The following is a 55,613-nucleotide window of genomic DNA, read 5'->3' as shown; positions in this document are numbered from 1 at the left end:
GGTAGGTCGTCAGATAGGTCAGCTGCTCCTGGGTTTCCACGCCTTCCGCGATGACTTGCAATTGCAGGCTTTGGGCAAGCGAAATGATGGACCGCGCGATCGACGCCGCGTCCGGATCGGTGGTGACGTCCCTGACGAACGATTTGTCGATCTTCAGCACATCGATCGGGAAGCGTTTCAGATATGAGAGGCTGGAGTAGCCGGTGCCGAAGTCGTCCAGCGACAGTTGTACGCCGAGCCCCTTAAGAGCATTCATGGTGGCGAGTGCATGGTCGATGTCCGTCATGACCAGGCCTTCCGTCAGCTCGATGTCCAGGTAGCGTGCCGCGAGCCCTGAGTCCGCAAGGGCCCCAGTCACGACCTCGATCAGGTCCGGCTGGTAGAACTGCTTGCCCGACAGATTGACACCTACGCGCAGGCCATCCCAACCGGCACTATGCCAACGCTTGGCGTCCGCGCACGCGGTCCGCAATACCCACGTGCCAATCGGGACGATCAGCCCAGTGAGTTCCGCCAGGTCGATGAACCGGTCGGGTGGAATCATGCCGAGCTCGGGATGCGCCCATCGCAGCAGGGCTTCCGCGCCGACGATCCGGCCGGTGCGCACATCGACTTGTGGCTGGTAATGCAACAGCAATTCACCCTGCTGGATGGCATGCCGCAGGTCGCCCTCGAGCCGCAGGCGTTCCATCGCGCGCGCTTTCATCGACGACGTATAAAATTGTAATTCGCCACCGCCCGCTTCCTTGGCGCGCTGCATCGCGATGTGGGCATTCTTGATCAGGGCGTTCGCCGTGTCGCCATCGGCTGGGAATACGGATAACCCGGACGTGCAGCTGAGGAAGTGTTCATGCTCGCCGACCTTGATCGGATCGCCCAGGGTGCCCATGATGCGCTGGACTGTATTGATCGCGGCGTGCTCGTCGGCCGTATCTGCGAGTACCAGCACAAATTCATCGCCACCGGTGCGCGCGGCCGTGTCGTTCGGCCCCAATATCGTCCTCAAGCGGGCCGCCGTCTCTTGCAGGACCAGGTCGCCGGCCTCGTGGCCCAGCGTTTCGTTCACCACGGCGAAACGGTCGAGATCGATACATACGAGCCAGGCCTGTTCGCCCCGACTCATGGCCCGTGCCATGGTCTGACTTGTCCTTTCGCAAAGCAAATTTCGGTTGGCAAGCCCTGTCAGGGTGTCGTAATTCGACTGATATTCGAGCAGGTCCTCGCTCGCGCGGGCCTTGCGTTCGATGTGAAGGCGTTCGACCGCAATGCTCACCGTGTGGACGCACAGGCCAAGGATCTCCATTTCGCCCCGATCGGGCACACGTCCGGCTGCCGTGAATACCGCAAGTGTACCGAGCAGCCGGTCTTGACTCGACCGGATTGCATACCACCAGCATGCGCGATCCCCATGCAGTCCAGCGGTATCGTGGGCGCCAGTCCAGCTCGGATCTTTCCCCACGTCGGCGACAAAGACCGGCCCTGCCTGCAGCCGTGCGCGTCGGTCGGGCGGCAATACTTTGTCTACATCGAATTCTTCCAGGATGCCCCGTAACGAAGCCGGAAGACTTGGCGCGACGACGCTTTCGAAGGCGGCACCGTCCGCGCCCAGCAACATCACTGCACATTGCATGGCATTCCCGGACGACTCGACGATCTTCGTGGCGAGCTCCAGGAGCTCGGGCAGCGGCGCACCCAATGCCATCCGTTCCAGCAATTGCATCTGCTTATTCTTGAACGTCTGCAGGCGCCGGCTTGCGCTTATATCGCGGCAATATACCGCAAGCCCTTCCGATGACGGATACGCCCGAACCTTGAACCAGCGATTCAGCGGCGGGAAGTAAATATCGAACTCGACCGTGCAATGGTCGCGCATGGCCCGCCGAAATTCGGTATCGGCGATCCCGCCGACGAGATCCGGATATTCCTCCCATAAGACGCACCCGAGCAACTGCCGACGATCACGCTCGAGCAGGCGCTCGGTCTCCTTGTTGACATATGTGAATCTCCAGTCCAGATCGACTGTGAGGAACGCCTCCGTGATGCTTTCGAGCGTGGTACCGAGACGGTGCGCCAGCCTGCGGATTTCGTCGTTCGCCAACCGCGTGTCGTGGTTGTCGGTGGTGGTGCCGTACCATTTTACGATCGTACCGTGTTCATCCCGGATCGGTATGGCACGCGCCCAATGCCAGCGATAGCTGCCGTCGGCGCTACGGAATACGCGATATTCGGTCTCGAAGATGGTGCCCGAGCGAACCGCGGCCTCCCACAGGGACAGCGCCTGAGCAACGTCGTCCGGGTGCAGTATCGTGACCCAGTTCTCAGCATTGATGTCGTCGACCAGGCCAGTGTAGGCGCGCACCCAACTGTTGGCGTAATCGATACCGCCGTCGGCGTTGGCCGTCCATACGATTTGCGGCATCGCATCGGCAAGCTGGTGGAAACGCTGTTCGCTTTGAAACAGGGCCTGCGCGGCGTGCATCTGCTCCACCTGATGAAGCGCCTCTTCCTGCAGCTTACGGTCCGTCAAGTCCGTATGGGTGCCGATCACCCGCGCTGCCTGTCCATCCACACCGGTACCGACGACCATGCCGCGACTGAATATCCAGCGCCAGCTTCCGTCCTTGGCCTGCATGCGATACTCCATCGCGTAGGTCTGCATTTGCCCGGCGACCAACTTGGCGGTCGCATCGAGGACCCGTCCACGGTCCTCCGGATGAATGAGGTTTTCCCATTGTTTCCCAGTCCGGATCTCATCGTCGCCATAACCAAGCATCTCGCGCCAGCGGTGAGAAAAGTACACCGTATCGGTCCGTCCATCCCAGTCCCAGACGCCGTCGCCCGCGCCTTCGAGCGCGTATTTCCAGCGAAACTCGCTTTCCTCGAGAGCGACCCGGGCGCGGACACGGTCGCGCAGTCCGGTCAGCACGCTGTAACCGATCAGGACAATCAGAATGGACAGCGCACAGGCGCCGCCCAACACCAGATTCCGGTGCCGGACATACGGTTCGAGAATTTCATCGCGGCTGCGGCCGACCACCACCGCCAAGGCCTGCTTCGGCAATACGCGCCAAGCGTAGAGGCGAAAGACACCGTCGATCTGCGAGGCACGCGAATACATCAGTGTTTCCGTGCCTATCGCGCCAAAGTCCGGCATGGTCCGCAACATCTTGTGCGGCTCGGACGACACCGCCGGCTCGCGCGCGACAATGGTGCCGTCCGCGCGAACAAGGGCGACCGTCCCGTGCCGGCCAAGTTGAAGTTTCCCTGAAAACCGGGTGAAATACTCCGGCGCTACCGACAACACGATCACACCGGCAAAACGATTCCCGCCGGCCAGCAATGGACGAGTGAACTGGATACTTTCCCGTCCGGACACCCGCCCCTTGACCGGGCGGCTGACGAACAGCTTGTCGATCCCGCCGAGATGGGTGCGAAAGTGCTCGCGGTCGCTTAAATCGAGCCGTGGCGCGGAGCGGTCCACGCTCGAATATGCCAAGTGTCCTGTCGCGTCGATAACACTCACCTGAAATGCAACAGGTTTTTCGAGAATTGCCTCACGCTTGTGCACGTAATCATCAAACCTGTCCCGGGCGTCGAGCCATCGTTCGCGCAGGTCGATTGTCGTCAGGTCGATCGCATTGATGGAAGAATTGACTTCTTCAGCGAACAGGCGCGCAATGTTATCGTTGTCTTCGGCGGCCTCCGTCAACGTTTTCTCATATGTACCGTGTAACGACGCGATCACGACGCCCCAGAGACAAGGCAGGATAACTGCCGCAATCAGCGCGAGTTGTCCTGGCAACGGAAACCTGAAAAAAGCCTGCAACGGCAGGCCGATCGATTTGGAACTCACTCAGCGACCTTTTTATCCTGAAGGGCATCGCCGGCCAATAACCGCGCGACACGATTAGATAGCCTTTGGTTGGACCGACGCTACCAGGACGGCGGCGGAGCAAGTCGAGCCAGGGGAGTCTTGCAGCGCATTCCTGACCACGTCGATGTCAACAGTACATAGCCCGCCAATCACGGCTCACATTTTACATTGATTCCTCGTGGAAACATAAATGTGCGCTAGGAAATAAAAGAGATGTCGCATTTTTGCTCAATACGATTTCCTTGCGAAGGGCTGGCGACAACGATGGCGCAACGGGGCGCCGCCAGATCGATCGCGGCGATGTGAGCTGCCAACACTGTCCCCACCACCGTGTTAACCGGCGATTGGGAGCGCCCGATAAAAATACGTCGTATCGCACAGCCCGCCTTCCGGCAACAACGCAAACCCCGGCACCACGCCCAGCCGCGTCCACCCCATGCGCGCGTACAGCCTCTCCGCGTCCTGGCTGGCCGTATCGAGCACGAGCAATGTCTTGCCGGAAGCGCGCGCCTCGCGCTCCGCCGCGTCCATCAGTGCCGCGCCGACGCCCTGCTTGCGCGCGCGCCGCATCACCAGCATCTTGCACAAGTCGGCCCGATGCGGCTGGTTGTCCGGCATCGCCAGCACGAGATGGACGGTGCCGACGATGCCGTACTCATCCTCGGCCACGAGCAACACGCGTCGGCCGGCCTCCACATCGGCCGCGAGCCCGCGCCACCACGCGAGCGCCTGGCTCAAGGTGAACGGGTGCATGAACCCGACGGATGCGCCGCCCTCGACGCAATCGAACAGCACGGCGGCGAGCCCTTCGATGTCCGGATCGGTCAGGTTCGACAAACGACGTACGCGGCAACTCATGATCAGCTCCTGGCTATCGTGGTGAGGACGACGGCGTACCGTGCCGGCAGGTCCCCGGGGTTGTGGAAGGAAATCGGTGCGTCGAGCGGGACCGCGAGACAGTCGCCCGTCTCCAGTTGGTAGGTGTCTGCGCCGTACGCGATCTCCATCCGGCCTTCGAGGATCCAGATCTGCTGCAACACGGCGGGCGTGCGTGCACCCGCCTCGTACGTCACGCGTGCTTGCGGGGGAAACGTGACGTCGACGATACGCGTCGGCGATTGGAAACCTTCTGGCGAAACATTACGGCGCAGATAGCCCGAATGCGGGTCCTGCCATACGACCTGGTCGGCGAAACGCGCGACGGGCTCGGCCCTGGATGCGGGGTCGTCGAACAGCGACGCGAGCGGCACACCGAGCCCGGCCGCGAGCTTGTCGAGCACGACTGCAGTCGGGCTCGTTTCGCCCCGCTCGATCAGCGACAGCATCGACCGGCTGACGCCGCATTGGTTCGACAGCGCGTCCAGCGACAGGCCACGCTCACTGCGCAGCAGGCGCACTTGTTGGGCGATACGCCCGTTGACGGAGGAATCATCTTTCATAGTGGATATATTCTCCAATATGAAAGAGCATCCGTCAACTATCCTGGATTATGCCTCCAGCAAAATGGACGGCATCAGGAAGTCGGCCCCGGATCCGTTCCAGGCGTGACGAGCAATTCCTTCAGCAACATGTCGTTAAACGCAGGCAAATCATCCGGCTTGCGACTGGTGACGAGCCTCGCGTCCAGCACGACCTCTTCGTCCGTCCATTCGGCACCGGCATTCGTGAGGTCGCGCTTGAGGCTGGGCCAGCTCGTCAGGTGCCTGCCAGTGGCGATGCCCGCATCGATCAATGTCCAGGGACCATGGCAGATGGCCGCGACCATCTTGTCTTCGGCATCGAAATCGCGGATGAAGTCAATCGCTTCTTTGCTCATGCGCAGTTGATCCGGATTGGCGACGCCACCAGGCAGCACGAGGCCGTCGAAGTCGGCAGGCTTGGCGTCGCCCACGTTCATCTCGACCTTGAAGCGGTCGCCCGGCTGCATGTGATTGAAGCCCTGCACGTCGTCGCCCGCGGCCTTGGGCGCCAGCAGGACGACGGTCGCACCCTGCTCTTCCAGGAAGGAACGAGGGCTCGTGTATTCGATCTGTTCGACGCCATCCGTCATCAGCATGGCGACGCGCTTGCCTTGCAAGGGCCTGCTGGAAACTTGTTCCATATAAACTCCTTTTGGTCGAACGCATAAAGACGATCAACCATTCTAGGCACGGCACGCGTGGCGCGTCGCACGGGCACCGGGCAAAAAAAACGCCGGCGCTTTAAGGGCGTCGGCGTCGGTGTAGCGTGCGACGGGATCGATCAGTGCTTCGTCTGCCCGGCCGACTGCAGCTCGCTCAACAGGGCCTGGTTGAAGGCCGGGATGTCGTCCGGCTTGCGGCTCGTGACGAGCTTGCCGTCGACGACGACCGGCTCATCGGTCCATTCCGCGCCCGCGTTCTGCAAGTCGAGCTGCAGCGTGGGCCAGCTCGTGACGTGCTTGCCCGTGACGAGGTCGGCGTCGATCAGCGTCCACGGACCGTGGCAGATGGCGGCGATCGGCTTGTCCTCGCGGCCGAATGCGCGGATGAACGTGATGGCTTCCATCGACAACCGCAGCTGGTCGGGATTGGCGACGCCGCCCGGCAGCACGAGCGCATCGAAGTCGGCCGGGCGCGCGTCGCGCACGTCCAGTTCGACCTTGAACTTGTCGGCCGGGGTCAGGTGATTGAAACCCTGGATCTCGTCGCCCGTCGGTTTCGGCGAGACGAGCGTCACCTGGGCGCCTTGCTGTTCGAGGAACCCGCGCGGGCCCGTGTATTCGACTTGCTCGACGCCATCCGTCATCAGGATGGCAACCCGTTTGCCCTGCAGGGCCTGGTTCTTACCTTGTTGCATGTAACCTCCTTGTCAGCGTTTAGCATTGGCTAAGCAGGAAGCCGATTGTAGATTCGCCCGGCAGGATGCGGCGCGCGGCATTGGTCAGCCCGATACGGCCTGCCACACCATCCAGATGTTCGCGCTGGAAATCACGACGAACAGGAACCACGACAGCACCGTCGTCCACCACGCATTGACGAACTGCCCCATCAGGTCGCTCCGCCCCGTCAGGCGAATCAGCGGGTACATGGCGAAGGGCAATTGCAGGCTCAAAACGACCTGGCTGCCGACGAGCATCTTGCCGATCGCATGGTCGCCCAAGGTCAGCACGCCGATCATCGCCGGGCCCAGCGCGAGCGCGCGCGTGAGCAGGCGCCGCTGCCAGCACGGAATCTTCAGCTTGAGGAAGCCTTCCATGATGACCTGGCCCGCGATCGTCCCGGTGAACGTGGAACTCTGGCCGGACGCGAGCAGCGCGAGGCCGAACAGGATCGCCGCGGCCGCCGTACCGGCCACCGGCGCCAGGAGGTAATAGGCCTGGTCGATGTCCATCACGTTGCCGCCACCCGGCTTGTAGAACGCGGCACCCGCCAGCACGAGAATGGCGCCGTTGATGAACAGGGCCAGCAGCAGCGACACGATGGTGTCGATGCGCGACAGCTTGATCGCTTCCGCGAGGCGCGCGCCGCCTTCGTTGAGGTCGTGGCGCATGATGCGCGTCTGCACGACGGACGAGTGCAGGTACAGGTTGTGCGGCATGACGGTCGCGCCGAGGATGCCGATCGCGAGATACAGGGCGTCGCGCTGGCCCAGTTTCTCCAGCGACGGCACGAGGCCCGCCACGACGGCGCGCGGGTCCGGATCGACGAGGAACAGTTCCGCAAACAGGCACACGGCAATCGTGATGATCAGGCCAAGCACGATGGCCTCGAGCTGGCGGAACCCCTTGCCTTTCAGGCCCAGCACGATGATGGTGTCGAGGGCCGTCAGCGCCACGCCGACCGGCAGCGACACGCCCAGCAGCAGCTTGAACGCGAGCGCGCAGCCGAGCACCTCGGCGAGGTCGCACGCTATGATCGACAGCTCCGCGAACGCCCACAATCCCTTCGAATGCACGGGGGAATATTGCTCGCGGCAATGGACGGCGAGATCCTTGCCGGTGACGATGCCCAGCCGCATGCTCAGGCATTGCAGCACGATCGCCGCCAGGCTCGACAGCACGACGACGAACAGCAGATCGTAGCCGAACTGCGAGCCGCCCTGGATCGCCGTGGCCCAGTTGCCCGGGTCCATATACCCCACCGACACGAGCAGGCCCGGGCCGGCATAGCGCAGGATTTTTTTCCACAGCGGATCGTTCTCCGGCACGTTGACGGTGCCGGAGACTTCGGAGGGACAAAACGGTGCGGTGGCCTTGGACGGAAATTTGAGCATAGGCGGCAAGATAGCACGGGGCTTGCCGCGCACGCCGCGCTCCACCCGAGCTCGCCGAAACACCGGCGCGCGAGGCGCCGGCGCGAAACGTCAGCCGATGCCGGCGTCGATGCCCAGCACGCGCAGGCGCGCGCGCAGGCGGCGGATTTCATCGCCCAGGTCGACGACGAGCGCGGCGAGGTCCTCGTTGGCGTCGAAGTCGCGCTCGACGCTCAGCAGCCGCCGGGCGCGGACGAGGTCGCCGCTGCGGAAACGCCAGCTCGTCACCTGCACGCTCGTCTCGCCGCCCAGCACGCCCGCGTGCACGTGGCGCACGACCCAGTCGGGCTCCACGTTGCAGGCACGCGCCAGTTCGTCGAGGGTCAGCGCCACGTCCTCCAGCAGCACGCCGGTGAGAATGTCGTCATGCATCGTTCAGGCTCCTATGCGTTCGCGGGGATTGAAGGCAAGGTCGCGCGCCATCGCCTCGTACAGCTCGCGCGCACGGTCGCTCGTGGCGGGCGGCAACACCACGTTCAGCATCAGGTACAGGTCGCCCGGCGTTTTCGTCGGGATGCCGCGTCCTTTCAGGCGCAGCTTGCGCCCGTTCTGCGACCCGGGCGGCACCGTCACCTCGACCGTGCCCGACGGCGTCGGCACGGAGATCGTCGCCCCCAGTGCGGCCTCCCAGGGCGTGATGGGCACGTCCTGGTACACGTGCGTGCCTTCGACGCGCTGGCGCGGGTCGGGGTTCAGCTGGATTTCCAGGTACAGGTCGCCGGCCGGCCCGCCGCCGAAGCCCGGATGGCCCTGCCCCCGCATGCGCAGCTGCTGGCCCGGCGTCACGCCTTTCGGGATGTTCACGGACAATGTCTTGTCCTGCATGGTCGCGTGGCCTTGCGCATCGTGCTGCGGCACGCGCAGGCTGATCGTGCGGGTGGCGCCCTGGTAGGCGTCGCGCAGGTCGATGGCGATGGCGGCGTGGATGTCCTCGCCGGGCATCTGGAAGCCGCCACCGCCCCCGCCCGCATGCGCGCCCGCGCCCCCGCGCGAGCGCCGGCCCACGTGGGCGAACAGGTCGTTGAAGAAATCGTCCGCGCCGGCACCACCGAAATCGAATTGCGTTCCCCAGTCCGGCGGCGGCTGGAAGCCCTGGCCGGGACGGTGCCCGCGACCAAGCTCGTCGTACGCGGCCCGCTTTTCCGGGTCGCCCAGCACGTCGTAGGCTTCGTTGATTTCCTTGGTCTTCGCGTCCGCGTCCTTGTGCTTGCTGACGTCGGGGTGGTACTGCCGCACCAGCTTGCGGTACGCCTTCTTGATCTCGTCCTGGGTCGCCGTTTTCTCGACACCAAGGGCCTGGTAGTAGTCCTTGTATTCCACGAGCTTGCTCCTGGATCGGTTGGATGTTGGATGCCCCCTAAGTTGTGGCGGGGGGCTTGCTTTTCAATTACTACCCGGCGCGCCCATCCGATTGTACTAGCACGCCGCGCCCCGTTTCGCACCGTTGAGCATGGGGCCGGGCTCCAGAAAGCATGGACTTGTCTCCTGACGCCATCGCGTGCCCTTTGATGTATGCATGCGACCGGCCTAGCATCGGACATCACACATCAATAACGACATGGAGACAGACAATGCACACCAACCGCTCGAGATTCCTCCTCGCCGCCGCCCTTCTGTCCGCCTTGGCCGCCAGCGCGGCCGCCGCGCAAACGACGAGCTTCGCCAGCAGCTACAACGGTGCCGGCACGTCCGGCGGCTCGTGTTCGATGAGCTACAGCATCGCCGGTGCGGAGCCGTCCGGGACGGGGCCGTATCCCGTGTTCATCTACATGGTCGGCACCAACGAAACCTATAACAACGCGGCCGCGATGGCCGCCGTGAACGACATGGCGAGCAAGGGCTATATCGCGGCCACCGTCGATTACGCGGAATCCCAGTTCGGCACGTGCTCCGTGCTGGGCGCCAAGTCGAGCTGCATCTTCAATCCGAACAGCACGCTGAGCGCCGTGGCGCAGTTGTGCTCGCGCGCGAAGGCCGACTGCAGCAAGGGCATCGTCGTGGGCGGTTTCAGCCAGGGCTCGATCCTCGCGCTGCTGGCCAAGAACTACGACGCGCGCGTGCAGGCCGCGTACGGCATCGGCATGAGCAATGTGTATTCGACGTACGACCTGTCGTCCTGCGTCTCGAACGGCAACCGCACCTTGCCGAGCGACCGGCTGCGCGCCGTCGACGGCGAAAAGGACAACTTCGCCGGCGGCACGCAGTCCGCGGTGCAGACCTCGCTGCAGAACGTCACCGGGCTGAAATGCGCGGCCGGTTCCTACGCCTGCATGAACAGCAATGACAGCGGCTGGATCATCGTCAAGAACAGCCAGGTCGCGGACGGCTCGGCCGACCACTGCTACATGCGGGCGTCCGGCGACTGCTTCGGCAGCCAGAACAGCCTGGACAGCAACTGGAACAACGGCACGGCGAACTGGGCCAAGGACACCAACCTGCAGTGGCTCACGAACTTCACGACCAAATAAAGGTTCGTGACGCACGCTTGACCTAGGCCGCATTACGCACATTTGTCCGCCATTAGCATTTCAACCAGTATCCGGCCATGCACGGCAATGCTAGAGTCCTCGTGTTGTCGTTTGTCCAACAAGGGGGAAATGATGGTGAGCAAATGGGTCAAGCGCACGAGCATCGCGTTGGCGACACTCGCGCTGCTGGGTGTCGCCACGGCCGGCGTCGGCAAGGTGCTCGGTGAACGCAAGATGGCGCGCAGCATCGCATTGCTGGTGCGCCCGCTGGACATCGTGCCCGACGTCGCCCGCGTCGACCACGGGCGCTACCTGTACAACACGCGCGGCTGCGCCGAGTGCCACGGCGCGGACGGCGCCGGCAAGACCGTCGTCCGCGACGGCGGCATGCTCGTCGTCGCTCCGAACATCACGGCCGGACCCAACGGCGCCACGGCGCACTACCGCGTCGTCGACTGGGTGCGCACGGTACGGCACGGCGTCAAGCCGAACGGGAATCCCGTCATGGTGATGCCCAGCGACGACTACAGCCGCCTCAGCGACGACGACATGGCGGCCCTCGTCGCCTACCTCGAACAGATGCGCCCCGTGCCCGGCGTGAAGGCCGTCATCGACGTGCCCGTGCCCGTCAAGGCGCTGTACGCTTTCGGCGTCATCAAGGACGCGTCCGAAAAGATCGACCACACACTGGCTCCGCCGCAGGCCGTGCCGGCCGCCGTCACGCCGGCCTATGGCGCCTATGTCGCCGCCACGTGCACCGGCTGCCACGGCGCCGACCTCGCCGGCGGCCGCGTCCCCGGCGCTCCGCCCGCGTGGCCGCCTGCCGCCCGGCTCGCGCCCGGCAAGGGCAGCGCGCTGAACCGCTATCCGACGCCGGAGGCATTCATCGCGATGTTCAGGACGGGCCGCCGGCCGGACGGCAGCGCCATCAGTTCCGTGATGCCGTTCGGCTCGCTCAGGCAGATGAACGAGACGGACGTGCGGGCACTGTACGCCTACCTGAAGTCGGTGCCGGAGACGACCTTGGCGCAGCGCTGAGACGCCCACGCGCGCGCGTCACGCACGGGCCGCATGCGCGGGTCGCACGGGCCTGCCGATTCCTCAGTAGAATGCTCGGTTTCCCAAGCAAACCGATCATGACGCCCAACCCGACCCGCACCGGCGCCCGCGCGGCGCATCCCGTCCGCACCGAGATCGCCACGCTGTGGCGGCTGTCCTGGCCCATGCTCGTGGGGCAGTTGGCGACCGTCGGCATGGGCGTGGCCGACGTCGCCATGACGGGCCACGTCAGCGCGGCGGAACTGGCCGCCGTGTCGCTCGGCACGTCCGTGTGGTCGATCATCCTCGTCACCGTCATGGGCATCATGATGGCCGTGAACTCCGTCGTGTCGCACGAGATGGGCGCCGCGCGCTTCGACCGCATCTCGCACTCGGTGCGCGAATCGCTGTGGATGGGTGTCGGCGTCGGCGTCGCGGGCTTGCTCGCGGCGAACCTGTGCACGCTCGTGTTCGACCACATTGGCCTCGACGCGGCCGTGGCCGGACGCGCCGCGACCTTTCTCCACATCCTCAGCGCCGGCATGCCCGCGTTCGCCTGCTACCGCGCGCTGTATGGCTACACGACGAGCATCAACGAGACCAAGCCCATCATGGTCATCGCCGTCTGCGGCCTGCTGTACAACATCGTCATGAACTGGCTGTTCATCTTCGGCAAGTTCGGCCTGCCCAAGCTGGGCGCGCTCGGCTGCGCCGTGTCGACGGCGACCGGCCTGTGGCTGATGCTGGCCGCGATGGTCGTCTGGATCAAGGTGTCGCCCGTGTATCGCCAGACGTATCCGTTCACCCGCTGGGAAGGGCCGAACTGGAAAGAGATCGGCAGCATGCTGCGCCTCGGTTTGCCCATCGGCGTCACCTATTTCGCGGAGGTCAGCGCGTTCGGCATCATCAGCCTGCTCGTCGCGCGCTTCGGCGTGATCGAAGTGTCGGCGCACCAGATCGCGCTGAACTTCGTGTCGCTCGTGTTCATGGTGCCCTTGAGTTTTGGCATCGGGGCGCTCACCCGCGTCGGCCAGGCGATGGGCGAAGGCAATGCGGTGCGCGCGCGTTTCGTCGCTTGGGTCGGCACGGGCATGTGCATCGCGTTCGGGCTGATCTCCGCCCTCTGCATCGCCGTGTTTCGCTGGCAGATCGCGGCGATGTACACGTCGGACGCGGCCGTGCAGGCCACCTGCGTGATGCTGCTGCTGTTCGCCGCGCTGTTCCAGCTGTCCGATGCGACGCAGGTCGCGGCCGCGTCCGCGATCCGCGGCTACAAGGTGACGCGTTCGCCGATGGTGATCCAGATGATCGCGTTCTGGGGCGTCGCCCTGCCCGTCGGCTGGATCCTCGGCCTGGCACCCAGCTGGTTCCCCTGGTCGCCCGGCAAGCCGATGGCCGCGACGGGATTCTGGATCGGCCTCGTGCTCGGCCTGACCGTGGCCGCCGTCCTGCTCGCGTGGAGCTTGCACCAGTTGTCGAAGCTGCGCGTGCGCGACCTGGCGCATGCGCCCGTCACGGAAACGCGATGAGGCGCGTGCTGTTCATCTGCACCCAGAACCGGCTGCGCAGCCCGACGGCCGAGCACGTATTCGCCACCTGGCCCGATATCGCCACGGATTCGGCGGGTCTCGGCAACGATGCCGACGTGCCGCTGTCGCCGGAACAGATCGCCTGGGCGGACGTCATTTTCGTCATGGAAAAACTGCACAGGAATCGCCTCGGCCAGCGCTTCAGGCGCCACCTGAACGGCAAGCGCGTGATCTGTCTCGACATTCCGGACGAGTACGAGTACATGCAGCCGGAACTGGTCGCGCTGCTCGAAGCCAAGGTCGGCCCGTACCTGCGCTGAACGCTCTGCCCGGCGGGCAAAAAAAAGCCGATGGACGGGGAATCCATCGGCGTAACCCTAGGAGAGAGTTTCATCCTATTGTCGGCATTGGGGCGCCGACGAAATGATCATAGTGCATGGAATCGTTTGCACACATTACAGTTCATCCATCATTGACACGTCCCTTGCCCCTGTCGTTACAGCGTTTCCCGAACGACTCTGGTATCGTTCCGCCGTTGCACAAACCCATTCCTATAAACACTACCCAAAACCCATGCGCCTTCTTCTCTGCCTTTTAGCCGCATTGTCGGCCGTTCCCGCATCGGCGGAACGGCTGACGCTGGACCGTATCCACGCCGACCCGGCGTTGTCCGGTCCTGGCGTCCGCAGCCTGCGCGTCTCGCCCGACGGCGAGCGCGTCACGTTCCTGCGCGGACGCACCGACAACCAGTTCCAGCTAGACTTGTGGGAATTCAACATGAAGGACAAGACCACGCACCGCCTGGTCGACTCCAAGCAGCTGGTCCCGAACGAGAACCTGTCGCTGGAAGAAAAGGCGCGGCGCGAACGGGCGCGCACGGCGAGCCTGTCCGGCATCCTGAGCTATAGCTGGTCGCCCAGCGGCAAGCAGTTGCTCGTCCCCATCGCAGGCGACCTGTACCTCGTCGACGTGAACAAGCCGGAAGCGGCGCGCAAGGTCGCGTCGGGCAACGTCGGCGATCCGAAGATTTCGCCGAAGGGCCGTTACGTCTCGTACGTGCGCGACCAGAACCTGTTCGTCATCGACCTGACGACGGGCCAGGAACGCCAGCTGACGACGGACGGCACAGGCACCGTGCACAACGGCGAAGCGGAATTCGTCGCGCAGGAAGAAATGGACCAGCAGACCGGCTATTACTGGGCGCCGGACGATTCCGCCATCGCGTACCGCCACTACGACGAGGCGCAAGTGCCCGTCGCGCGCCGCTTCGAGATCTTCGCCGACCGCACGGAAGTCATCGACCAACGCTACCCGGCCGCGGGCGCGAAGAACGTGCTGATCGACCTGATGATCGTGAACCCGGCGACGGGCGCGCAGAAGCGGGTCGACCTGGGTCCGGACAAGGATATCTACCTCGTGCGCGCGGACTGGAGCGCGGACGCCAAGACGCTCGTCTACCAGCGCCAGTCGCGCGACCAGAAGCGCCTGGACCTCGTCGCCGTCGACGCCGCCACGCTCGCGCAACGCCCGCTGCTGACGGAGACGTCGAAAACGTGGGTCGGCATCCATGACGACTTGCGCTTCCTCAGCCGCCAGAACGCCTTCATCTGGGCGTCGGAGCGCAGCGGCCGCAAGCACCTGTACCTGTACGACATGTCGGGCAAGCTGCTGCATCCGATCTCGCGCGGTGAATGGGGCGTCGACGACATCCTCGCCGTCGACGAACAGGCCGGCAAGGTGTACGTCGCATCGAACAAGGACGCCGTCGTCGACAAGCAGGCGTACGCGCTGAACCTGGATGGCAGCAATGCCGGCAAGCCCGTGCGGTTGACGAAGCAGGACGGCTGGCACGAAGACGTGTTCGCACGCAACGGCAAGATCTTCGTGGACACGTTCTCCGATCCGAACACGCCGCCGCAAGTATCGATCCGCCGCGCGGACGGCACGATGGTCGAGTGGCTCGAGCATAACGAGCTGAATGCGTCGCATCCGTACGCGAAATACGTGGCGGACCACCTGCCGACGGAATACGGCAGCATCAAGGCGCACGACGGGCAGACGCTGTACTACTCGATGATCAAGCCCGCGAACTTCGATGCGAGCAAGCGCTACCCCGTGTTCCTGTTCACGTACGGCGGCCCGCATTCGCAGCGCGTCACGCGCCAGTGGGGCAATCTGTTCAACCAGTACATGGCGCAGCAGGGCTTCGTCGTGTTCGTGCTGGACAACCGCGGCTCGTCGCGGCGCGAGCGCGCGTTCACGGACGTGATCTACGGCAACCTCGGCGCGCATGAAGTCGAGGACCAGCTGACGGGCATCGATTGGCTCTCGCAGCAAAGTTTCGTCGATCCGAAGCGCGTGGGCGTGTTCGGCTGGAGCTATGGCGGTTTCATGACCCTGCGCCTGCTGGAGGCGGGGTCGGACAAGATCGCGATGGGTGTCGCGGTGGCGCCCGTGACGGACTGGTCGCTGTACGACACGCACTACACGGAACAGTTCGTGGGCGCGACGCCGCAGGCCGACCCGGCCGCGTACGAGCGCAGCGGCGTGTTCGCGCACCTGGACGGCTTGAAGTCGCCGCTGCTGCTCGTGCACGGCATGGCCGACGACAACGTGCTGTTCACGAATTCCACACGCCTGATCGACGCGCTCGTCAACCGCAACGTGCGGTTCGAGCTGATGACGTATCCCGGCGCCAAGCACAGCATTTCGTCGCGTGCAGGACAGCGCCATGTGTACGGCCTGATCGACGCGTTCTTCAAGAAGAACCTAAGCGGGACGGCGCCGAACTGAGTCGTCGCGACAATGAAAACGGCCGCGGGTGCATCGCATCCGCGGCCGTTTTTGCCTGGTGGGCACGGGGTGCCCACCCTACCGCGACGCCGTAGGGTGGGCGGCCTCCGCCCACCATGCCTGCACTACCGAACTGTCAGCGGTTGCCCTTGTTGATCGCGTCACGCAGATCGCCGGCTTTTTCCTGCACTTTGCCTTCGACTTGCTTGGACAGGCCCTTCGCTTGCTGCTCGCTGCTGCCGACCACCTTGCCGACTTCCTCTTGCACCTTGCCGCCGATGTCCTTGGCTTTACCTTTGATTTGGTCGTCGTTCATGTCCGTATCTCCTTGTGGGTAAGACCGCCTGCTGAATCAAGCGGGATGCATGCAGGTTAATTGCATGCCGATCTTCATTCTGTACGCAACCTAACAGAGCGGCTTGCGCCAGACACTGGCCAGCCAGGGCTGCTGTTCGCGCGGCAATCCTTCCGGTCGGTAATAGTGGCGCAGCGGCACGAAACCGGCCGCGACGACGAAGCGTTCCCACGCCGCGTAATCGTGGAAGCAACCGTAGCGCGGGCCGTTCCAGCCCTCTTCGTTATGGCCGCGCGGGTTCGAGCTGAACAGCACGCCGCCCGGCTTCAATGCCGCGTTGAGTTCGTTCAGCACTTTCAGCAGCACGTCGCGCGGGACGTGGAACAGTGATGCGTTCGCGAACACGCCGTCGAACGTGGCGCCCGGCAAATGCAGGTAGATGAAGTTCTGCTGCCACACCTCGCAGCCGCTGTACTCGCGCGCCATCTCGACGAAGCGTGCGCTGCCGTCCAGGCCGATGGCGTGGTGGCCCAGCGCGGCGAACGTCTTGAGGTCGCGGCCCGGACCGCAGCCGAAGTCGAGGAGCGTGTACGGTGCCGGCGCCTCGATCGCCGTCAGCAGCGCCTCGATGTTCTGGCTGACGTCGTGGTCGATCGTGCCGGCGAAGAAGCGGCGCGCATTGTCGTCGTAATGGTGCAGCGTGCGCTGCGTGATGTCTTCGTAGTCGTCGTCGGTCATGTCGGGGATGGGAGGGTGAGAGTGGACGATGCGCCGGCGGACGTCGAGATAATGCTGTTTCATGAGCAAAAACCACGATGAAAGATGCCCGGTTATTCTAGTCCGGGCCTCTTTCTCGCCGGCGCAGCTTACCCGCCGGACAGGATTTACCCCGCCGGTACCCGTCAGCGAAGGCTTACCAGACGCGCACGCGCTCGTCCGGCGGCAGGTACAGCGCCTGGCCCGGCTGCACGTCGAACGCCTTGTACCAGGCGTCCAGGTTGCGCACGGTGGCGGTGCGGTAGCGCGGCGGCGCGTGCCCGTCCGTCAGGATGCCGCGCCGCTCGGCCGCCTCGCGCGCCTTCGTGCGCCAGCTCTGCGCATAGCCCGTGAAGAACTGGCGGTCGGTCTCTTGCGTCGCATTCTTGCCGGCGGCCGCGCGGTAGGCGTCGTACGACGCTTCCAGGCCGGCCAGGTCCGCCAGGTTCTCGGACAAGGTCAGCTGGCCGTTGACGGCGAGGTCCTGGTACGGTTTATACGCGTTGTACTGCTCGACGAGCTTGTGCGACGCGGCCTTGAAGTGCTCCATGTCGTCCTTCGTCCACCAGTCGCGCAGGCGGCCCTGGGCGTCGAACTGCGAACCCTGGTCGTCGAAGCTGTGACTGATCTCGTGCCCGATGATGGCGCCGATCGCGCCGTAGTTGACGGCATCCGGCGCCTTCGGGTCGAAGAACGGCGGCTGCAGGATGGCGGCCGGGAAGTTCAGCGCGTTCTGCAGCGGCAGGTTGACGGCGTTGACGAGCTGCGGCGGCATCGACCATTCGGTCCGGTCCGGCTTCGTGTGCAGCTTTGCCAGTTCCTGCCCCGTGTGGAACGCCTCGGCGCGCAGCGCGTTGCCGAACGCATCTTTCGGGTCGACCTTCAGGCCCACGTACGATTTCCACTTGTCCGGGTAGCCGACGCCGACGTACAGGGTCTTCAGCTTGTCCTTCGCCTGCGCGCGCGTGGCGGGTGCCATCCAGTCGAGCTTGTCGATGCGCTTGCCGAACGCCGTCACGATGTTCGCGACCATCCGCTGCAGCTGCGCCTTGTTATCGGCCGGGAAATACTTCGCGACATAGAGCTTGCCGACCGCTTCGTCCATCGCCTCGTTCGTGGCGCCCAGCGCCCGCTTCCACCGCACGGATTGCTGCGGCGTGCCGGACAGCGCCTTGCCGTAGAACTCGAAGCGCTGCTCGACGAACGCCTTCGGCAGCACGTTCGCCATGCGGTTGATGGTGTGGAACGCGAGATAGTCCTTCCACGTGGCGAGGTCGGTCTTGTCGACGAGGGCCGCCTCGCCCTTCACGGCGGACGGGTGCCAGACGATGAACTTGTCCTGGTCGGCCAGGTGCGCGGCCTTGAAGAATGCGTCCCAGTCGATGCCGGGTGCGTTGGCGGCGAAATCCTTGCGCGTCCACGTGTTGTCGGCCTTCAGCACGTCGGCCGAGTCCGCGCGGGTCGTGTGCGTGTTGGCGATGTCGACCTCGAGCGCGAAGATCTTCGCGGCGCGTGCGTCGGCATCGGCGTCCGTCGTCGCAGTGCCCGCCAGTTTCAGCATCGCGGCGATATGTTTTTGATATTGCGTGCGCAGGCCGGCCATGCGCTCGTTGTTGTCGAGATAATACGCGCGGTCCGGCATGCCCAGGCCGCCCTGCAGCAGGTAGGGCCAGTTGTGTGCCGGGTCGTGCAGGCCGGGCGACACCCACAGCCCGAAGATGTTTTCGGTCGCAAAATGCGTATTGTTCAGCGGGTCGACGTCGGCGCGCACGGACGCGCCCAGCGCGCGCACGAGGCCGGCCTTGTCCTTGATGGCGGCGATCTGCGCCAGCTCGGGCTTCAGCGGTGCGGCGCCGCGCGCCTCGATCGCGGCCTCGTCCATGTAGGCGTTGAAGTAATTCGCGACCTTGTGCGCTTCCGGGCCGGCCTTCTTGCCGGCGCCGACCGCCTCGATCAGCTTGACGATGCGCTGGTTCGTGTCTTCCGCCAGGTTGTCCATGGCGCCCCACCGGCTGCGGTCCTCGGGGATGGTCGTTTTGGCAAGCCAGTCCTTGTTGGCCCAGGCGAAGAAATCATCGCCGGGCCGCGGCGCGGCCTGGGCGGTCCCGGCCGGTGCGGCCGCGGGCGGAGTCTGCCCGGATGCTGCCGCGCCCGTGGTAACGAGGGCGGTGCCGCACATCATAAGCGCGATGGCGGTCTTGATCGGAGTCCTGCTGAGTTTCATGATGTCCCTTTATTGTTCAGGTTCGTCGGTCTCGTCATGGCACACGCCGGCACAGCGGCATGCGCCGGCAAGCACTATAGCGCGCCGTCCGGAAAAAAATTTCAAAAAAAACTTTCGAAAGCCCTAAAGTTCCCCAAAACGCTGCCGTAAAAGACAGACAACCGGTAATCCGGCCGGTGTTGTCACCCTGGTGGAGCGCAGTCATGACGTCCAACGAAGTCCTCGCAATGTACGAAAACATCGCCGCATTGAGCAACCGCATGGCGGTGGCCGCGCGCGAAGGGGATTGGGACGACCTGGCCCGACTGGAAACGCAGTGTGCCCTGCAGGCGAGCGCGGCGAAAAGCGGCGTGCCGCCGCTGGCCGGCGTCGAGCGCAAGCGCAAGATCGACCTGCTCAAGCAGATCATGGCCAACGACCGCGCCGTGCGCGACATCACGGAACCGTGGATGGGCCAGCTGGACCGCGCGCTGAGCCCGGCGCACTGATCCGCCGCCGCCCAATTCGAAGCCCCTCGACCGCGGTCCAGGGGCTTTTTGCTTTCTAGGCCGCTTTCTCCGCCTGCGCCGCCAGGATGTTGTCCAGGTTCCCCTCGATCCACGCCACCACGTCGCCGACCTTGCGGCCGATGCCCTCGCCCAGCGGCGTCAGCCGGTAGTCCACGTGCGGCGGCGCGACCGGGTGCGCGGTGCGCTGCACGAAACCGTCCTGTTCCAGCCAATGCAGGGTCTGGCCCAGCATCTTTTCGCTGATGCCGCCAACCTTGCGGCGCAGTTCGCCGAAGCGCTGCGGACCGTCCAGCAACGCAACGAGCAGCAGCACGCCCCAGCGGCTCGTCACGTGTTTCAACACGTCGCGCGACGGACAGTATTCGGAAAACAGGTCGGCACGCGGCGCGCGCGCCGGCGAGGCGTCGTTCATGTCCCCTCCTCATCGATCGGATGAAGCACCATGGTAGCGATAACCCGGGCATGGGGCCAACGCGCCCGGCCAAACAAAAACCCGCGCAGCGACGGGTCGTCTGCGCGGGCTGAGCTGTTTGTCGTGGCGGCCCGTCATCAACGTGCCGCCGGTATCGGGGAGAGCGAGCACCAGGCATCCCCTGGCGTCGCCTCTTGCCGGTTGCATCCGGCGTCCACCTGCCCCTGTCGGCAGGCGAACCGCTTCCGGTCCCAGGCGCTTCCTCAGCGATTGTCCGGCCCCGCGCCACGCTATCGGTGGTGGCTGCGGCGGACCCTGGGCCGTTTTATGATCATTGATCTGTGATCAAAAGATCATCGGAACACAGTATAACGCATAAATCGGACTTGTGTAGACGACTTGTGCGCTGTAGTGAACATGGTTCCGGATCAGTCGAGCGTCGGTTCGGCGGCCTGCTGGGCCTTCGCGGCACGTGCCGCGAAGCGCGCCCTCAGCCTGGCGAGCGGGCCCGCGCCACCGCCGCCACCGCCGCCAGCACCGCCTCGACGCCGGCGGACGACAACGAACGCCCCTGCCCCGCCCAGCGCCAGCACACCGGCGACGGCGGCGATCCTGCCCCACGGCAGGCCGTCATCCGGCGGCGGCGCGTTCGGCGGGTGCACCACGAGCGGCTTGATCGAACGGATGGGGCGCGGGCCGGCCGGCACGATGGGCTTCGCCCGCGCGGGCGGAACGGCGGCGGCCGGCTTGGGTGCTTCCGGTGCCGGCTTGGCGTCGTTGGCGGGCTCCGGCTTGACGCCGTCCATGTGTGCCTGCGCAGCCTTGGCGGACTCGGGCTTGGCGACCTCCACGTGCGCCGGCGCGATGTTGGCCGGCTCGGCCTTGGCGCCACCTTCCTTGCGCTCGGGCCCGGCCGGCGGCTTCGCGCCGACCGGGGCCGTCAGCGACACCTGCAGCTTCTTCATCCGGTCCTCGACCTGGCCCAGCCGGGCGCGCAACTCGTCGTTCTTCGCGCCGAGCGCGACGCACGCCTGCGCTTCCGCGGCCGGACGCGCGCAGGCGGCCGGATGGGCGTCCGGCTGCGCCACCGGCAGTGCGGGCGCCTTGGCGACGGACGCCGGTGGCGGGCGTCGCACCTGCGGCCGGGGCGGGATCGGCGCGGCGGCGGGTTCGGCGGCGGCGGTCGCAGCGGCGCGTGCCGCGCGAGCCCGCTCGACCTGGGCCAGCAGCATGGCATCGGCCGCCGCCGTGGGCAGCGGTGCCGGTGCGGCCACGCGCGCGGGCGCGGGCGCCGGTGCCGGCGTGGGATCGGGCGTCAGCCACAGCGTGGCCAGGCGCACGGCGCGCTGGCCCTTGTCGACGAGCTCCAGGTACAGGTGCACGTGGTCCGCGTCGACGGGGCGCAGCGACGTCACGTGCAGGAACTGGCGGCCGTCGCGCCGCATCACGGACAGGTTCAGGCTGGCCAGCACGGGCGGCACGGCGATGCCGGCGCCGTTGTAGACCTCCGGGCTGGCCACGCGCACCTGCACGGGCGTGGCGGGATCGTCGAGCAAGGTCAGCTCCACGTCGGCCACGAGCGGCTGGCCGATGTGCGACGACACGCGCGGATCGCTTAGCTCGGCCGCGTGGACGGAAACGAACGCCGACACGAGCACAAACGGAGCAAGGCTGGAGAGGAAAAGGCGGGTGCGGCGGGCCATGGCGTGGGTGCGTGGGAAAGTGAGGCTTCTGCGTCGTTAACGGCCGTTGCGGTACACTCTTTAATTCCATTGTCAAACCAACAGGACACATCCATGGAAAACCGGATCGAGAAGGACAGTTTCGGCCCGATCGAGGTACCGAGCGGCCATCTGTGGGGCGCGCAGACGCAGCGCTCGCTGCACCATTTCCACATCTCGAGCGAGACGATGCCGCCCGAGCTGGTCGCCGCGCTGGCGCAGGTGAAGCGGGCCGCGGCCGCCGTCAACCGCTCGCTCGGCAAACTTCCGCAGGACAAGGCCGACGCCATCATCCGCGCGGCCGACGAAGTGCTGGAAGGCCGCCATCCGGCCGAATTCCCGCTGTCCGTCTGGCAGACGGGCTCCGGCACGCAAAGCAATATGAACATGAACGAGGTCCTGGCCAACCGCGCGTCCGAACTGCTGGGCGGCGAACGGGGCGAGGCGCGCCTGCTGCATCCGAACGACCACGTCAACATGGGTCAATCGTCGAACGACATGTTCCCGACCGCGATGCACGTGGCGGCCGCGCTGGCCGTCGCCAAGGACGTGCTGCCCGCCGTGGCGAAGCTGCGCGGCACGCTGGAATCCAAGTCGCGCGATTTCGTCGGCATCGTCAAGATCGGCCGCACCCACTTGCAGGACGCGACGCCTCTGACCTTGGGCCAGGAGTTCTCCGGCTACGTGGCGCAGCTCGAATTCGCCGAGCACGCGATCAAGAACACCCTGCCCGGCCTGCTGCTGCTGGCCGCCGGCGGCACGGCAGTCGGCACGGGGCTGAACGCGCATCCGGAATTCGCCAACCGCATCGCGGCCGAGATCTCATCGCGCACGGGCCTGCAGTTCAAGTCGGCGCCGAACAAGTTCATGGCCCTCGCCGGCCACGACGCCATGGTGCTGGCGCACGGCGCGTTCAAGACCTTGGCCACGGCGCTGATGAAGATCGCCAACGACGTGCGCTGGATGGCGTCCGGCCCGCGCTCCGGCCTGGGCGAGATCACGATCCCGGAAAACGAGCCGGGCAGCTCGATCATGCCGGGCAAGGTGAACCCCACGCAGTGCGAGGCGTTGACGATGCTGTGCTGCCAGGTGTTCGGCAACGACGTGGCGATCACCTTCGGCGGCGCGCAGGGCAATTTCGAGCTGAACGTGTTCAAGCCGATGATCGTCCACAACTTCCTGCAGAGCGCGCGCCTGCTGGCCGACGGCATGCGCTCGTTCGACGAGCATTGCGCGCGCGGCATCGAGCCGAACCGCAAGCGCATCGGCGAGCTGATGGAGCAATCGCTGATGCTGGTGACGGCGCTGGCACCGCATATCGGGTATGATCGCGCCGCGCAGATCGCCAAGACGGCCCAGCACGACGGGCTGACCTTGCGCCAGGCCGCGCTGCAGTCGGGCTTCGTCGACGAGGCGCAGTTCGACCAGTGGATCGTGCCCATCGAGATGACGCGGCCGAGCCCGGACTGAGCCGCCGCATGGCCATCGAACGTCGTCCCCGCCCGCGCGGGGGCGGCGTTGTTTTTTTTCCAGGTGTTGTCTAAACGAACACAACCGTACGACACCGATTGTTATCCAGGGATAGAATGATGCAAACAACAACTTTTGAACTGACATCGGAGTTCATCGAGCTGAACCAGTTGCTGAAACTGGTCGGCGTGGTGGACAGCGGCGGCGCCGGCAAGCACGTCGTGGCCAGCGGCGACGTGTCGGTCGACGGGAAGCAGGAACTGCGCAAGACGGCCAAGATCCGGGCGGGCCAGGTCGTGACCTTGGGCGACATCCGGATCCAGGTGCGCTGAAGCGTTGCCGCGCGGCCCACAAGGTCGCGGTGGGTAAGCCGTCCCCGACGGTACGGATTGACGTTTGCGCGCTGACAAACTTGGGCAGTCCCCCTTCTCTATATTGAAGTCGTAAATTCGGCTAAAGGTGAGGAAGATGGAAACCCCGGAACCAAGCTCAATGACGCAGCAGCGCCTCATCGGCGACCTGCGCCTCGTCATCGAAAACGCGGAAGAGCTGCTCAAGAATACCGACCATTACACCGGTGTCGTGTACCAGAACGCCCGTGCCAAGCTGGCGGTGGCGCTCACGGCAGCCAACGAGGAACTGGCCCGCTTCGAGGAAGAACAGCTGAACCGGATGATGGAAGCGACGCACGCGGCGAACGAGCTGCATCACGACCGCACCGGCGAAGAACGCATCCTGCGCGCCTTCTACCACTGACGGCACGGCGCGCCCGGTCGCGGCGCCGCCTGTCCCCGCTTCACTGCGCCGTCACGATTCTCCGCACGATTCTCCGCACGATTCTCCCATCGAGCCAGCGCCGCAGATGCGCGGCCACATCGAAGTCCCCGTCCACGTCGAACGCCGCGTCGAGCGCCGCGCCGAACGTGCCGCCGTGCGCGAGACAGGCCAGCGCCGCGTACTCCGCCGGGCCGATCGCCTCCACCGCCACGGTGACGCGCGCGCGCCTCACGAGCGCGTGCGTGTCCGCCCGCAGCACGTCCGGAAACGCGGGACCGCCGTCCTGGTGCGCGCGCCACAGCGCCACCGTGGCCCACGGCGACGCATGCAGCCGCAGCGCCGGATGCAACACGGCGCGCGCGGCCTCGAACGCATCGGGCGCCAGGCCCGCGAGCGTCGGCGCCGGGCCGTCGTCATCGGGCGCGAACCATGCCTCGTGCACGCTCCACTCCAGGCGCGCGACGTCCGGCAGGTACGGGTAGCCGGCGGCCGGCGCGAAACCGGCGAGGAAATCCGGCAATGCTTCGCCGAAGCGGTTCAGGTCCGGGTCGCGCGCGGGATGCGCGCGGCCGAACACGCCAGCCAGCGCCTCGAAGAAGTCGCCGCCCACGAGCCGGCGCAGCACGGGATACGCGGACGCCAGCGCGCGCGTCCAGTGCGCCGCGAGATTGCCCCGGTAGATCCCGACGCGGTGCGCACCGCCCTTCAGCAGCGGGGCGAGCGCCGTGTCGCCGGCAGCATCGAACAGCGCGGTGCCGAACGCTTGCTGGACGGCGTCCAGGTCGACGCGCGGCGCCGGATCGACGGTGACGATGATGTCACTGCCGGCGCCCTGCCCGGCCGCCGCGGCGATCGCGTCCGCGCGCGCCGCCTCGTCCAGCAGCACGGCGAGCGGCGGCAGGTCCGTGTCCCATTCGACGAGCGTGGGCACGGCGCCGAAGCGGCCCAGCGCCGCGCGGTACAGGTCCCACACGGGCGGCGCGACGCGGGCGCCGTGGTGGTCGATCACGCCGTCCGCCGTGACGAGGTGGCCGCCCAGGTGGATCTCGCCCACGCTCGCGCGCGGCAGCGCCGCGATGGCGGCGTACGGATCTTCGCCATGATTGCGCTCGTTGACGTACAGGTTGTTCACGTCCAGCAGCACGCCGCAGCCCGTGCGGCGCGCGAGTTCGGCGAGGAACCCGGCCTCGCTCGTCGCATCGTCCGCGAAGCGCACATAGGTGGAGACGTTTTCGACGAGGATGCGGCGCTTGAGCGCATCCTGCACGCGCATGACGCGCGTGGCGACGAGGTCCAGCGCGGCGCCGTCCAGCGGCAGCGGCAGCAGGTCGTTCAGCTGGCGGTCGCGCAGCGCGCCCCACGCGAGGTGTTCGGAGACGAGGGCCGGCTCGATGGCCGCCACGAGCGCGGCCACGCGGGCCAGGTGGCCGTCGGAAAAGCCGTGCACGGAACCGAGGCCGAGGCCCACGCCGTGCAGGCTGACGGGATAGTCGCGCCGCACCGCGCGCAGCACGTGCCAGTCGTGGCCGCCCCGCGCGACAAAGTTTTCCGTGTGCACCTCGACCCAGCCGACGGCCGGCTTGTCGTCGAGGAAGGCGCGGTAGTGTGGCGGCCGCAGGCCGATGCCGGCGCCTTGTGCGGGCCGGTCAGCGGCGGCCATGACGGGCATCGCGGCTTACTTTTCCTTCTTCGGCGGTTTCAGCTTGCCGCCCGCCTTGTCGCACGTGCCCTTCGGAACGAATTTCCATTCGCCCGGATCGTTGTCCGACTTCGCCAGGCCGGCACAGCCGTGGGTGGAGGTGCCGCAATCGTTCTGGCCGGCCTTCGCCACGCCATAGCACTTTTCCTCGGCGCCCGGCTGCGCATCCGTCTGGCCGGTGGCCGATGCCTGGGCGGCGCAGACGCTCGCGAGCGCGGCGGCGATCAGGGCTTGTCGTTTATTCATGGGTTTCTCCGATGGGTCGTGCGTACATGCACTATGGCAAGCATTCTAGCGCGGTCGGGCGGGATGCGGGGAAGTGTACGCCGGCCGGGGCGGCCGTTGGCGGCTGCGCGCGGGACGCTTCGGGTCGCCGCTGCGCAGCCCGTTGGTGGCGGCTGAGCGGATTGTCGTTGTGTGGCCGCCCCCGTGGTGCCGGGTACTGCGCCGATAACGCGGGGCGCGGCGATTCCGTTGACGCGCCCGTCAGGCCGTCGTGTTGACGTGGTTGCCCAGGTGCGACGGCAGGTTCGGTGCGGGCGACGCGGCCTGCACGGCTTCCAGCAGCTGGGTCGCCGGGGCGGCCTCGATGTCCTGCGCTTTCTTCAGCACCGCGACGGCGACGTCCTGGCGGGTGCCCGTGTCGGCGATGCTGGTGGCGAGCTTGGCGATACCCATGACGTCCATATGCACTCCTGTGATGGTCTCGACGGCCGGCCGGGCGCCAAGTGCGCCCGTGCTGCCAGTCATCTCCATTAACGGCAGGATCGGCGCGGACTTTAGGCCGGCAGGCGATTGAATTGATAGATCCAGCGCAAGACGCCGTCCGGGTCTTCCAGGTCCAGCCACGCCACGTGCGCCGCGAGCCCCTCCGGGCGCGCCATCGTGGACGCGACGGCGACGATGTGCGGGTCGTCCGGGAACATCGGCGGCTTGCCGACTTCCGGCCGGTACACTTCCAGCTTCGGCATGGCTTCCCATTTATAGCCTTCGACGAGCGTCAGGTCGGCCGGCGACAGGCGCGCCAGGTGCTCGGCCAGCGGCGGCTCGGCGGCCCCGCGCAGCTCGCGCATGATCGCCACGCGGTACGGCGACGCGATCATCACCTCGGCCGCGCCGGCCGCGCGCAGGCGGGCGCTGTCCTTGTGCGGCGGCTCCAGCATGATGTCGTGGTGGCTGTGCTTGACGACGTTGACCCGCAGCCCCGCCGCCGCCAGCCGGCCGACGAGCCAGGCCAGCAAGGTCGTCTTGCCGCTGCCGGACCAGCCGATGACGCCCAGCACGGGGCCGCGGCCGCCGGCCTCAGTAGACGACACGGTAGCGGAGTCCCCGGTAGTTCATGACGGCGGCCTTGGGCAACAGCTTTTCCAGCACGAGGCCGGGCGCGACTTCCTCGCCCTCGTGGCGCAGCGTCTTGTCGACCAGCAGCAGGCGGTCGGCCGGATTCGCGGAATACATATAGCCGCCGAACGTCACGCGGGGGATGTCGCGTTGCTGGGCGTCCGGCAGTTGCTGCAGGAACGGCAGGCTGTCCTCGGGGGCGGGTTTGGCGGCGGCCTGCGCGGGGGGCGCCGGACGGGCTGCCGCGGGCTCGTTCGTTCGCGCGGGGGGCGCGGCAACCTGCGCGGGCGCGGCGGGTGCCTGACGCGCGACCGCAGGCTCGGCGCCGCGGCCGGGTGCGGGTGTGGCGCCGGTCTGGGCCACCGACATGGGTGCGCCCGGGACCTGCGGCGCCGGGGCGATCGGCGGTTCGGCCACGCGCGCGGGCGCGGGCGGCGCGCTCACCTGCAGGGCATCCGGCGCGCGCATGGGCGCCGGCGCGGGCGTGCGTGCGGCGTCGAACCGTGCGTGCGGCGCGGCCGTGGGCGCCTGGCGCCACACGAACAGCGCACCCGCCGCGACGACGAGCGCCCCGGCGCCGAGGCCGACGAGCAGCGGCTTGCGGCCGCCCGCCGCGCGGGCCGGCGCCACGGGCACGGCTTGCTGCGCGTGGATCGTCGGCGCATTGCCGAGCTGGCGCTCGGCCTGGGCCTTCTTCAGGGCTTCGAGGATGTAGGACATATCATTTTCCCGTGGCTGCCAACAGGCGCGGCTCGGCGACGCCGGAGAGCTGGTTCAGCCGCATATAGGTGCGCGGGCCGGCCAGGCCGTCCGCCTTCAGGTTCTGCTTCACCTGGAACGCACGCAGCAGGCGCCGCGTCGGCGCGTCCAGGGCCTGGCCCGGCGGCGGAGCCGCGTGCTTGCCATCGAGTTCCGCGAGGCGGGCGGCGATCCAGTCGACGTCCGGCCCGCTGTCGCCCGGCCTCACCTGGTCGCGGAAACCGCGCGGCATCTTCCACAACGTCGTGTACTCGCCGTCCAGGCGGGTCGCCAGCGCGCCGAGGCTCACCGTATGGGGCCGGCCATCGATGGTGAGCGTGGCGCTCGTGTCGTCGATGCCGGTCAGCACGGCGTAGCCGAGCCGCTGGCCGTCGTGCAGGCCGATGATGGCGGGCCGGTCGAGCAGGCGCAGTTCGTACAGGCCGCCGTGGCCCTGGTAGCAGCGCAGGCCCAGGCGCGGCGCGCCGTCGCACGGGGCGCCGGCCGGCAATTGCTGGCCCCACAGGGCGCCCAGTGCGCGCAACGCCTCGTCCTGCGTGCCGAGCGCCAGCGGCTGCGCGGACGCGTCGGCGGGCGCGGCGACCGGTGCCGGCTTGGCGGCCGCCTTCACGGCGACGGGCGCGGGCGGCGCGCTGTGCGGCACGGCCTGCCACGCGGCCGCGCTGAGCGCCGCGCCGGCCAGCACGCCGCCGGCCACGAACGGCCAGCGCAGCGCGGGACGGGGGGTGCCGGCGGCCGCCGCCGCGTCGCCGGCGAACACTTCGCGCGCGGCGCGGCGCAGGATCTTCGCCGTGACCTCGCGACTGTTCTCGACGTAGGCGCCGAGCAGCGCACGGTCGCACAGCAGGTTGATGCGGCGCGGCACGCCATCCGTCAGGCGGTGGATCAGCGGCGCCAGCGCGGACGGGATGGGCGCCGCGCCCTGCACGCCCGCGACGGCCAGCCGGTGCGCGACGTACGCGTCCGTCTCGGCGGCCGACAACGGCCCCAGGTGGTAGCGGGCGATGACCCGCTGGGCCAACTGTTCCAGTTCCGGCCGCGCGAGCATGGCGCGCAGTTCCGGCTGGCCGATGAGGATGATCTGCAGGAGCTTGCGCTCGCTCGTCTCGAGGTTCGTCAGCAGGCGCAACTGCTCCAGCACCTGGGCGGACAGGTTCTGCGCCTCGTCGATCACGAGCACGTTGTTGTGGCCGCGCGCGTGGCTGTCGAGCAGGTAGGCGTTGATCGCGTCGACATAGGCCTTCACGCCGCCGCCCGGCGCGACGTCGACGCGGAATTCGTCGCAGATCGTCTGCAGCAGTTCTTCGACCGTCAGCTTCGGATTGAAGATGTAGGCGAGGCGGCAATCGTCCGGCACCTGCTCGATGAAGCAGCGGCACACGGTCGTCTTGCCGGCGCCGATCTCGCCCGTCAGCAGCACGAAGCCGCCGCCGCTCCCGATGCCGTACAGCAGGTGCGCGAGCGCCTCGCGGTGACGCTCGCTCATGAACAGGTAGCGCGGATCGGGCGCGATCGAGAACGGCGCCTGCTTCAGATGAAAATAATTTGTGTACATACCAATACCAAAGGCTTACCGGCGCGGCGGCAGCGGTTTGAACTTCGCGCAGTATATTTTGCTTTTGGCATTGTAGTAGGCGATCGTGCTGCCGGGGGTGGATATCCGCAATGGGTACGCGGATGCGTTGGCCGCCACGTGGCGCACGCCGGCCGCCTTGTTGACGGCCTGTTCCAGTTCGTCCGGCGGCACGTCGGCGACGGCGCCCACGAACACCCACTCGCTCGTGTCGTCGCTGACCATCACCTCCGTCACGGGTGCACCCCACAGCGTCGCGTCGCCCGTGCGGAACCAGTACGCGCCGCCCGTATGCTTGTACGGCGGGCCGAAATGGGTCGTCAGCCAGGAATAAAAATACGCGTTGTCGAGATGGTCGTGGCACAGCAGCGCCGCGCCGATGACGGGGCCGAAGGTCGAGGGCTGCTTGTCCTGCGTCTGCGCGCGCGCCGCCCCGGCCAGGGATAACGCGAGCGCAAGCAGGCCGGCGCAGCGGCGCAGCATCACAGCCTGGACAGCCATGCCCGGTTGGCGGCGATCTTCGCCTTCACCGAGGCCGGCAGCGCCTCGTAGCAGCCGGGATGCTGCTTGAGGGCGTGCTCGCGCACTTCCTTTTCCAGGCCGTTGACGATGAATACATAAACGGAGGCACCGTCCGCATTCTTGCGGGTGCCTATGTAGCGGATCACTGTGTTCTCCTTGACGAGCGCCCATTATGACATCCGGCCCCCGTTCCGGCCACGGGTCAGCCTGTGGCCGTGCGTCCGGACCAGCGAGCGCGGCGGCACGGCCGGCGGCGCCGTTGCGCTCGAGCCACATTCACGGCGGGACGCGTCCGTGCGCCGATGCCGCGTGGACAAACTGTCATGTCCAGCTCGGCCGTGCGCGGGCCCGGCGGCCTATAATCGCCGCCATGACGACCGCCCGCTTCCTCGCCCGCCTCCTGCCCTGCCTGCTCGCGCTGTCGATGGGCGCCGCGTCCGCCGCACCCGCCGCCGCGCCGCGGCTGTGGAAAGCCACGCGCACCGCGCCCGAACACGGCACCACCGTGCTGTACGTGCTGGCGGCGACCTCGGTGGGCCTGCCCGCCGAATTCGACGGCTATTACACGCGCGCCGTGCTGCCGGCCCTGCGGGCGTCAAGCACGCTGTCCGTCGAAGGCGTGGGCGACGGCGCCGAAGCGCCGTCCGACTTCGACGCCAATCCCGGCTGCGACCTGCGCCAGCTCGACGAGGCCGGCATCGCCCGGCTGAACGACGTGCGCCAGCGCATCCTCACGCTCACCTTGCAGGCCGACATGGCGCGCCGCGACGCCCTCGACGTCAAGGCGCTGGCGCAGGCGCCCGACCCCGACACGCAGGCACGCTCGTGGGCACGCCTGATCGAGATGAGCGACGAGTTCACGCTGCTGCAGTTCGCGCGCGACCAGGCGGCCGCGCTGGCGGCCGGCCACAAGGCCGAAGGCGCCGCGGCGGACGCGCCGCGCGGCAACGTGGCGGCGGCGCTCATCCGCGCGCGGCCCGACGTCGCCGTGCACGACATCGACGACCGCACGGGCATGATGCGCGCCTACTGCGCGTCCGGCCCGCGCCGCACGTTGCTGCTGCAGGACGTCGTCGACAACGCCGCCGAGCCGGCCGCCCGCGCCATCCCGCGCCTGACGCACGACTTCGACGCGCTGCTGCGCAACCGTGCGCCCGCCGCCGGCGGCCCGTTCGCGCGGCTGGCACCACTGGACGCGGGCCTCGTCTGCGCGCGCAACCACGGCTGGATCCGGCGCATGAACGCGCTGGCCGACGGCGGCACGCATTTCTACGTCGTCCCCGTGCGCAACCTGTTCGCGGCGCGGCACGACGCGGCCGATTGCGGCGGCCTGCTGGCCGATCTCGAACAGGCCGGCTTTACGGTCGCGCCGGTGAAGTAGAGCGGGCCGCCGTCCACCCTCGCTTTTCCGCAGCCTGTTCCACATATTCGCTCGTTCGTCGAACGGCGGCTGCGCGCGGGCGGTGCATGCCGTATCGTGACGACACCATGAAGACCACCCTCCAGCTCACCCTCCTCGCCGCCGCGCTCGCGGCCGGCGCCATCGCCACGGCACCGCTCTCGTACGCCGGGCCGCAGGACGCAAGCACGGCCATCGAAACGGAACGGCGCCCTGTCGCCGCATTCAGCGCGATCGAGCTGGCGGGGCCGTACCACGTCGTCGTCGACGCGCAGGCGCAGCCGGAACTGGAACTGAGCGGCGAGCACAAGCAACTGGCCGACGTCGAGACCATCGTGCGCGGCGACACGCTCGTCGTGCGTCCCGTGCAGCGCAACGGCTTCTTCCTCAACTTCGGCAAGCGCCACGAGACCGTCACCGTGCGCATCGGCGCGGCCGGCCTGAAACGCCTGACGAACGCGGGCAGCGGCGACGTCGAGGTCGACCATCTCGGCGGCGACCGCTTCACCCTTGTCGGCACGGGCCCGGGTGACGTGAGCGCGAGCGGCGCCGTGCGCCAGCTCGCGGTGGCGACGAGCGGCAGCGGCGACCTGGACCTCAAACAACTCAAGGCGGCCGACGTCGATCTCACGATGAACGGCCCGGGCGACGTGCGGCTCGCCGGCGTGGGCAATACGCTGGCCGTGCAGAGCGGCGGCGCCGGCGACCTGGAAGCGGACGGCCTGCGCGTCGCCAAGGCGACGGTGCGCATGCGCGGCCCGGGCGGCGTCACGTTGTCCGGCACGAGCCGCGACCTGGACCTCGACGTGTCCGGCGCGGGCGACTTCGACGGCTGCGCACTGGCCGTCGAGGGCGCGCACAGCGTGCAGCACGGCCCCGGCCAGGCATGCATTGCGGGCAATCTGCGCCGGCTCGACGCGGAAGTGGACGGCTCCGGCGACCTTGCCGTGCGCGGCCTGCAGGCCGGCGCCGCGCAGCTGCGCATGAACGGACCGGGCAACGTGAGGCTCGCGGGCACGGTGGGCGACCTGACCGTGGAGGTCGGCGGCTCGGGCGACCTCGATGCCGCGCAACTCAGGACGAACAAGGCGGCCGTGCGCGGCCACGGTCCGGGCGGCGTCACGCTGGCGCAGGTGTCCGACACGCTGGACGCGGACCTGCGCGGCTCCGGCGGCATCGACGCGCATCTTGCGGCCAAGCGCCTGCTGCTGCGCATGAGCGGCCCGGGCGACGCGCACATCGACGGCACCGTGGCGCAAGTCGACGCGCAGTTGTCCGGCTCCGGCAGCCTGGATGGCCGCGGGCTGACGGCGACCCACGCCGACATCGTCGTGCACGGGCCGGGAACGGCCAGCGTCAACGTCGACGACCGCGGCCGCACCGTAGCGAAGACGGTGGGCCGCGGCCAGCTGCTTCTCGTCGACCGCAGCGGACCGCACGCGGACCGGTGACGACGGAGCGTACCATGCTGTCCGTCCTCGCCCGCCTGACGCGCCGCATCACACTCCGCCTGGTGCCGCGCGCCCTGCCCGCCGTCCGCGCGTTCCCGGACCGCTTCGCGACGAAGGGCGTCGTCGTGCCGTGGGACGACGTCTCCCGCGTGCTGGCCTTTCCCGGCGAAGGCGGCATGCGCATCGAAGTACGGGCGTCGCACCTCGAGGACGCCGTCGTGCTCGCGGAGACGCAACCCGGCTTCGACGCGTTCGTACGCATGGCCGACCGCCGCCTCACCTTCCCGTTCGCGTGGTGGGAAGGCGTGCCGCGCGCGCGCCGCGTCGTGCTGTTCGAGGCGGGGCTGCGCGAAGTGCCGGCGTGCGAGCAGACCGCGCCGCGCACGGCGAACGGGTGAGCGGATGAGCGGATGCGTGCCTGTCCTTGTGCTAATGTAGCGGCCGACCCGACCAGCCAAGGACGCCTCCCGATGAAGTCACTACCTGTCCGCCGCACGCCGCGCTTGCCGCTACTTCTCGCCGCGCTGGCGCTCGCCGGCCTCGCGCACGCGCAGGTGGCACCGCCCGCCCCGCAATATCCAGCCCTCCCATCCGAGACGCCCGCCGAATTCGCCGCGCCGAACGCGGGCTTCAACTACGTGAAGCGCACGGTGATGATCCCCATGCGCGACGGCACGAAGCTCAACACCATCATCATCGTGCCAAAGGGCGTGCAGGCCGCGCCGATCCTCCTGACGCGCACGCCGTACGATGCGTCCAGCCTCGTGGGCCACGCGGACAGCTCGGACCTCGAGACGATCCTGACCGGCTACGACAACGCCGCCGACGTCATCGTCGAGGAAGGCTATATCCGCGTCGTGCAGGACGTGCGCGGCAAGTACGGCTCGGAAGGCGACTACGTGATGAACCGCCCGCTGCACGGCCCGTTGAACCCCACGCCGGTCGACCACTCGACGGACACCTGGGACACGATCGAATGGCTGACGAAAAACGTGCCGGAGACGAACGGCCGCGTGGGCATCATCGGCATCTCGTACGACGGTTTCCTGCCGCTGATGGCGCTCGTGCATCCGCATCCCGCGCTGAAGGTCGCCGTGCCGATGAACCCGATGGTCGATGGCTGGATGGGCGACGACTGGTTCCACAACGGAGCCTTCCGGCAGATCAATATGTCGTACGTCCTCGAACAGGTGGTCACGCGCGCCAACACGGTCAAGTGGCCCACGACGAACTACGACGACTACGACATGTACATGCGCGCCGGTTCCGCGGGCGCGCTGGGGCACGAGCGCGGACTGGAACAGAGCGGCTTCTGGAACAAGCTCGTCGCGCACCCGGCGTACGACGACTTCTGGCGCCAGCAGGCGATGGACCGCGTCCTCGCCGGCGAACCCGTCACGGTGCCCACCTTGCTCGTGCACAGCCTGTGGGACGCGGAAGACATCTACGGTGCCATCGCCGTGTGGAAGGCGGTCAAGCCGCACGACACGGGCAACAACGTATTCCTGTCGCTGGGCCCGTGGTCGCACGGCGGCGCGATCGGCGACGGCAGCACGCTGGGCACCCTGAAGTTCGGCAGCGACACGGCCCTGTACTGGCGCCAGCAGGTGTTGAAACCGTTCCTTGCGCGCTACCTGAAGGGCGACGCCAACGTGCCCGCGATTCCCACGGTGACGGCGTTCGAGACGGGCACGAACAAGTGGCGCAACCTGAAAACGTGGCCCGCAGGCTGTGAAGGTCAGGCAAATGCGGGCTGCGCCATCGAACCCGTCGCACTGCATCTGGCCGCCGGCCAGAAGGCCGTGCTCGGGGGCGCGGCGGATTCGACGGGCTACGACGAATACGTGTCCGATCCGGCCAGGCCAGTGCCGTTCCGCCAGCGCCCGATCCCGCCGTACGGCTACGACGAGACGAAGGGCCAGACGTGGCCGCGCTGGCTCGCCGACGACCAGCGCGAAGCGTCCGGCCGCACGGACGTCGCGACGTTCGTCTCCGACGTGCTGACGGCGCCCCTCAAGATCAGCGGCGAACCGGTCGCCCACCTCGTCGCGTCGACGAGCGGCACCGACTCGGACTGGGTCGTCAAGTTGATCGACGTGTACCCGGACCAGGTCGGATCGCAACCGGCGATGGGCGGCTACCAGCTGATGGTCGCGGGCGACATCTTCCGCGGCCGCTACCGCGCAGGTTTCGACAAGCCGAAGGCGCTCGCGCCGAACAAGCCGCTGGCGTACCGCTTTGGCCTGCCGACGACGAACCACGTGTTCCTGCCGGGCCACCGCATCATGGTGCAAGTGCAGTCGAGCTGGTTCCCGCTGTACGACCGCAATCCGCAGACGTTCGTGCCCAACATCTTCTTCGCCCAGCCGGGCGACTACAGGAAGGCCACGCAGCGCGTCTACCACAGCAGCTACGTCGAACTGCCGCTCGTGCGGGCCGCGCGATGACGGCCGCGGTGCGCACGCGGCACGGCAGTTGCCACTGCGGCGCCGTGCGCTTCGCGGCCGAGGTCGACCTGGCGCGCGGCACGATCCGCTGCAACTGCTCGCTGTGCACGAAGCAACGCAACTGGGCCGCGATCGTGCCGACGTCCGCGTTCCGGCTGCTGGCGGGCGACGGCGCGCTCACCGAATACCGCTGCAACACGCGCACGGAGCGCCACCTGTTCTGCGCGACGTGCGGCGTGCGTCCGTTCGGCACCGGCACGTCGCCGCGCTGGGGTGAGTACGTGGCCATCAGCGTGCATTGCCTGGACGACCTGCCCGACGCGGAGCGTGCCGCGCTGCCTGTGACGTACCTGAACGGCCGCGACGACGACTGGGAACATCCGCCGGCGGACGCGCATCGCTTATAATCGGTTTTTTCGAAGAAATCCTTCCAGATACTTCGCTTTTTCAAGATTCGTCATTGCCCTATCCTTCGCCTTGACAACGGCCCGCCGGGCCGCGATTCTTGTGTTAACGATGAGAGATACGACCATGAAACGGATCCTGCTTTTCCTTGCCACCAACCTCGCCATCATGCTCGTGCTGGGCATCACGGCGAGCCTGCTCGGTGTCGACCGCTACCTGACGGCCAAGGGCCTGAACCTGGGCGCCCTGCTCGTCTTCGCCGGCCTGATGGGCTTCGGCGGCGCCTTCATTTCGCTGTGGCTGTCGAAGCCCATCGCCAAGTGGACCACGGGCGCGCGCGTGATCGCGCAGCCGGCCAACGCTACCGAGCGCTGGCTGCTCGACACCGTCGCCAAGCAAGCCGGCCGCGCCGGCATCCCGATGCCGGAAGTCGCGATCTACGAGGGCGCACCGAACGCGTTCGCCACGGGCGCGACGAAGAACGCGTCGCTCGTCGCCGTGTCGACGGGCCTGCTGCAATCGATGACGCATGACGAAGTGGAAGCCGTGCTGGCGCACGAAGTGGCGCACGTGGCGAACGGCGACATGGTCACGCTCACCTTGATCCAGGGCGTCGTGAACACGTTCGTGATCTTCCTGGCGCGCGTCGTCGCGTACTTCGTCGACCAGTTCCTGCGCCGCGACGGCGACGAGGAACGCGGCCCCGGCATCGCGTTCACGATCACGTCGGTCGTGTGCGACCTGCTGTTCGGCCTCGTGGCCAGCATCATCGTCGCGTGGTTCTCGCGCAAGCGCGAATACCGCGCCGACCGCGGCGCGGCGCAGATCATGGGCACGCCGCGTCCGATGATCGCCGCGCTGCAGCGCCTGAACGGCATCGCCCACGCCGACCTGCCGAAGAACCTGGCCGCGTCGGGCATCGCCGGCGGCGGCGTGCTCGCGCTGTTCAGCAGCCACCCCTCGTGCGAGGACCGCATCGCGGCCTTGCAGCACGCATGACGGACCGGCGCGCAACGCGACTCGTGGTGCCCGCGCTCTTCGCGCTGGCGCTGGCCGTCCTCCTGCAGCACTTCCTCGGCGCGCTGGCCTGGGCCGGCCTGCTCGCCGTCATCACCTGGCCCGGCCACGTGCGCCTGCAGGCGCGCGGCTGGCCGCCGGCCGCAAGCGCCGCCATCCTCGTCGGCCTCCTGATTCTCGGTTTCGTCGCGCCGTCGCTGGTGCTCGTGAACACCCTCGGCGGCGAACTGGCCGGCGTCCAGCGCCTGCTCGCGCGCGCGAACGACATGGGTCTGCCCGCCCCCGTGTGGCTCGCACGGCTGCCCCTCGTCGCGCAACACGCGATCGCCTGGTGGAACGACCACCTCGCCCTCCCCGGCGGCTTGAACCGCCTCGTCGGCAGCGCCGCCGGCGACTTCGCCCCGCACTTGACGGGCGCCGCGCGCCTGTGGGGCTCGACGATCCTGGCCAACGCCCTGTACCTGTTCCTCGCTCTGCTCACCTTGTTCGTGCTGTACCTGCACGGCCCGGCCGCCATCCACCATGTCGACACGGCGGGCATGCGCGCGCTGCCGCGCCAGTACCCGATGCTGCGCCGCGTGTTCCCGCTGTCCGTGCGCGGCACGGCGCTGGGCCTCGTCTCCGTCGCCATCCTCGAAGGCTGCGTGCTGGGCGGCGCGTATTTCATCGCGGGCGCGCCGGCACCGGCGCTGCTGGGCGTGCTGACGGGCTACATGGCGCTCGTGCCGGGCGGCGCGCCGCTGTCGTTCACGCTCGTCTCCCTGCTGCTGCTGGGCCAGGGCCATTCCGGCGCGGCGCTCGGGCTGTTCTGCTGGGGCGCGTTCGAACTGTTCATGGTCGACAAATTCATCCGTCCGAAACTCATCGGCCGGCGCGTCAACCTGCCGTTCCTCGCCGTGCTGTTCGGCCTCCTCGGCGGCGTATCCACCCTGGGCGTGATCGGGCTGTTCGTGGGGCCGTTCATGATGGCGATCCTGTTCGAATGGCTGCGCGGTGATGATGTCGACAATACCGCATTTAATACCAATTATACCGTCACGGACGCTGAATCCGTGAGCGGAAACCAGACCAATCCGCCGCCACCCGCCCAGCGCGATAATACCACTTAAATACCTGTTGACAAGCCTGTCCGTGCTGCCTATAGTGCCCTGACCTTCCCGGCACAGCACTCAACATGATCGACTATCTCATCGGCGTCGACGGCGGCGGCACCGGCACCCGCGTGCGTATCGCACGCTTGTCTTCCGGCGGCGGCGTCGAACTGGCGCAGGGCGCCAGCGGTCCGTCCGGCCTGGGCCTCGGCATCGCCCGCGCCTGGGCTGCCGTGCAGGACGCCATCGCCAACGGCTTCGCTACGGCCGGCATCGAACCACCTTCCCCTGCCCGCATCGCGATCGGCCTGGGCCTCGCCGGCGTGCACAACCGCCAGTGGGCGCAGGAATTCGTGGACGCCGATCCCGGCTACGCCGCGCTGCGGCTCGAAACGGACGCGTTCACGACCCTGCTCGGCGCGCACGGCGGCCGCCCCGGCGCCATCGTCGCCATCGGCACGGGCAGCGTGGGCGAAGTGCTGCTGCCCGACGGTACGCGGCGCGAAGTCGGCGGCTGGGGCTTCCCCGCCGGCGATGAAGCGAGCGGCGGCTGGATCGGCCTCGCGGCCATCAATCACATCGAGCAGGTGCTGGACGGACGGCGCGCGCACAGCGCGTTCGCGGCCGACGTGATCGACGCGTGCGGCGGCCACCGCGCCGCCATCCAGGTCTGGCTCGGCCGGGCCACGCAGACGGCATACGCCACGCTGGCGCCGCTCGTCCTGAAGCACGCGGACGCCCCGGCCGCGCGCGCCATCCTGACGAAGGCCGGCGAGGAAGCGGCCGCCATCGCGCGTGCGCTCGACCCGGACGGCAGTCTCCCGCTGGCACTGTGCGGCGGGCTGGGTGCCGCGCTGCGCGACTGGCTCCCGCCCGCGCTCGCGGCCCGCGCCCGCGCGCCCGAAGGCGATTCGGCGCGCGGCGCACTCCGCCTGATCGAACTGCACGTCGCGGCATGAAAGGACCTACCATGCAAGGCAATATCCTGACCCCGGACGGCTGGATCCGCGGGCGCCTCGTCATCGACGACGGCGCCGCAACCATCGCCGCCATCGAAGGCGACACGGCCGACCCGGCATCGAATACGGACGACTACATCCTCCCCGGCTTCATCGACCTGCACGTGCACGGCGGCGCGGGCCGCGACATGATGGAAGGCGGCGACGCGCCGCACGTGATCGCCCGGCTGCACGCGAAGCACGGCACGACGAGCCTCCTGGCCACGACGATGACCGCACCGCTCGACGACATCGACCGGGCCCTCGCCGCCATCGGCACGGCGTGCGAACAGCGCGGCAAGGGCGAGGCGCGCATCCTCGGCGTGCACCTCGAAGGCCCGTACATCAATTCGGGCAAGCTCGGGGCGCAGCCGCCGTTCGCGCGCGAGGCGACGATGGCGGAAGTCGAGCGCTTCCACGCGCAGGCACCGATGCGCCTCATCACCGTCGCGCCCGAGATCGACGGCCACCTCGCGCTCGTGCGCCAGATGACGGACGCCGGCATCCGCGTGCAGATCGGCCACACGAACGGCAGCTACGACGACGGCGTGCGCGCGCTGGAACAAGGCGCGGCCGGCTTCACGCACCTGTTCAACGCGATGCCGGGCCTGCACCACCGCGATCCCGGCATGGTGGGCGCCGCCCTCGCGCATGCGCAGTACGCGGAGATCATCCCCGACCTGCTGCACGTGCACCCGGGCGCGATCCGCACGGCGCTGCGCTGCATCCCGAACCTGTACTGCGTGACGGATTCCACCGCGGCCGCCGGCATGCCGGACGGCCAGTACATGCTGGGCCGCCAGGTCGTCCACAAATGCATGGGCGGCGTGCGCCTCGCGGACGGCACCCTGGCCGGCAGCACCCTGACGATGGACCAGGCGCTGCGCAACCTCGTCTCGATCGGCCTCGACCTGGCCGACGCCGCGCGGCGCGTGTCGACGAACGCGGCCGACTACCTGGGCGAGACGCGCCGCGGCCGCCTCGCGCCGGGCTGTTTCGCCGACGTCGTCGTGCTCGACCGCGACCTCGAACTGAAAACCGTTTATATCGAAGGAGAAGCGCGTGACCTCGCTGATGCTTGAAGAAGCCGTGTCCGCGGCCGACTGCGTCGCCCTGCAACTGGCGAACGACGCCGACCGCTACGCGGCGCTGGGCCACCACCTGCGCAGCACGGCCTTCCACAACGCGGTGACGGTGGCGCGCGGCAGTTCCGACCACGCATCGAGCTACCTCGCCTACCTGATCATGGCGCGCATGGGCCGCCTCGTGACGTCGCTGCCGATGTCGCTCGTCACGTTGTACAAGGCGCCGCTGCAGGCGGCCGGCCTGCTTGCCGTATCGGTCTCGCAGTCGGGCCAGAGCCCGGACGTCGTCGAACCGATCCATTACTTCCGCGCCGGCGGGGCGACGACGGTGGCGCTCGTGAACGACATCGATTCGCCGCTGGCGCACGAAGCGGAATGGGCGCTGCCGCTGCGCGCCGGGAAAGAGCAGAGCGTGGCCGCGACGAAGAGCTTCATCGCGAGCCTGACGGCGGGCGCGCGCCTCGTCGCCGAATGGCAGCAGGACGACGAATTGAAAGCGGGCCTCGCCGCCCTGCCCGACGCGCTGCGCCGCGCGGCGCAGACCGACTGGTCGGCCGCGCTCGAGGTACTGACGCCGGCGCGCAACATCATGGTCGTGGGCCGCGGCATCAGCTTCCCCATCGCGCTGGAAGCGGCGCTGAAATTCAAGGAGACGTCCGCGCTGCAGGCCGAGGCGTTTTCCGGCGCCGAGATCAAGCACGGCCCGATGGCCTTGATCGACGAAGGCTATCCGCTGCTGATCTTCGCCACGCGCGGCCCCGCGCAGGCGGGCCTCGTCGCGCTGGCCGACGAGATGCGCGGCCGCGGCGCGCGCGTGCTGCTGGCGGCACCGGCGGACGTGCCGTCGCGCGACCTCGAGCTCCCGGTCGCCGCATGCCCCGACCTCGACCCGATCGTCGCGATCGCCGCGTTCTACGTGATGGCGGCGCACCTGTCGGAGGCGCGCGGGCTCGATCCGGACAAGCCGCGTCACCTGAACAAAGTCACAAGAACACACTGAGCACACTGATGCACACGAACGACCTACGCCGACTCGCCGGCCGGCTGATGATGATCCGCCTGTTCGGCACGGAACTCGATGCGGCCACCGCCGATTTCATCCGCGCCAACCGCATCCGCGGCGCGTGCCTGTTCCGCCAGAACATGACGGACGCGGCGCAGCTGACACGCTTCACGGGCGACCTGAAAGACGTGATGGGTGACGACGTACTGATCGCGCTCGACCAGGAAGGCGGCGCCGTCGTGCGCGCGCTGTGGGTGCCGCCGCCCCCGTCCGCGATGGCGCTGGGGGCCGCGGGCGATGCGGCCCTCGCGCGCGACGTGGGCGCGGCCGTCGCGCGCGCGATCCGGGCGATGGGCTTCAACTGGAACTTCGCGCCCGTGCTCGACCTGAACAACAATCCGCAGAATCCGGTCATCGCCGAGCGCTCGTTCGGCGCCGATCCGGACCAAGCAACGGCGCTGGCGCTCGCGTGGATGGCCGGCAGCGAGAGCGAAGGCGTGGCGTGCTGCGTGAAGCACTTCCCCGGCCACGGCGACACGCACGTCGACTCGCACCGCGACCTGCCCACCGTGGACAAACCCTTGTCGGAGCTGGAGCGCTTCGAATTCGCGCCGTTCCGCACGGCGGCGCCGCATGCGCCCGCGGTGATGACGGCGCACATCGTGTATCCGGCGCTCGACGCGGACCATCCGGCCACGATGTCGCGCGCGATCCTATCCGACCTGCTGCGCACGCAATGGGGTTACGAAGGCGTGATCATCACGGACGGCATGGACATGCACGCGATCGCGCACCGCTACCGCGCGGGCGACGCGGCCGTGAACGCGCTGGTCGCGGGCGCCGACATGGTCATGGCCATCGGCAACCGGGACACGCAGGAAGAGACGGTCGATGCGATCGCCGCCGCCATCGCGGACGGCCGCCTGCCGCTGGAAGGCGTCCATGCCCGTCTCGAACGCCTCGACCGTCTCGCGCGTGCGCATCCGGCCGGCGCGGTGCCGACCACCACGGACGCCGCCGACCGCGCGCTGATGGCGCAGGCGTGGCGCCGGGCGCTGACGGCACGCGGCAATCCGCAGCGTCCCGCGCCGCGCGCCAAGGTGCGCCTCGTGGCGCGCCAGGACGTCGTCAGCGACGGCGTGTCGGAAGCCGGGGTGCCGGCCGGCGCCATCGCGGCGATGCTGGGACAGCTGTTCGACGTCGAGCTCGTGACGTTCGCCGACGCGGAAACGTTCGACTGGGGCGCGCTGCCCGACGACGGGCGCTTCACGATCCTCGCATCGACTTCGCGCCGCCGCTACGGCCCGCATGCCCGCGCGACGTGGACACCGGACCTGCACCTCGCGCTGTGGAACCCGTACCAGGCCCTCGACTTCGCGGCGCCCGCGCTGCTGACGTACGGCTTCGCGCCGCCCGCGCTGGACGCCGTGCGCGCCTGGCTGGCCGGTGACATCGAGGCGACGGGCCGCTGCCCTGTGCCGGGCTTCTGACGAACGCGTGTAGCCACGGCGGGTAACGACATGTAACGCCGCATACGGACGCCGCACGGCTGGGGCACAATTGCCACGTCCGTCAACAGTTTGTGGGACAATGCACGCTTTGTCCGAGATCGGCATCCGGCACCGTCGCCATATGTATTTCACGCCATTCGGCGGTGCAACTTTATCGTCATTAAGAGAGGATTTTTCAATGTCCCAATTCCGTTTCGCCCGCCTTGCCATGATGCTGGCCGCCCTTGGCCTGAACGCGGCGCCGGCCCTGATGCACAGCGCGTCGGCGCAGGACAAGAATGCGCCGGCCCCCGCGCCGAAGCCCGACTCGGTCCGCCCCGATCTGTACAAGCTGCTCGACCCGGCCCAGATCAAGCCGCTGATGGAAGCGAAGAACTACACGGAAGTGCAGAACCGCATCACGCAGGCCGAGGCTTTCCCGGACAAGACCCCGTACGAAACCTATGTGCTGAACCGCATGAAGTTGTCGCTGGGTTCGTCGACGGGCAACGACCAGATGGCAACGAGCGCGCTGGAAGCGATCCTCGCGTCGGGCAAGCTGCCGGAAGCGGACAAGGCCAACTTCACGCAGGCGCTGGCCACGATGTACTACAACGCCAAGAACTATCCGAAGGCGATCGAGCTGTACAAGCAGATCCAGGCCAGCGGTCAGGCCTCCGACCAGGTCAACTCCGCGCTGATCCGTTCCTACTACCTGAGCGGCGACTACGCGACGGCACTGAAGGCCCAGGAGCCGGTGCTGCAGGCCGCGGAACAGGCCGGTAAGACGCCGTCGCAGGAAGACCTGCGCCTGTACGCGTCGGCCGCGAACAAGGTCAAGAATGACGCCGCCTACCTGCGCGGCCTGGAACAACTGGTCGCCTACTATCCGAACGACGATTTCTGGACCGACCTGATCAGCCGCGGCATCGTGCGCAAGCCGGGCTTCCAGGACGCCAGCATCCCCGACGTGCTGCGCCTGCAATTCGCCGCCGTCAAGCAGATGTCGTCCGACGCGTACACGGAACTGGCCGAGCTGGCCATGAAGGACGGCTTCCCGACCGAGGCGAAGAAAGTCGTCGACGCGGGCTTCGCGGCCGGCGTGCTGGGCACCGGCAGCGGCGCCGCCAAGGACCGCCAGCTGCGCGACCGCGCCACGAAGGAAGCGGCAAGCGACGCCAAGAACATCGCCGCGGGCGAAGCGGGTGCCGCCAAGGCCAAGACCGGCGCCGGCCTCGTCAACCTGGGCTGGGCGTACGTCACGATGGACCAGTACGACAAGGGCATCGGCTTCATCCAGCAAGGTATCGCCAAGGGCAGCTTGAAGTCGCCGGACGAGGCGAAGCTGCGCCTGGGCATGGCTTACGCGAAGGCTGGCCAGAAGGACAAGGCCATCGCGACCTTCCAGGAAGTGAAGGCGGGCGGCGGTTTGTCGGACACGGCCAAGTACTGGATCCTGCTGCTGAACCACCCGACGGGCGCCACGGCGGCCAAGTAATCACTACCCCGCCGGGCTTCCCCGGCCAGAAGGCGGCGCGCACTCCGGTTCGCGCCGCTTTTTTTCGTCTGTGTTAATTGCCGTACGGGCGGCGCCGAGTCCGCGGCCGATAATCGCCGTAACGCTTCCAGAAAGGGCCGGCCATGACGACCGTACGCAAGGGACAGGCTCCCGCGAAACTGAACCGCGACGAATTCCACCTCGTGTTCACGCGCGACTTCTATGACCCTGCCTACCAGGCCGTCGCGCGGGAACTGGCGGCCGTCGAGGAAGTCGCGTGGCAGGCCTACGTCGATTCGCACAAGGCGCCCGTCACCGTGAAGGCGGGCCCCGGCTTCGCCGATCCCGACTACGACCTGTCCGTCGAATGGAAAGAGGCGCACGACCGGCTGCTGGCCGCCGAGGCACATCAGAAGGACCCGGCCACGCGCAGCCGCGTGCTCGTGATCAATGGCGCGGCGCGCAACGACGGCAGCTGCCCCGGCGAAATCTCGAAGACGTGGCGCCTCGCCAGGTTGTGCGAAGACGTGCTGGCGGCCGAGGGTATCGAGACGGACCTGCTCGACCTGTCGCGCATCATCTCCGACTACGACCGCCACATCCACCCCTGCAAGGCGTGCGTGTCGACGGCGATGCCGCTGTGCCACTGGCCGTGCAGCTGCTACCCGAACCACTCGCTGAACCAGGAAAACGACTGGATGAACGAGATCTACGAGCGCTGGGTGGCCGCGCACGGGATCATCATCCTGACGCCCGTCTACTGGTACCAGTCGCCCGCGATACTGAAGCTGATGATCGACCGGCTCGTGTGCGCGGACGGCGGCAATCCCGATCCGACGTCCACGCACGGCAAGAAGGCGGAGGAAGCGAAGGCGCTGGAGGAACACTGGCATTATCCGAAACACCTGGCCGGCCGCATCTACGGCGTCGTCGTGCATGGCGACGTGGCCGGCATCGAATCGACGCGGCGCTCGCTGTGCGATTGGCTCGACTGGATGGGCCTCGTCGACGCGGGCCCCGCCGCCCAGCTCGACCGCTACGTCGGCTATTACGAATCCTATGCGGACAGCCATGACGCGCTGGACAAGGACACGGCGTTCCAGGACGAGGTACGCAACGTCGCCCGCGCCGTGTCGGGCGCCGTCGCGGCCGTGCGCGCAGGCAAGCTGGTGCAGCCCGACCGCAAGCTCGTCAATCCGCGGCCGAAATGACGTCGCCGGGAGGGGCGCCGGATGAAAAGCATGATTGTCGCCGTTGCGATCGCGCTGTCGAGCCAGCCATGCATCACGACGGCTCAGCCGTCTCCGCACGCCATCGCCGACGAACAGCGACAGTCAGTGCAGCGCTTCACGTCCCGCTTTCTCAAGTCGTTCGAGGACCTGGATCTCGACGCGTTCATGGACTGCTTCGCGCCCGACGCAAGTGTTTTCTTCCCGATCCCGGAACCGCCCGACCGATTTGACGGCAAAGAGGCGATACGCGAGCACTTCGCGCTGGTGTTCTCGTCGATACGCAAGAGCTCCGACGCTAAGAAACCGCCGTACCACCACCTGCCGCCGGAAAGACTCGCCATCGTCATGCTGTCGGAGAACGCCGCGTTGGTGACGTTCGAGCTGGAGAACAAGGAGCGCATCGCGCGACGCACGCTCGTCGTGGTCAGGTCGCCCAACGGATGGCTCATCAAGCATCTTCACGCATCAAATACGCAGGTGCAGCGGTAGCCTGGCGGCTGTCAACAGTAGCGGGAGTGGCCGCCGGCGGTCTTGTGCCGGCACATTTTGGCACTTTTTTGGCGCCGTTCTGGCGCCGTTTTGGTACTATCGCGGCATCGTTCGCCTTCAGGCCCGCCGCATGTCCGACCTCGCGCAGTTGATGCACCAACTCTCCGCCACCAGCAACCTGCCGTTGTACCAGCAATTGCAGCGCGCGTTGCGCGACGCGATCGAGCGCGGCATCTACGGTCCGGCGGAAGCCCTGCCGGCCGAGCGCCAGTTGGCGGCCGAGCTGGACATCTCGCGCATCACCGTGCGCAAGGCCATCGACGGTCTCGTCGAGGAAGGCCTGCTCGTGCGCCGCGCCGGGTCCGGCAACTTCATCAACACGCGCATCGAAAAGAATTTCGCCAAGCTGACGTCGTTCTCGGAAGACATGCGCTCGCGCGGACGCACGCCGCGCAGCGTGTGGCTGAAACGGTCGGAAGGCCAGGTGACGCCGGAAGAAGCGCTGCGCCTCGGTCTCTCGCCGGGCGCCGCCGTCTACCGCTTCAACCGCATCCGCTACGCCGACGACATGCCAATGTGCCTCGAGTACGCGACCATCGCCGCCTCCGCCCTGCCCTCGCTGGATGCCGTCGACGTGTCGATGTACGAAGCGCTGGAAGCGAACGGCAAACGGCCCGTGCGCGCGCTGCAGCGCCTGTCCGCGCTGCTGCTGAACGCCGAGCAGGCAAAGCTGCTGCAATCGAAGGAAGGCGATGCGGGCCTGTGCGTGGAACGGCTGGGCTTCCTGCCCGACGGCCAGGCCGTGGAATTCTGCCGCTCCTACTTCCGCGGCGACATGTACGACTTCGTGGCCGAGCTGAGCGCCGGCTGATTCACTTTAACAACAACATTGCCATGACCAACCTGACCTACGAAGCCTACCTGGACGAAGTCGCCACGCTGCTGACGGAACTCTACGACCTCGACGACGCCACCGCCATCAAGCTCGTCGTCGACGCGCAAGCCGCCGAGTATTTTTCGCCGCACGACGACCATGCCGAGATGCGCACGCTCACGCGCGCGCGCGAGGATGCGGTGGCGCTGTACAAGGCGCGCCAGGCGCGTGTCGGGACGCAGGCGAAGCAGCAACGGGCGACGAGCCGGAAGCGGAAATAACGAAGGACAGGCCTTGTCGGTCGTTGGGTGGGCGGCCTCCGCCCACGCGGACGCTCGCATCACGCAAACGTTCGCGTGGGCACGGGGTGCCTACCCTACGGCACGATCATCACGCAAACGTTCGCGTGGGCACGGGATGCCCACCCTACGGCACGATCATCACGCAAACGTTCGCGTGGGCACGGGGTGCCCACCCTACGGCACGATCATCACGCAAACGTTCGCGTGGGCACGGGGTGCCCACCCTACGGCACGATCATCGTAGGGTGGGCGGCCTCCGCCCACGCGTGACGTTCGCGTCACGCATACCGTCGCGGGGACGCGTCCTCAGATCGCCGTCAGCCCGCCATCGATGGCGAGCTGGTGGCCCGTCACGAACGACGCCTGCTCCGAGCACAACCACAACGCCGCGCTGGCGATCTCGGACGGGTCGGCGATGCGCCCCATCGGGTGCGCCGACTTGAGCTTCTTGTCACGCCCCGGCTCGCGCTCGAGCGCGCGCGCGAGCATCGGCGTCTTCACGGCGCCAGGGCAGATGCTGTTGATGCGGATGCCCTCCTTCGCGTATTCCACGGCCGCGCTCTTCGTCAGGCCGACCACGGCGTGCTTGGACGCGGAATAGATCGCGCGGTGCGGCGCAGCCACGAGGCCGCCGGCATCGGCGATGTTGACGATCACGCCCCCGCCTTCCTGCTTGAGCATCTGGCGCAGCTGGCTCTTCATGCACAGCCACACGCCCTTGACGTTGACGCCCATGATGCGGTCGAACTGGTCGTCGTCGCCCTCGGCCAGCGGCAGGCATTCCTCTTCGACGGCCGCGCCGTTCACGGCGCAGTCGATGCGGCCGTAGTGACCGACGGCCTTCTCGACCAGCGACTCGACGTCCGCCGCGACCGTGACATTCGCCTTCACGAACAGCGCCTTGCCGCCCGCCTCGACGATCAGCGCCGCCGTCATGTGGCCACCGTCGACGGCCGTGTCGGCGATGACGACGCAGGCGCCCGCGCGCCCGAATGCGAGCGCCATCGCGCGGCCGATGCCGCTGGCGCCACCCGTTACCAGCACAACCTTGCCTGCATACGAGATGCCGCTCGGTGTCTGCTTGGTCATGCCCTTCATCATGCTTCCTTTACAATGGCTTGACGCAATCTTCGCTTCCTGCGAGAAATACTGCGTTGAAGCAACATGATAGCGCCCGTCACGGGCATTGACCAAGTTTCTCAGCACGTCAGGCCGTTATGAACGGCCGAGTGTTGCAATCAGGGTGCAGCTTTCACCTTTCCCTTGTCGCCGGCCATGACGACGGACATCTTCGCCGGGTCGACAGCCTTGCGGAACGCCGCGTTCAACTGGGGCAAGGTAACGGCCATCAGGCGTTTTTCGAACTCGGCCGACCATTCGAACGTGCGGCCCCGGTACAGGTACGACGTCCAGCCTGCCGCCAGCGCGCCGTCGTCCGCGCGATTCTGGATCCGTTGTTGCATCAGACCCGACTTCGCGCCGGCGAGTTCCGCCGCAGTAAAGCCATCCTTGAGCGCGCGCATGAGTTCCGCGCGCACGGCCGCGTCGACCTTGGCCAGGTTTTGCGGCGCGGCGATGGCATTGATCGCGAACATGCCGGCACGGTCGAGGTCACCGGCCGCCAGGTTCGAGCCGACGCCATACGACAAGCCGTCCTTCTGGCGCACGCGGTCCATCAGGCGCGAGCGCAGCCCGCCCCCGCCGAAGATGTAATCGGCCAGCATCAGCGCCGGATAGTCCGGATCCTCGACGTTCAGGTCGACATTGATGCGCGCCGCGTAATATCCGTTTTCCTTGTCCGGCGTGTTGAGGAATTCGTGGATCGGCGCGATGTCGCCATTCTTGCGCAGCACGGGCGCCACATGCATCGGCGCTTTCCACTGGCCGAACAATTGATCGACGAGGGGTTCGATCGCCTGCGCGTCGAAGTCGCCGACGATGGCCATCTCGGCCGGCACCGTGCCGTAGTAGTCGCGGTGGAAGGCCTTGACCTGGTCGACAGTGGCGGCCTTGAGGTCGGCCAGGTCTTCGTCGAGGGTGGTTTCGTGGCGGACATCACCCTTCGGATAGATGTCAAAATGCTCATTCAGCGCGCGCGACGCGACGCTGGTCGGCTCGCTGCGGCTCGATTCCAGCCCGACGATCGACTGCTGGCGCAGCTGCTCGAATTCGCTGGCGGGGAACGTGGCTTCACGGAGGACGTGGGCGACCAGCTTCAGCGCTTCGGGCAAGTGCTCGCGCGTCGTCTGGAAATGCGTGAGGCTGCCGGAAATCTTGAGCTTGTCGAATGCGTCGGCCAGTTGCACGCGATCGTATTTCGACGTGCCCCGCATCAGCATCGCGGCCGTGAGGCCCGGCAGCGCGCCCTTGCCGAACAGGTTCTGTTCATCGCCGATGTGCTGGCGCAGGTCGACGGTGACGGTCTGGCCGCGGTTCTTTTTCGCCAGCAGCGCCAGCTTCACGCCGCCGGCCGTCGTCAACGTCGTGCGCTTCATGATGTTGGCCTGGCTCGGGTCGAAGTCCTCGGCCGTCAATGTCGATGCCTGCGGCTTGAAATCCTTCAGCACGCTTTGCACGCTGGGCGCGGGCGGGACGACGGCGCGTTCCGGATGATCGTCGGGAATGAATTCGCCCGTGACGCGGTTATCGCGCTTGAAGTACCGGCCCGCCGCCGCGGCGACCTCGGCCGACGTGATCTTGTTGACGCGGTCGCGCCCGACGAAGAACAGGCGCCAGTCGCCCAATGCGATCACTTCCGACAGCGCGAGGCCCACCTGCTGCGGGTCGTTGAGGCTGCGCTCGAATTCGTTCAGGAAGCTGCGCTTCGTGCGCTCCATTTCTTCCGGCGTCGGCGGATGCTGGGCGAATTCCTCGACGGCCTTTGTGAGCGCCGCGCGCACAGGTTCGAGCGGCGCGTCCTTCTTGACGACGGCGCCAACGTATTGCAGGCCCGGCGCATAGCCGGTCTGCCCGTAGGCGAACACCTGGCTCGCCTGCCCCGACTCCACGAGCAGCTTGTGCAGGCGGCCCGTCGGCGCGTCGCCGAGGATGGTCGAGGCGAAGCTCAGCGCGTCGCTGTCGTCGTGCAGGCCGGACGGCACCTTGTAGCCGAGCTCGACGATCTGCACGTCGCCCTTGCGCCGCACGGTGAACGTGCGCTCGCCGTCCTGCGTCGGTTCGACGGTCCAGAATTCCGGCAACGTGCGCTTGGGTTTCGGGATGACGCCGAACAGCCGGTTAATCGACAGCAGTGTCTTCGCGGGATCGAACTTGCCCGCGACGAGCAGCACGGCATTATCCGGCTGGTAATAGGTGTGATAGAAATTCTGCAGGTTCGCGATGCCGACGTTTTCGATATCGCTTTTATTGCCGATCGTCGCACGGCCGTACGCGTGCCAGTCGTATGCGACGCTTTGCATGCGCTTGGACAGCACGGCGCCCGGCGAATTCTCGCCATTTTCGTACTCGTTGCGCACGACCGTCATTTCCGAATCGAGATCCTTTTTCGCGATATTGGAATGCGTCATGCGGTCCGCTTCCATCGCAAGCGCCCACTGCAGATTGTCGTCGGACGCCTGGAACACTTCGTAGTAATTCGTGCGATCGAGCGACGTCGTGCCGTTGAATTGCATGCCGCGGTCCTGGAACTGGCGCGTGATGTCCGGATGCTTCGGGCTGCCCTTGAACATCATGTGTTCCAGCAGGTGGGCCATGCCCGTCTCGCCGTAGTTCTCGTGGCGCGAGCCGACGAGGTACGTGACGTTGACGGTGACGGTGGGACGCGACGAATCGGGGAACAGCAGCACCTTGAGCCCGTTCGGCAGCCGGTATTCCGTGATGCCTTCCACGGACGGCCCCTGCACGACGCCCTTGGGCAGGTCGAAGGCCAGGGCGCTGCCGGCCGCGATGAAAGTGAGGCCGCCAACGACCGCATAGGCGGCCACGCCGCGCTGGAAAAACGTCAAGCTCATGTCACTCCGTCCGTAAGGTTCACGTTATCGGGACGCTCCACGGCCCCGGGGCCGGGCGCGACCGCGGGACATGGTAACAGACGGTGACTTAGGCTAGGCTTACCTGATGGACATTCTCGGGCGGGGCATCACTGTGGACGAACAATAAAGTTCACGACAAAGCTTGGGGAACGGATTGCATCAGTCGCTTGAGGTCCGGCTGTAAGGACTTGCTGTTAAAAACATCACAGCAAGTACTAAGCAAAAAACAGCGCCAACAAAATTTCCCAAGGGGCTGATTTCTGGGGTGGCGAGGCTTGCGCCTGCGAATTGAAGCGCTGCTGTCAGCCCGAATGCGAAGGCGGCAAACAGTGCCATGCAGCCAAATAACCTAGCCAAAATGTTGACGATATACCAATTCACGGTTTCGTGTTTCATTCGAGTAAGCCTTGCTGAAACAAGTTGGCGTGACTGATCGGATGAAATCAAATTCTCCTTTGCGGTCCGTTTCTGGCCGGTAGAAGACCTAACTCGACTGCCCGCTTTCGACCCATACCGGACGTCCCCTTAACGTTGCGGGTCCCGGTCCCTATCTCGGCGAACGTGGGCTTGTACGTAGGCGAACCATTTGTCGTGATCTGGCGAGCGATCATCCACCGTGTCAATTTCCTCAAAACTCCGCCATGTCATCGGGCGATCCCGGAACACAAGGTACGTTTTTCCGACGACGAAATCAGGGTGTATGACGCAATCGACGTCGTTCATCACGCGTCCTCCGCCTCTCCGCCAGAAAGCTTCGTCCTGGTGTTGGTCAAACGTGGTGTCGCGGCTGCGTCCGGGCGCGCGACCCGACAAAGAAAACAGCTGCTCGCCATGTCCCGCCAATCGTTTTACGACAAGGAACTGGTAATCGATCTCTCCACCATTCTCGAATCGCGGCGCCGCGCTGATTACTTTCGCTAGCACGATGTCATTGGCCTGCGCTATTTGAACATCAGGATTGACGAGCTGTTCGGCGGGAGGGACACGACACGCCCAGCTTGCGCCAGGGATGACGGATAGTACACACAGTAGCAGCGGACGAATCAGGGACATTGATGACCTTTCCTTAACGCGAATGGCCGCTCCTAGCCGGTCTCGGCCGTTCTGTGTACGGCAACAGTCGACCCGAAGCTGCCGTTCACTCATGTGTTCTGATGGCCTCAGCGTTCCACCAGGTCGAGAGCAAGAAGCAAGCGTGTTCGCTCTCGTTTGGCTACCTCTTTCCAAGGTTGATTTGTGAGCGCTCCTTCAAGGGCCCATAAAAGATTCAGGCTTGCGGGCTGGCCCGTTTTTTTCACCGCGACGAAGGCACCGATCGAACCCGCATTCCTTAGGTCGTCTACCGTAGCGATACCGGCATGAGCGAGCATTTCTGCTGATTTCGGCCCCAAGCCCATCATGTCCTGTATTCGCATATCTCGGCAGTCGCTCAGATCGGTTAGTTCAGGTGCCGCATGACCGACTGGTCCTGGCTGACCTCGGCCGTTCGCGTCAAGCATAGCAGGTTGCCGATCCACAAAAATCTCGAACTGTCACGACCGGCCGCAGCCGACCCTTGAGAGACGATGGCCTAATCTCAATCCTGAGCGAACGGCGCGTAGCTTTCAGGATTCGACTCGTAGTGAGCTTCGAAGGCCTGAGCCAACGTTGCATCGTCAGGTACGCTTGCCGCATATTCGCGATCTAGCGTCTCCTCAAGAACCTCTTCATGTACGCCGTTCTGAAGCGCAGCTTGTGCAGTAGCAATCAGTTCAGAGATCTCTTCAATACCGAAGTATCTATAGCCGTTCTTGATAGCTTCCAGCTCGTCGGATGACCAGCACCCGATTGCGTGAAGCGCACCCCCATTCATCGCTATGCTGTGAAAGTGAATCATTGCTTCCAAAGCCGAGTCTCCGGGCATTGAAGCGTATTCCGGCCCCATACAGGCGCGATTCCACACCTTATCGGCAAGCGTTAGCTCATACATAAAATTCCTCTAGGTTACCTCCGCTGTTGGGCGAACCCGGCCGTTCGGCTCAGGATAGTATGTTGCCACCGAGGAAAGCTCTCCAAGTGTCATGACAGGCAGCTCCGTCGAACAGGTCAGTGTACGACGATGTTGCTTCGAGGACAAGCCACAGAGTGAAGAGGCCCTGGTGCCCCGACTCGTCGTCGCGCGCTCGATGAGTGCTCCACAATCACTGCCGCGTACGCCGCTCGTGCTGCTGCTGATAGGGACTGATGCGAGCCAGGTCCTCCATCTCCTCGGCCAGGAAGCCGAGCAGGTCGTCCGCGCTGACGATGCCGACGAGGCGCCCGCCCTCGCCCACGACGGGCACGCGGCGGATGCCGCGCAGGCGCATGCGTTCGATGATGACGTTGACGTCGTCGTGCTCGTCGGCGGTGAGCAGGTCGTCCGTCATGATGTCGCCGACCTGCAGCCCGTTCGGGTCGAGGCCGAGGGCGACGACGGACACGACGATGTCCCGGTCCGTAACGATGCCGGCCGGCGTGCGTTGGCTGTCGGTGTCGTCGACGACGACGATGTCGCCCACGTGGTGTTTGCGCATGAGGAAGGCCGCACCCTGCACGCTTTCGTCGCGCGCGCAGCAGATGATGTCGACCGTACAGAGTTTTCCGACTTCCATGGCCTGCTCCAACGTCAGATGCTTACGCTATCCTTGGAGCATAGTCGCAGGTCGGGGACAAATCAAACCCGCGCGGCGATCAGGCTTTCTTTTCTTCGGCGGGCGGGACGAAACAGGCTTCGACGACTTGCAGGTCGTTGTCCTTGGCGAAATTGCACACGAAGTGGTAAGCGAGCGGTTCGATGCTTTTGAGGGCGTTGTTTACGACGACGGCCTTGACGCCGTTGACGACGGTCGGGTGCACGTAAGGGGAGAATTTCAGGTGGGCGTTCGGACCGCCGCTGCCCGCCGGCCGGAAGCACGACATGACGCCGCACAGACGCTCGGCCCAGTCACTCGGGCGGAATTGCCTGCCCTTACTTGTCACGCCGAGAATGAAGAATTCGTCGGCGCCTTTCCCGGTTTGCGGTGAGTCGGCCATAGTGCGGCTTCTGAAACAAAGGCGTGGATGAGAACAACCCGACTATTATATCTTATAGAAGACTTGCGGACGAGCCCTTCGTACCAGCCGTTGCTGGCACTCATGCCGGCCACCCAGACCGGCACGCCGCGAAAGCAATCAGCCGAGCAGGACAGCGCCAGACAGCAGCAGCAGGAGCAGCATCCATAATAGCAGCGCGCGCCAGACCAGGCCGACCGTGCTTTGCAGTGCGCGCACGTTCGGCTCGTCGCCGGGGAGCATGTCGTCCTCGCCGGCGGACAGGTCGACGATCGCCGCGTCCGCAGGCAGGACGCGCGGCGCCGTCTCGGCCGGCGTGCCCAAGCGCACGCCCATGGCGCCACCGCCCGCGGCGAGGATGATGCCTTTCGATTCGTCCGTCCACCGGCTGGCGAAATTGCGCCACGCATAGATCGCGTCCTCGAAATTGCCGACGACGGCGAACGCGATCGCCGTCAGGCGCACGGGAATCCAGTCGATCCAGTAGAACGCGCGGGCGGCGAATTGGCCGAACGCCTCATTGCGCATGTGGTCCGGCTCGTTCCACGCGCGCGCGAGGTATTCCGACACGCGGTACATGACGGCACAAGCGGGGCCAAGGGGCATCAGGAACCAGAAGAACACGCCGAACACGTTGCGGTGTGTCGTGATCAGGGATTTTTCGACGGCGATGCGGGCGATCTCGGTGGCGTCCATGCCGACCGTGTCCAGCTTCGTCCACTCGGCGAGCAGGGTGCGGGCCGTGGCCTCGTCGCCCGCGTTGAGGGCGAACTGGATCGACGTGAAGTAATGGCTATAGTGGCGGAAACCGAGCGTCAGGTAGACGATCAGCACGTTCCAGGCGAACTTGGCAAACACGAACTGGTAATGGTCCAGGACGCCGTAGATCACGGCCGTCGGCAGCATCAGCGCGGCCATCATCAGGAACCAGCCCAGCCGGCCATGGCTCGCCTGGCCCGCATTGCACCAGCCCTCGATGCGCATGGCGAGGCGCTTGATCTCGGCGTAGATCTGGTTATCCGCGCGCAGCGGCTTCAGCTGTTCGATCAGCAGCGCGCACAGAATGGAGAAAAAAGTCATGCACGGTCCTTTGTCGTTGTTGCCCTACTTCATTGCCCGCTACGATAGCGCAGAGACCGGCGCGAGTCCATTCCCTGATCAGGCGCGCAGCAAGTGGAAGAGGTTCCGCAGCATACCCGCCGTCGCGCCCCAGATGAAGAAGCGTTCGTACGGCATCGCGTAAAAGCTGCGCCGGCCGGCGCCGTCGGGCAGGTCGAACGACATGCGCTGGTGGTTCGTGCCGTCCATCAGGAACCGCAACGGCACTTCGAAGATGTCGGCCACTTCGTTCGATTCGGCCGTGAGGTCGAACGGCGGCGCGACGAGGCCCACGACCGGAGTCACGATATAGGCGGACGCCGTGACGTGGTCGGGCAGCACGCCGATGATCTCGACGTGGCGGCGCGTGAGGCCGATCTCCTCCTCCGTTTCGCGCAGCGCGGTTTCGATCGGTGAGGAATCGAACTCTTCGGCGCGGCCGCCGGGAAAGCTGACCTGGCCTGCATGGTTGGTGAGGTGTTCGGTACGCTGGGTCAACAGCACAGTCAGGCCGTCCGCACGGCGCACGATGGGGATCAGGACGGCTGCACGGCGCAGCTCGGGAAAGCGCTGGCGCAAGTCCTCGGGCAGTTCCGGCTCCCACAGCGGCGGATGGGCGAGGCGCGCGCGCAGCCAGGCGG

At 66.7% G+C, this 55,613-nt stretch carries 56 protein-coding genes (2 of these 56 cut by a window edge); 25 read left to right on the top strand and 31 right to left on the bottom strand.

Going from position 1 to position 55,613, the window contains the following annotated elements; all coding sequences use genetic code 11:
* The 8 genes from HAV22_RS14530 to HAV22_RS14495 form a co-directional block, all read right to left on the bottom strand.
* Positions 1-3,853, bottom strand: partial view of an EAL domain-containing protein gene (locus HAV22_RS14530; RefSeq protein ID WP_166859800.1) — the 5' portion only. Its footprint begins 509 nt before the window's first position; the window shows 3,853 of its 4,362 coding nt (coding positions 1-3,853); it begins with the start codon at positions 3,851-3,853; its stop codon lies off the left edge, out of view.
* A 354-nt stretch (positions 3,854-4,207) separates the two neighbouring features.
* On the bottom strand, positions 4,208-4,732 hold the full coding sequence (locus tag HAV22_RS14525; RefSeq protein ID WP_166859799.1) for a GNAT family N-acetyltransferase: 525 nt from the start codon (positions 4,730-4,732) through the stop codon (positions 4,208-4,210).
* A 2-nt stretch (positions 4,733-4,734) separates the two neighbouring features.
* Entirely contained in the window at positions 4,735-5,313 is a 579-nt protein-coding gene (locus tag HAV22_RS14520) for a helix-turn-helix domain-containing protein (protein ID WP_166859798.1), read from the bottom strand.
* A gap of 74 nt (positions 5,314-5,387) precedes the next feature.
* Positions 5,388-5,975 (bottom strand): type 1 glutamine amidotransferase domain-containing protein, encoded by a 588-nt coding sequence (locus HAV22_RS14515; RefSeq protein ID WP_166859797.1) that lies wholly within the window; start codon positions 5,973-5,975, stop codon positions 5,388-5,390.
* Between the two features lie 140 nt (positions 5,976-6,115).
* Positions 6,116-6,691 carry a type 1 glutamine amidotransferase domain-containing protein gene (locus tag HAV22_RS14510; protein ID WP_166859796.1) on the bottom strand — a complete coding sequence of 192 codons (576 nt, stop codon included), beginning with the start codon at positions 6,689-6,691 and terminating at the stop codon, positions 6,116-6,118.
* Positions 6,692-6,775: 84 nt separating this feature from the next.
* On the bottom strand, positions 6,776-8,107 hold the full coding sequence (locus tag HAV22_RS14505; RefSeq protein WP_166859795.1) for an Nramp family divalent metal transporter: 1,332 nt from the start codon (positions 8,105-8,107) through the stop codon (positions 6,776-6,778).
* Positions 8,108-8,197: 90 nt separating this feature from the next.
* A complete protein-coding gene (locus HAV22_RS14500; RefSeq protein ID WP_166859794.1) occupies positions 8,198-8,518 on the bottom strand; it encodes a chaperone modulator CbpM in 321 nt (106 codons plus the stop codon).
* A 3-nt stretch (positions 8,519-8,521) separates the two neighbouring features.
* Positions 8,522-9,466 carry a DnaJ C-terminal domain-containing protein gene (locus tag HAV22_RS14495; RefSeq protein WP_166859793.1) on the bottom strand — a complete coding sequence of 315 codons (945 nt, stop codon included), beginning with the start codon at positions 9,464-9,466 and terminating at the stop codon, positions 8,522-8,524.
* Positions 9,467-9,717: 251 nt separating this feature from the next.
* Here HAV22_RS14495 and HAV22_RS14490 point away from each other — a divergent pair, with 251 nt between their 5' ends.
* The 5 genes from HAV22_RS14490 (at position 9,718) to HAV22_RS14470 (ending at position 15,974) form a co-directional block, all read left to right on the top strand.
* Positions 9,718-10,614: a hypothetical protein gene (locus HAV22_RS14490; protein WP_166859792.1), complete on the top strand. Its 897-nt coding sequence runs from the start codon at positions 9,718-9,720 to the stop codon at positions 10,612-10,614.
* Positions 10,615-10,743: 129 nt separating this feature from the next.
* Positions 10,744-11,652 carry a c-type cytochrome gene (locus HAV22_RS14485; RefSeq protein ID WP_229421239.1) on the top strand — a complete coding sequence of 303 codons (909 nt, stop codon included), beginning with the start codon at positions 10,744-10,746 and terminating at the stop codon, positions 11,650-11,652.
* Between the two features lie 98 nt (positions 11,653-11,750).
* Entirely contained in the window at positions 11,751-13,181 is a 1,431-nt protein-coding gene (locus HAV22_RS14480; RefSeq protein WP_166859791.1) for an MATE family efflux transporter, read from the top strand.
* Positions 13,178-13,501 carry a low molecular weight protein tyrosine phosphatase family protein gene (locus HAV22_RS14475; protein ID WP_166859790.1) on the top strand — a complete coding sequence of 108 codons (324 nt, stop codon included), beginning with the start codon at positions 13,178-13,180 and terminating at the stop codon, positions 13,499-13,501. The genes HAV22_RS14480 and HAV22_RS14475 overlap by 4 nt, the downstream gene beginning before the upstream one ends.
* Positions 13,502-13,754: 253 nt before the next feature.
* Entirely contained in the window at positions 13,755-15,974 is a 2,220-nt protein-coding gene (locus HAV22_RS14470) for a S9 family peptidase (protein WP_166859789.1), read from the top strand.
* Positions 15,975-16,110: 136 nt separating this feature from the next.
* Here HAV22_RS14470 and HAV22_RS14465 read toward each other — a convergent pair whose 3' ends face one another.
* The 3 genes from HAV22_RS14465 to HAV22_RS14455 all read right to left on the bottom strand — a co-directional run bounded on the left by HAV22_RS14465 (position 16,111) and on the right by HAV22_RS14455 (position 19,249).
* On the bottom strand, positions 16,111-16,290 hold the full coding sequence (locus tag HAV22_RS14465) for a CsbD family protein (RefSeq protein ID WP_091659400.1): 180 nt from the start codon (positions 16,288-16,290) through the stop codon (positions 16,111-16,113).
* Between the two features lie 90 nt (positions 16,291-16,380).
* Positions 16,381-17,007 (bottom strand): class I SAM-dependent methyltransferase, encoded by a 627-nt coding sequence (locus HAV22_RS14460; protein WP_166860009.1) that lies wholly within the window; start codon positions 17,005-17,007, stop codon positions 16,381-16,383.
* Positions 17,008-17,182: 175 nt separating this feature from the next.
* Positions 17,183-19,249: a M13 family metallopeptidase gene (locus HAV22_RS14455; protein WP_166859788.1), complete on the bottom strand. Its 2,067-nt coding sequence runs from the start codon at positions 19,247-19,249 to the stop codon at positions 17,183-17,185.
* 203 nt (positions 19,250-19,452) lie between these two features.
* Here HAV22_RS14455 and HAV22_RS14450 point away from each other — a divergent pair, with 203 nt between their 5' ends.
* Positions 19,453-19,737 (top strand): flagellar protein FliT, encoded by a 285-nt coding sequence (locus tag HAV22_RS14450; protein ID WP_166859787.1) that lies wholly within the window; start codon positions 19,453-19,455, stop codon positions 19,735-19,737.
* Between the two features lie 55 nt (positions 19,738-19,792).
* Here HAV22_RS14450 and HAV22_RS14445 read toward each other — a convergent pair whose 3' ends face one another.
* Positions 19,793-20,170 carry a winged helix-turn-helix transcriptional regulator gene (locus tag HAV22_RS14445; protein WP_166859786.1) on the bottom strand — a complete coding sequence of 126 codons (378 nt, stop codon included), beginning with the start codon at positions 20,168-20,170 and terminating at the stop codon, positions 19,793-19,795.
* A 428-nt stretch (positions 20,171-20,598) separates the two neighbouring features.
* Positions 20,599-21,873, bottom strand: coding sequence for a FimV/HubP-related protein (locus HAV22_RS14440; protein WP_166859785.1), 1,275 nt, complete (start codon positions 21,871-21,873; stop codon positions 20,599-20,601).
* A gap of 93 nt (positions 21,874-21,966) precedes the next feature.
* Here HAV22_RS14440 and fumC point away from each other — a divergent pair, with 93 nt between their 5' ends.
* The 3 genes from fumC to HAV22_RS14425 all read left to right on the top strand — a co-directional run bounded on the left by fumC (position 21,967) and on the right by HAV22_RS14425 (position 24,117).
* A complete protein-coding gene (gene fumC / locus HAV22_RS14435; RefSeq protein ID WP_166859784.1) occupies positions 21,967-23,361 on the top strand; it encodes a class II fumarate hydratase in 1,395 nt (464 codons plus the stop codon).
* Positions 23,362-23,480: 119 nt separating this feature from the next.
* Positions 23,481-23,693, top strand: a complete 213-nt coding sequence (locus tag HAV22_RS14430; RefSeq protein ID WP_166859783.1) for an RNA-binding S4 domain-containing protein — start codon at positions 23,481-23,483, stop codon at positions 23,691-23,693.
* A gap of 136 nt (positions 23,694-23,829) precedes the next feature.
* Entirely contained in the window at positions 23,830-24,117 is a 288-nt protein-coding gene (locus HAV22_RS14425) for a DUF883 domain-containing protein (RefSeq protein ID WP_166859782.1), read from the top strand.
* A 40-nt stretch (positions 24,118-24,157) separates the two neighbouring features.
* On the opposite strand, the gene bufB is transcribed toward HAV22_RS14425, so the two are convergent.
* The 8 genes from bufB to HAV22_RS14385 form a co-directional block, all read right to left on the bottom strand.
* Complete coding sequence (gene bufB / locus HAV22_RS14420; protein WP_166859781.1) at positions 24,158-25,807, bottom strand: MNIO family bufferin maturase; 1,650 nt, start codon at positions 25,805-25,807, stop codon at positions 24,158-24,160.
* A gap of 6 nt (positions 25,808-25,813) precedes the next feature.
* The gene (locus tag HAV22_RS14415; RefSeq protein ID WP_166859780.1) at positions 25,814-26,083 is read right to left on the bottom strand and encodes a BufA1 family periplasmic bufferin-type metallophore; all 270 of its coding nucleotides are present in this window, start codon (positions 26,081-26,083) and stop codon (positions 25,814-25,816) included.
* A gap of 240 nt (positions 26,084-26,323) precedes the next feature.
* Positions 26,324-26,524 (bottom strand): YjfB family protein, encoded by a 201-nt coding sequence (locus HAV22_RS14410; protein WP_166859779.1) that lies wholly within the window; start codon positions 26,522-26,524, stop codon positions 26,324-26,326.
* A gap of 92 nt (positions 26,525-26,616) precedes the next feature.
* The gene (mobB, locus tag HAV22_RS14405; protein ID WP_371869654.1) at positions 26,617-27,153 is read right to left on the bottom strand and encodes a molybdopterin-guanine dinucleotide biosynthesis protein B; all 537 of its coding nucleotides are present in this window, start codon (positions 27,151-27,153) and stop codon (positions 26,617-26,619) included.
* Entirely contained in the window at positions 27,140-27,898 is a 759-nt protein-coding gene (locus HAV22_RS14400; RefSeq protein ID WP_166859778.1) for a general secretion pathway protein GspB, read from the bottom strand. Before HAV22_RS14400 ends, mobB begins: the two co-directional genes overlap by 14 nt.
* Before the next feature lies 1 nt (position 27,899).
* On the bottom strand, positions 27,900-29,492 hold the full coding sequence (locus tag HAV22_RS14395; protein ID WP_166859777.1) for an ExeA family protein: 1,593 nt from the start codon (positions 29,490-29,492) through the stop codon (positions 27,900-27,902).
* Positions 29,493-29,507: 15 nt separating this feature from the next.
* Positions 29,508-30,011 carry a hypothetical protein gene (locus HAV22_RS14390; RefSeq protein WP_166859776.1) on the bottom strand — a complete coding sequence of 168 codons (504 nt, stop codon included), beginning with the start codon at positions 30,009-30,011 and terminating at the stop codon, positions 29,508-29,510.
* Positions 29,993-30,178 carry a hypothetical protein gene (locus HAV22_RS14385; protein ID WP_166859775.1) on the bottom strand — a complete coding sequence of 62 codons (186 nt, stop codon included), beginning with the start codon at positions 30,176-30,178 and terminating at the stop codon, positions 29,993-29,995. Before HAV22_RS14385 ends, HAV22_RS14390 begins: the two co-directional genes overlap by 19 nt.
* Before the next feature lie 224 nt (positions 30,179-30,402).
* Here HAV22_RS14385 and HAV22_RS14380 point away from each other — a divergent pair, with 224 nt between their 5' ends.
* From HAV22_RS14380 to HAV22_RS14305, 16 genes are all read left to right on the top strand, one after another.
* On the top strand, positions 30,403-31,413 hold the full coding sequence (locus tag HAV22_RS14380; protein WP_166859774.1) for a hypothetical protein: 1,011 nt from the start codon (positions 30,403-30,405) through the stop codon (positions 31,411-31,413).
* Between the two features lie 107 nt (positions 31,414-31,520).
* The gene (locus tag HAV22_RS14375; RefSeq protein ID WP_166859773.1) at positions 31,521-32,882 is read left to right on the top strand and encodes a GIN domain-containing protein; all 1,362 of its coding nucleotides are present in this window, start codon (positions 31,521-31,523) and stop codon (positions 32,880-32,882) included.
* 14 nt (positions 32,883-32,896) lie between these two features.
* Positions 32,897-33,280 carry a hypothetical protein gene (locus HAV22_RS14370; protein WP_166859772.1) on the top strand — a complete coding sequence of 128 codons (384 nt, stop codon included), beginning with the start codon at positions 32,897-32,899 and terminating at the stop codon, positions 33,278-33,280.
* A gap of 72 nt (positions 33,281-33,352) precedes the next feature.
* A complete protein-coding gene (locus tag HAV22_RS14365; protein ID WP_166859771.1) occupies positions 33,353-35,329 on the top strand; it encodes a CocE/NonD family hydrolase in 1,977 nt (658 codons plus the stop codon).
* Positions 35,326-35,736 (top strand): GFA family protein, encoded by a 411-nt coding sequence (locus HAV22_RS14360; RefSeq protein WP_166859770.1) that lies wholly within the window; start codon positions 35,326-35,328, stop codon positions 35,734-35,736. The genes HAV22_RS14365 and HAV22_RS14360 overlap by 4 nt, the downstream gene beginning before the upstream one ends.
* Positions 35,737-35,860: 124 nt before the next feature.
* Positions 35,861-36,733, top strand: coding sequence for a protease HtpX (gene htpX / locus HAV22_RS14355; RefSeq protein WP_166859769.1), 873 nt, complete (start codon positions 35,861-35,863; stop codon positions 36,731-36,733).
* A complete protein-coding gene (locus HAV22_RS14350) occupies positions 36,730-37,860 on the top strand; it encodes an AI-2E family transporter (protein ID WP_166859768.1) in 1,131 nt (376 codons plus the stop codon). Before htpX ends, HAV22_RS14350 begins: the two co-directional genes overlap by 4 nt.
* A 65-nt stretch (positions 37,861-37,925) precedes the next feature.
* Positions 37,926-38,801: a glucosamine kinase nucleotide-binding domain-containing protein gene (locus HAV22_RS14345; RefSeq protein WP_166859767.1), complete on the top strand. Its 876-nt coding sequence runs from the start codon at positions 37,926-37,928 to the stop codon at positions 38,799-38,801.
* 11 nt (positions 38,802-38,812) lie between these two features.
* Complete coding sequence (nagA, locus tag HAV22_RS14340; RefSeq protein ID WP_229421238.1) at positions 38,813-39,922, top strand: N-acetylglucosamine-6-phosphate deacetylase; 1,110 nt, start codon at positions 38,813-38,815, stop codon at positions 39,920-39,922.
* A complete protein-coding gene (locus tag HAV22_RS14335) occupies positions 39,915-40,925 on the top strand; it encodes an SIS domain-containing protein (protein ID WP_208296208.1) in 1,011 nt (336 codons plus the stop codon). The genes nagA and HAV22_RS14335 overlap by 8 nt, the downstream gene beginning before the upstream one ends.
* A gap of 8 nt (positions 40,926-40,933) precedes the next feature.
* Complete coding sequence (gene nagZ / locus HAV22_RS14330; protein ID WP_229421237.1) at positions 40,934-42,418, top strand: beta-N-acetylhexosaminidase; 1,485 nt, start codon at positions 40,934-40,936, stop codon at positions 42,416-42,418.
* A 199-nt stretch (positions 42,419-42,617) separates the two neighbouring features.
* Positions 42,618-43,916 carry a tol-pal system YbgF family protein gene (locus HAV22_RS14325; RefSeq protein ID WP_166859765.1) on the top strand — a complete coding sequence of 433 codons (1,299 nt, stop codon included), beginning with the start codon at positions 42,618-42,620 and terminating at the stop codon, positions 43,914-43,916.
* A gap of 143 nt (positions 43,917-44,059) precedes the next feature.
* The gene (locus HAV22_RS14320) at positions 44,060-45,127 is read left to right on the top strand and encodes a flavodoxin family protein (RefSeq protein WP_166859764.1); all 1,068 of its coding nucleotides are present in this window, start codon (positions 44,060-44,062) and stop codon (positions 45,125-45,127) included.
* A gap of 21 nt (positions 45,128-45,148) precedes the next feature.
* Complete coding sequence (locus HAV22_RS14315; protein ID WP_166859763.1) at positions 45,149-45,637, top strand: YybH family protein; 489 nt, start codon at positions 45,149-45,151, stop codon at positions 45,635-45,637.
* A gap of 130 nt (positions 45,638-45,767) precedes the next feature.
* The gene (locus HAV22_RS14310) at positions 45,768-46,508 is read left to right on the top strand and encodes a GntR family transcriptional regulator (RefSeq protein ID WP_166859762.1); all 741 of its coding nucleotides are present in this window, start codon (positions 45,768-45,770) and stop codon (positions 46,506-46,508) included.
* 23 nt (positions 46,509-46,531) lie between these two features.
* On the top strand, positions 46,532-46,792 hold the full coding sequence (locus HAV22_RS14305) for a hypothetical protein (RefSeq protein WP_308789217.1): 261 nt from the start codon (positions 46,532-46,534) through the stop codon (positions 46,790-46,792).
* A gap of 327 nt (positions 46,793-47,119) precedes the next feature.
* On the opposite strand, the gene HAV22_RS14300 is transcribed toward HAV22_RS14305, so the two are convergent.
* From HAV22_RS14300 to HAV22_RS14255, 10 genes are all read right to left on the bottom strand, one after another.
* On the bottom strand, positions 47,120-47,902 hold the full coding sequence (locus tag HAV22_RS14300) for an SDR family oxidoreductase (RefSeq protein ID WP_229421236.1): 783 nt from the start codon (positions 47,900-47,902) through the stop codon (positions 47,120-47,122).
* 149 nt (positions 47,903-48,051) lie between these two features.
* Positions 48,052-50,784, bottom strand: a complete 2,733-nt coding sequence (locus HAV22_RS14295; protein WP_166859760.1) for a M16 family metallopeptidase — start codon at positions 50,782-50,784, stop codon at positions 48,052-48,054.
* A gap of 180 nt (positions 50,785-50,964) precedes the next feature.
* Positions 50,965-51,201 carry a hypothetical protein gene (locus HAV22_RS14290; RefSeq protein WP_166859759.1) on the bottom strand — a complete coding sequence of 79 codons (237 nt, stop codon included), beginning with the start codon at positions 51,199-51,201 and terminating at the stop codon, positions 50,965-50,967.
* 129 nt (positions 51,202-51,330) lie between these two features.
* On the bottom strand, positions 51,331-51,858 hold the full coding sequence (locus HAV22_RS14285; RefSeq protein WP_166859758.1) for a hypothetical protein: 528 nt from the start codon (positions 51,856-51,858) through the stop codon (positions 51,331-51,333).
* Between the two features lie 107 nt (positions 51,859-51,965).
* Positions 51,966-52,205 (bottom strand): TfoX/Sxy family protein, encoded by a 240-nt coding sequence (locus HAV22_RS14280; protein ID WP_208296197.1) that lies wholly within the window; start codon positions 52,203-52,205, stop codon positions 51,966-51,968.
* Between the two features lie 176 nt (positions 52,206-52,381).
* Positions 52,382-52,774 carry a DMP19 family protein gene (locus HAV22_RS14275; protein ID WP_166859757.1) on the bottom strand — a complete coding sequence of 131 codons (393 nt, stop codon included), beginning with the start codon at positions 52,772-52,774 and terminating at the stop codon, positions 52,382-52,384.
* Between the two features lie 211 nt (positions 52,775-52,985).
* Positions 52,986-53,435, bottom strand: a complete 450-nt coding sequence (locus HAV22_RS14270) for a CBS domain-containing protein (protein WP_166859756.1) — start codon at positions 53,433-53,435, stop codon at positions 52,986-52,988.
* Between the two features lie 79 nt (positions 53,436-53,514).
* On the bottom strand, positions 53,515-53,856 hold the full coding sequence (locus tag HAV22_RS14265) for a DUF3579 domain-containing protein (RefSeq protein ID WP_166859755.1): 342 nt from the start codon (positions 53,854-53,856) through the stop codon (positions 53,515-53,517).
* A 138-nt stretch (positions 53,857-53,994) separates the two neighbouring features.
* Positions 53,995-54,954, bottom strand: coding sequence for a CobD/CbiB family protein (locus HAV22_RS14260; RefSeq protein ID WP_166859754.1), 960 nt, complete (start codon positions 54,952-54,954; stop codon positions 53,995-53,997).
* A gap of 78 nt (positions 54,955-55,032) precedes the next feature.
* Positions 55,033-55,613 carry the 3' portion of a CoA pyrophosphatase gene (locus tag HAV22_RS14255; protein WP_166859753.1) on the bottom strand. 85 nt of this gene lie beyond the right edge of the window, so 581 of the gene's 666 nt are visible here — the last part of the coding sequence; its start codon lies beyond the right edge, outside the window — the gene reads right to left on this strand; it ends in the stop codon at positions 55,033-55,035.

Origin of the sequence: Telluria antibiotica (assembly GCF_011682055.1) — a bacterium.
Lineage (GTDB): Bacteria > Pseudomonadota > Gammaproteobacteria > Burkholderiales > Burkholderiaceae_D > Telluria > Telluria antibiotica.
The sequence above is the reverse complement of the archived record's forward strand: the minus strand, read 5'-3'. Positions and strand labels throughout refer to the sequence as shown.

What these genes read in the sequence shown, in the direction of transcription:
- HAV22_RS14525 (WP_166859799.1), bottom strand. Translation starts at nt 4,732, where the DNA reads ATGAGTTGCCGCGTACGTCGTTTGTCGAACCTGACCGATCCGGACATC.
- HAV22_RS14520 (WP_166859798.1), bottom strand. Translation starts at nt 5,313, where the DNA reads ATGAAAGATGATTCCTCCGTCAACGGGCGTATCGCCCAACAAGTGCGC.
- HAV22_RS14515 (WP_166859797.1), bottom strand. Translation starts at nt 5,975, where the DNA reads ATGGAACAAGTTTCCAGCAGGCCCTTGCAAGGCAAGCGCGTCGCCATG.
- HAV22_RS14510 (WP_166859796.1), bottom strand. Translation starts at nt 6,691, where the DNA reads ATGCAACAAGGTAAGAACCAGGCCCTGCAGGGCAAACGGGTTGCCATC.
- HAV22_RS14505 (WP_166859795.1), bottom strand. Translation starts at nt 8,107, where the DNA reads ATGCTCAAATTTCCGTCCAAGGCCACCGCACCGTTTTGTCCCTCCGAA.
- HAV22_RS14500 (WP_166859794.1), bottom strand. Translation starts at nt 8,518, where the DNA reads ATGCATGACGACATTCTCACCGGCGTGCTGCTGGAGGACGTGGCGCTG.
- HAV22_RS14490 (WP_166859792.1), top strand. Translation starts at nt 9,718, where the DNA reads ATGCACACCAACCGCTCGAGATTCCTCCTCGCCGCCGCCCTTCTGTCC.
- HAV22_RS14485 (WP_229421239.1), top strand. Translation starts at nt 10,744, where the DNA reads ATGATGGTGAGCAAATGGGTCAAGCGCACGAGCATCGCGTTGGCGACA.
- HAV22_RS14480 (WP_166859791.1), top strand. Translation starts at nt 11,751, where the DNA reads ATGACGCCCAACCCGACCCGCACCGGCGCCCGCGCGGCGCATCCCGTC.
- HAV22_RS14475 (WP_166859790.1), top strand. Translation starts at nt 13,178, where the DNA reads ATGAGGCGCGTGCTGTTCATCTGCACCCAGAACCGGCTGCGCAGCCCG.
- HAV22_RS14470 (WP_166859789.1), top strand. Translation starts at nt 13,755, where the DNA reads ATGCGCCTTCTTCTCTGCCTTTTAGCCGCATTGTCGGCCGTTCCCGCA.
- HAV22_RS14465 (WP_091659400.1), bottom strand. Translation starts at nt 16,290, where the DNA reads ATGAACGACGACCAAATCAAAGGTAAAGCCAAGGACATCGGCGGCAAG.
- HAV22_RS14460 (WP_166860009.1), bottom strand. Translation starts at nt 17,007, where the DNA reads ATGACCGACGACGACTACGAAGACATCACGCAGCGCACGCTGCACCAT.
- HAV22_RS14455 (WP_166859788.1), bottom strand. Translation starts at nt 19,249, where the DNA reads ATGAAACTCAGCAGGACTCCGATCAAGACCGCCATCGCGCTTATGATG.
- HAV22_RS14450 (WP_166859787.1), top strand. Translation starts at nt 19,453, where the DNA reads ATGACGTCCAACGAAGTCCTCGCAATGTACGAAAACATCGCCGCATTG.
- HAV22_RS14445 (WP_166859786.1), bottom strand. Translation starts at nt 20,170, where the DNA reads ATGAACGACGCCTCGCCGGCGCGCGCGCCGCGTGCCGACCTGTTTTCC.
- HAV22_RS14440 (WP_166859785.1), bottom strand. Translation starts at nt 21,873, where the DNA reads ATGGCCCGCCGCACCCGCCTTTTCCTCTCCAGCCTTGCTCCGTTTGTG.
- fumC (WP_166859784.1), top strand. Translation starts at nt 21,967, where the DNA reads ATGGAAAACCGGATCGAGAAGGACAGTTTCGGCCCGATCGAGGTACCG.
- HAV22_RS14430 (WP_166859783.1), top strand. Translation starts at nt 23,481, where the DNA reads ATGCAAACAACAACTTTTGAACTGACATCGGAGTTCATCGAGCTGAAC.
- HAV22_RS14425 (WP_166859782.1), top strand. Translation starts at nt 23,830, where the DNA reads ATGGAAACCCCGGAACCAAGCTCAATGACGCAGCAGCGCCTCATCGGC.
- bufB (WP_166859781.1), bottom strand. Translation starts at nt 25,807, where the DNA reads ATGCCCGTCATGGCCGCCGCTGACCGGCCCGCACAAGGCGCCGGCATC.
- HAV22_RS14415 (WP_166859780.1), bottom strand. Translation starts at nt 26,083, where the DNA reads ATGAATAAACGACAAGCCCTGATCGCCGCCGCGCTCGCGAGCGTCTGC.
- HAV22_RS14410 (WP_166859779.1), bottom strand. Translation starts at nt 26,524, where the DNA reads ATGGACGTCATGGGTATCGCCAAGCTCGCCACCAGCATCGCCGACACG.
- HAV22_RS14400 (WP_166859778.1), bottom strand. Translation starts at nt 27,898, where the DNA reads ATGTCCTACATCCTCGAAGCCCTGAAGAAGGCCCAGGCCGAGCGCCAG.
- HAV22_RS14395 (WP_166859777.1), bottom strand. Translation starts at nt 29,492, where the DNA reads ATGTACACAAATTATTTTCATCTGAAGCAGGCGCCGTTCTCGATCGCG.
- HAV22_RS14390 (WP_166859776.1), bottom strand. Translation starts at nt 30,011, where the DNA reads ATGGCTGTCCAGGCTGTGATGCTGCGCCGCTGCGCCGGCCTGCTTGCG.
- HAV22_RS14380 (WP_166859774.1), top strand. Translation starts at nt 30,403, where the DNA reads ATGACGACCGCCCGCTTCCTCGCCCGCCTCCTGCCCTGCCTGCTCGCG.
- HAV22_RS14375 (WP_166859773.1), top strand. Translation starts at nt 31,521, where the DNA reads ATGAAGACCACCCTCCAGCTCACCCTCCTCGCCGCCGCGCTCGCGGCC.
- HAV22_RS14370 (WP_166859772.1), top strand. Translation starts at nt 32,897, where the DNA reads ATGCTGTCCGTCCTCGCCCGCCTGACGCGCCGCATCACACTCCGCCTG.
- HAV22_RS14365 (WP_166859771.1), top strand. Translation starts at nt 33,353, where the DNA reads ATGAAGTCACTACCTGTCCGCCGCACGCCGCGCTTGCCGCTACTTCTC.
- HAV22_RS14360 (WP_166859770.1), top strand. Translation starts at nt 35,326, where the DNA reads ATGACGGCCGCGGTGCGCACGCGGCACGGCAGTTGCCACTGCGGCGCC.
- htpX (WP_166859769.1), top strand. Translation starts at nt 35,861, where the DNA reads ATGAAACGGATCCTGCTTTTCCTTGCCACCAACCTCGCCATCATGCTC.
- HAV22_RS14350 (WP_166859768.1), top strand. Translation starts at nt 36,730, where the DNA reads ATGACGGACCGGCGCGCAACGCGACTCGTGGTGCCCGCGCTCTTCGCG.
- HAV22_RS14345 (WP_166859767.1), top strand. Translation starts at nt 37,926, where the DNA reads ATGATCGACTATCTCATCGGCGTCGACGGCGGCGGCACCGGCACCCGC.
- nagA (WP_229421238.1), top strand. Translation starts at nt 38,813, where the DNA reads ATGCAAGGCAATATCCTGACCCCGGACGGCTGGATCCGCGGGCGCCTC.
- HAV22_RS14335 (WP_208296208.1), top strand. Translation starts at nt 39,915, where the DNA reads ATGCTTGAAGAAGCCGTGTCCGCGGCCGACTGCGTCGCCCTGCAACTG.
- nagZ (WP_229421237.1), top strand. Translation starts at nt 40,934, where the DNA reads ATGCACACGAACGACCTACGCCGACTCGCCGGCCGGCTGATGATGATC.
- HAV22_RS14325 (WP_166859765.1), top strand. Translation starts at nt 42,618, where the DNA reads ATGTCCCAATTCCGTTTCGCCCGCCTTGCCATGATGCTGGCCGCCCTT.
- HAV22_RS14320 (WP_166859764.1), top strand. Translation starts at nt 44,060, where the DNA reads ATGACGACCGTACGCAAGGGACAGGCTCCCGCGAAACTGAACCGCGAC.
- HAV22_RS14315 (WP_166859763.1), top strand. Translation starts at nt 45,149, where the DNA reads ATGAAAAGCATGATTGTCGCCGTTGCGATCGCGCTGTCGAGCCAGCCA.
- HAV22_RS14310 (WP_166859762.1), top strand. Translation starts at nt 45,768, where the DNA reads ATGTCCGACCTCGCGCAGTTGATGCACCAACTCTCCGCCACCAGCAAC.
- HAV22_RS14305 (WP_308789217.1), top strand. Translation starts at nt 46,532, where the DNA reads ATGACCAACCTGACCTACGAAGCCTACCTGGACGAAGTCGCCACGCTG.
- HAV22_RS14300 (WP_229421236.1), bottom strand. Translation starts at nt 47,902, where the DNA reads ATGACCAAGCAGACACCGAGCGGCATCTCGTATGCAGGCAAGGTTGTG.
- HAV22_RS14295 (WP_166859760.1), bottom strand. Translation starts at nt 50,784, where the DNA reads ATGAGCTTGACGTTTTTCCAGCGCGGCGTGGCCGCCTATGCGGTCGTT.
- HAV22_RS14290 (WP_166859759.1), bottom strand. Translation starts at nt 51,201, where the DNA reads ATGAAACACGAAACCGTGAATTGGTATATCGTCAACATTTTGGCTAGG.
- HAV22_RS14285 (WP_166859758.1), bottom strand. Translation starts at nt 51,858, where the DNA reads ATGTCCCTGATTCGTCCGCTGCTACTGTGTGTACTATCCGTCATCCCT.
- HAV22_RS14280 (WP_208296197.1), bottom strand. Translation starts at nt 52,205, where the DNA reads ATGATGGGCTTGGGGCCGAAATCAGCAGAAATGCTCGCTCATGCCGGT.
- HAV22_RS14275 (WP_166859757.1), bottom strand. Translation starts at nt 52,774, where the DNA reads ATGTATGAGCTAACGCTTGCCGATAAGGTGTGGAATCGCGCCTGTATG.
- HAV22_RS14270 (WP_166859756.1), bottom strand. Translation starts at nt 53,435, where the DNA reads ATGGAAGTCGGAAAACTCTGTACGGTCGACATCATCTGCTGCGCGCGC.
- HAV22_RS14265 (WP_166859755.1), bottom strand. Translation starts at nt 53,856, where the DNA reads ATGGCCGACTCACCGCAAACCGGGAAAGGCGCCGACGAATTCTTCATT.
- HAV22_RS14260 (WP_166859754.1), bottom strand. Translation starts at nt 54,954, where the DNA reads ATGACTTTTTTCTCCATTCTGTGCGCGCTGCTGATCGAACAGCTGAAG.